The sequence below is a fragment of the Rhodococcus sp. MurmanLake-1 genome (assembly GCF_056945715.1).
Genome location: NZ_JBWZNF010000002.1, coordinates 513,570 through 570,064, shown reverse-complemented (window position 1 = coordinate 570,064; position 56,495 = coordinate 513,570). Strand labels below are relative to the sequence as shown.

General features: G+C 62.5%; 59 protein-coding genes (2 of these 59 cut by a window edge). 28 read left to right on the top strand and 31 right to left on the bottom strand.

Features of this window, described 5'->3' with window-relative positions; translation table 11 throughout:
- From AC2ETI_RS09080 to AC2ETI_RS09070, 3 genes are all read left to right on the top strand, one after another.
- On the top strand, positions 1-512 hold the final stretch of the coding sequence (locus tag AC2ETI_RS09080) for a propionyl-CoA synthetase (protein WP_019744874.1). 1,405 nt of this gene lie to the left of the window's left edge; 512 of the gene's 1,917 nt are visible here — the last part of the coding sequence; its start codon lies off the left edge, out of view; its stop codon occupies positions 510-512.
- Between the two features lie 93 nt (positions 513-605).
- Positions 606-1,451: a mycofactocin-coupled SDR family oxidoreductase gene (locus AC2ETI_RS09075; protein ID WP_020908748.1), complete on the top strand. Its 846-nt coding sequence runs from the start codon at positions 606-608 to the stop codon at positions 1,449-1,451.
- A 301-nt stretch (positions 1,452-1,752) separates the two neighbouring features.
- A complete protein-coding gene (locus tag AC2ETI_RS09070; RefSeq protein WP_042952672.1) occupies positions 1,753-2,262 on the top strand; it encodes a hypothetical protein in 510 nt (169 codons plus the stop codon).
- A 7-nt stretch (positions 2,263-2,269) separates the two neighbouring features.
- Here the strand turns inward: AC2ETI_RS09070 and AC2ETI_RS09065 are convergent, their stop codons facing one another.
- Positions 2,270-2,656: a DUF1304 domain-containing protein gene (locus AC2ETI_RS09065; protein ID WP_003939752.1), complete on the bottom strand. Its 387-nt coding sequence runs from the start codon at positions 2,654-2,656 to the stop codon at positions 2,270-2,272.
- Between the two features lie 87 nt (positions 2,657-2,743).
- On the opposite strand from AC2ETI_RS09065, the gene AC2ETI_RS09060 reads away from it, so the two are divergent.
- Both AC2ETI_RS09060 and AC2ETI_RS09055 read left to right on the top strand, forming a co-directional pair.
- Entirely contained in the window at positions 2,744-3,337 is a 594-nt protein-coding gene (locus AC2ETI_RS09060; protein ID WP_029255998.1) for a TetR/AcrR family transcriptional regulator, read from the top strand.
- A 12-nt stretch (positions 3,338-3,349) separates the two neighbouring features.
- A complete protein-coding gene (locus AC2ETI_RS09055) occupies positions 3,350-3,577 on the top strand; it encodes a GNAT family N-acetyltransferase (RefSeq protein WP_317558858.1) in 228 nt (75 codons plus the stop codon).
- Here the strand turns inward: AC2ETI_RS09055 and AC2ETI_RS09050 are convergent.
- Positions 3,535-4,125, bottom strand: a complete 591-nt coding sequence (locus tag AC2ETI_RS09050; RefSeq protein ID WP_020970457.1) for a TetR/AcrR family transcriptional regulator — start codon at positions 4,123-4,125, stop codon at positions 3,535-3,537. The two genes, AC2ETI_RS09055 and AC2ETI_RS09050, sit on opposite strands and share 43 nt — an antisense overlap.
- Positions 4,126-4,237: 112 nt before the next feature.
- Here AC2ETI_RS09050 and AC2ETI_RS09045 point away from each other — a divergent pair, with 112 nt between their 5' ends.
- From AC2ETI_RS09045 to AC2ETI_RS09035, 3 genes are all read left to right on the top strand, one after another.
- Entirely contained in the window at positions 4,238-5,476 is a 1,239-nt protein-coding gene (locus AC2ETI_RS09045; RefSeq protein WP_020908753.1) for an MFS transporter, read from the top strand.
- A gap of 134 nt (positions 5,477-5,610) precedes the next feature.
- Positions 5,611-6,057 carry a hypothetical protein gene (locus AC2ETI_RS09040; protein ID WP_205906658.1) on the top strand — a complete coding sequence of 149 codons (447 nt, stop codon included), beginning with the start codon at positions 5,611-5,613 and terminating at the stop codon, positions 6,055-6,057.
- A gap of 156 nt (positions 6,058-6,213) precedes the next feature.
- Positions 6,214-6,582: a VOC family protein gene (locus tag AC2ETI_RS09035; protein ID WP_020970460.1), complete on the top strand. Its 369-nt coding sequence runs from the start codon at positions 6,214-6,216 to the stop codon at positions 6,580-6,582.
- A gap of 4 nt (positions 6,583-6,586) precedes the next feature.
- On the opposite strand, the gene AC2ETI_RS09030 is transcribed toward AC2ETI_RS09035, so the two are convergent.
- Positions 6,587-7,933, bottom strand: coding sequence for a cryptochrome/photolyase family protein (locus AC2ETI_RS09030; protein ID WP_070385628.1), 1,347 nt, complete (start codon positions 7,931-7,933; stop codon positions 6,587-6,589).
- A gap of 10 nt (positions 7,934-7,943) precedes the next feature.
- A complete protein-coding gene (locus AC2ETI_RS09025; RefSeq protein WP_060938172.1) occupies positions 7,944-8,531 on the bottom strand; it encodes a TetR/AcrR family transcriptional regulator in 588 nt (195 codons plus the stop codon).
- A 76-nt stretch (positions 8,532-8,607) separates the two neighbouring features.
- Here AC2ETI_RS09025 and AC2ETI_RS09020 point away from each other — a divergent pair, with 76 nt between their 5' ends.
- Positions 8,608-8,985: a DUF952 domain-containing protein gene (locus AC2ETI_RS09020; RefSeq protein ID WP_483633805.1), complete on the top strand. Its 378-nt coding sequence runs from the start codon at positions 8,608-8,610 to the stop codon at positions 8,983-8,985.
- Here the strand turns inward: AC2ETI_RS09020 and AC2ETI_RS09015 are convergent.
- Positions 8,982-9,977 carry an ABC transporter permease gene (locus AC2ETI_RS09015; RefSeq protein ID WP_483633804.1) on the bottom strand — a complete coding sequence of 332 codons (996 nt, stop codon included), beginning with the start codon at positions 9,975-9,977 and terminating at the stop codon, positions 8,982-8,984. The two genes, AC2ETI_RS09020 and AC2ETI_RS09015, sit on opposite strands and share 4 nt — an antisense overlap.
- An 89-nt stretch (positions 9,978-10,066) precedes the next feature.
- Between AC2ETI_RS09015 and AC2ETI_RS09010 the strand changes: the two genes are divergently transcribed.
- From AC2ETI_RS09010 to AC2ETI_RS09000, 3 genes are read left to right on the top strand one after another with little or no spacing between them, the layout of a single operon-like run.
- A complete protein-coding gene (locus tag AC2ETI_RS09010; RefSeq protein ID WP_029256004.1) occupies positions 10,067-10,642 on the top strand; it encodes a TetR/AcrR family transcriptional regulator in 576 nt (191 codons plus the stop codon).
- A 40-nt stretch (positions 10,643-10,682) separates the two neighbouring features.
- On the top strand, positions 10,683-11,387 hold the full coding sequence (locus AC2ETI_RS09005; RefSeq protein WP_003939853.1) for a response regulator transcription factor: 705 nt from the start codon (positions 10,683-10,685) through the stop codon (positions 11,385-11,387).
- Positions 11,384-12,727 (top strand): sensor histidine kinase, encoded by a 1,344-nt coding sequence (locus tag AC2ETI_RS09000; protein ID WP_020908761.1) that lies wholly within the window; start codon positions 11,384-11,386, stop codon positions 12,725-12,727. The genes AC2ETI_RS09005 and AC2ETI_RS09000 overlap by 4 nt, the downstream gene beginning before the upstream one ends.
- 5 nt (positions 12,728-12,732) lie before the next feature.
- Here the strand turns inward: AC2ETI_RS09000 and AC2ETI_RS08995 are convergent, their stop codons facing one another.
- Complete coding sequence (locus AC2ETI_RS08995; RefSeq protein ID WP_020908762.1) at positions 12,733-15,009, bottom strand: SulP family inorganic anion transporter; 2,277 nt, start codon at positions 15,007-15,009, stop codon at positions 12,733-12,735.
- Positions 15,010-15,327: 318 nt separating this feature from the next.
- Here AC2ETI_RS08995 and mgrA point away from each other — a divergent pair, with 318 nt between their 5' ends.
- Positions 15,328-16,359: an L-glyceraldehyde 3-phosphate reductase gene (gene mgrA, locus AC2ETI_RS08990; protein ID WP_070796082.1), complete on the top strand. Its 1,032-nt coding sequence runs from the start codon at positions 15,328-15,330 to the stop codon at positions 16,357-16,359.
- A 13-nt stretch (positions 16,360-16,372) separates the two neighbouring features.
- Here mgrA and ppk2 read toward each other — a convergent pair whose 3' ends face one another.
- Positions 16,373-17,338, bottom strand: a complete 966-nt coding sequence (ppk2, locus tag AC2ETI_RS08985; protein ID WP_047889565.1) for a polyphosphate kinase 2 — start codon at positions 17,336-17,338, stop codon at positions 16,373-16,375.
- 211 nt (positions 17,339-17,549) lie between these two features.
- Between ppk2 and AC2ETI_RS08980 the strand changes: the two genes are divergently transcribed.
- A complete protein-coding gene (locus tag AC2ETI_RS08980) occupies positions 17,550-19,967 on the top strand; it encodes a lysylphosphatidylglycerol synthase transmembrane domain-containing protein (protein ID WP_019744892.1) in 2,418 nt (805 codons plus the stop codon).
- A gap of 9 nt (positions 19,968-19,976) precedes the next feature.
- On the opposite strand, the gene AC2ETI_RS08975 is transcribed toward AC2ETI_RS08980, so the two are convergent.
- Positions 19,977-20,267 (bottom strand): Rossmann-fold NAD(P)-binding domain-containing protein, encoded by a 291-nt coding sequence (locus tag AC2ETI_RS08975; RefSeq protein WP_021332231.1) that lies wholly within the window; start codon positions 20,265-20,267, stop codon positions 19,977-19,979.
- A 21-nt stretch (positions 20,268-20,288) separates the two neighbouring features.
- Positions 20,289-20,516 (bottom strand): flavin reductase family protein, encoded by a 228-nt coding sequence (locus AC2ETI_RS08970; protein ID WP_223257974.1) that lies wholly within the window; start codon positions 20,514-20,516, stop codon positions 20,289-20,291.
- 192 nt (positions 20,517-20,708) lie between these two features.
- Here AC2ETI_RS08970 and AC2ETI_RS08965 point away from each other — a divergent pair, with 192 nt between their 5' ends.
- Positions 20,709-21,920, top strand: coding sequence for a low temperature requirement protein A (locus AC2ETI_RS08965; protein ID WP_080909115.1), 1,212 nt, complete (start codon positions 20,709-20,711; stop codon positions 21,918-21,920).
- A gap of 10 nt (positions 21,921-21,930) precedes the next feature.
- On the opposite strand, the gene AC2ETI_RS08960 is transcribed toward AC2ETI_RS08965, so the two are convergent.
- The 7 genes from AC2ETI_RS08960 to AC2ETI_RS08930 form a co-directional block, all read right to left on the bottom strand.
- Positions 21,931-23,169, bottom strand: a complete 1,239-nt coding sequence (locus AC2ETI_RS08960; RefSeq protein WP_070385565.1) for a helix-turn-helix domain-containing protein — start codon at positions 23,167-23,169, stop codon at positions 21,931-21,933.
- Between the two features lie 105 nt (positions 23,170-23,274).
- Positions 23,275-24,672: a dihydrolipoyl dehydrogenase gene (gene lpdA, locus AC2ETI_RS08955; protein ID WP_483633803.1), complete on the bottom strand. Its 1,398-nt coding sequence runs from the start codon at positions 24,670-24,672 to the stop codon at positions 23,275-23,277.
- A gap of 6 nt (positions 24,673-24,678) precedes the next feature.
- Positions 24,679-26,196, bottom strand: coding sequence for a 2-oxo acid dehydrogenase subunit E2 (locus AC2ETI_RS08950; RefSeq protein WP_060938165.1), 1,518 nt, complete (start codon positions 26,194-26,196; stop codon positions 24,679-24,681).
- Positions 26,197-26,198: 2 nt separating this feature from the next.
- Entirely contained in the window at positions 26,199-27,248 is a 1,050-nt protein-coding gene (locus tag AC2ETI_RS08945; protein WP_060938164.1) for an alpha-ketoacid dehydrogenase subunit beta, read from the bottom strand.
- 10 nt (positions 27,249-27,258) lie between these two features.
- Positions 27,259-28,182: a thiamine pyrophosphate-dependent dehydrogenase E1 component subunit alpha gene (locus tag AC2ETI_RS08940; protein WP_044479496.1), complete on the bottom strand. Its 924-nt coding sequence runs from the start codon at positions 28,180-28,182 to the stop codon at positions 27,259-27,261.
- Positions 28,183-28,418: 236 nt separating this feature from the next.
- Positions 28,419-28,880 carry a hypothetical protein gene (locus AC2ETI_RS08935; RefSeq protein ID WP_060938163.1) on the bottom strand — a complete coding sequence of 154 codons (462 nt, stop codon included), beginning with the start codon at positions 28,878-28,880 and terminating at the stop codon, positions 28,419-28,421.
- Between the two features lie 63 nt (positions 28,881-28,943).
- Positions 28,944-29,510, bottom strand: coding sequence for a hypothetical protein (locus tag AC2ETI_RS08930; protein WP_020970475.1), 567 nt, complete (start codon positions 29,508-29,510; stop codon positions 28,944-28,946).
- A gap of 256 nt (positions 29,511-29,766) precedes the next feature.
- Here AC2ETI_RS08930 and AC2ETI_RS08925 point away from each other — a divergent pair, with 256 nt between their 5' ends.
- From AC2ETI_RS08925 to AC2ETI_RS08910, 4 genes are read left to right on the top strand one after another with little or no spacing between them, the layout of a single operon-like run.
- Positions 29,767-30,423 (top strand): hypothetical protein, encoded by a 657-nt coding sequence (locus tag AC2ETI_RS08925; RefSeq protein ID WP_020970476.1) that lies wholly within the window; start codon positions 29,767-29,769, stop codon positions 30,421-30,423.
- Positions 30,416-30,979 (top strand): hypothetical protein, encoded by a 564-nt coding sequence (locus AC2ETI_RS08920; protein ID WP_483633802.1) that lies wholly within the window; start codon positions 30,416-30,418, stop codon positions 30,977-30,979. The genes AC2ETI_RS08925 and AC2ETI_RS08920 overlap by 8 nt, the downstream gene beginning before the upstream one ends.
- A gap of 12 nt (positions 30,980-30,991) precedes the next feature.
- Positions 30,992-31,669: a response regulator transcription factor gene (locus AC2ETI_RS08915; protein WP_020908777.1), complete on the top strand. Its 678-nt coding sequence runs from the start codon at positions 30,992-30,994 to the stop codon at positions 31,667-31,669.
- On the top strand, positions 31,666-32,943 hold the full coding sequence (locus tag AC2ETI_RS08910; RefSeq protein WP_483633801.1) for a sensor histidine kinase: 1,278 nt from the start codon (positions 31,666-31,668) through the stop codon (positions 32,941-32,943). Before AC2ETI_RS08915 ends, AC2ETI_RS08910 begins: the two co-directional genes overlap by 4 nt.
- Before the next feature lie 64 nt (positions 32,944-33,007).
- Here the strand turns inward: AC2ETI_RS08910 and AC2ETI_RS08905 are convergent, their stop codons facing one another.
- The 3 genes from AC2ETI_RS08905 to AC2ETI_RS08895 form a co-directional block, all read right to left on the bottom strand.
- Positions 33,008-34,723, bottom strand: a complete 1,716-nt coding sequence (locus AC2ETI_RS08905; protein WP_020908779.1) for a glycerol-3-phosphate dehydrogenase/oxidase — start codon at positions 34,721-34,723, stop codon at positions 33,008-33,010.
- Positions 34,724-34,771: 48 nt separating this feature from the next.
- Entirely contained in the window at positions 34,772-36,280 is a 1,509-nt protein-coding gene (glpK, locus tag AC2ETI_RS08900) for a glycerol kinase GlpK (protein WP_483633800.1), read from the bottom strand.
- A 65-nt stretch (positions 36,281-36,345) separates the two neighbouring features.
- Complete coding sequence (locus AC2ETI_RS08895; RefSeq protein WP_021345269.1) at positions 36,346-37,176, bottom strand: MIP/aquaporin family protein; 831 nt, start codon at positions 37,174-37,176, stop codon at positions 36,346-36,348.
- A gap of 239 nt (positions 37,177-37,415) precedes the next feature.
- Between AC2ETI_RS08895 and AC2ETI_RS08890 the strand changes: the two genes are divergently transcribed.
- Positions 37,416-38,399: a sugar-binding transcriptional regulator gene (locus tag AC2ETI_RS08890; RefSeq protein WP_483633799.1), complete on the top strand. Its 984-nt coding sequence runs from the start codon at positions 37,416-37,418 to the stop codon at positions 38,397-38,399.
- Here the strand turns inward: AC2ETI_RS08890 and AC2ETI_RS08885 are convergent.
- Positions 38,334-39,137 (bottom strand): TetR/AcrR family transcriptional regulator, encoded by an 804-nt coding sequence (locus tag AC2ETI_RS08885; RefSeq protein WP_021345270.1) that lies wholly within the window; start codon positions 39,135-39,137, stop codon positions 38,334-38,336. The genes AC2ETI_RS08890 and AC2ETI_RS08885 overlap by 66 nt on opposite strands.
- A gap of 93 nt (positions 39,138-39,230) precedes the next feature.
- On the opposite strand from AC2ETI_RS08885, the gene AC2ETI_RS08880 reads away from it, so the two are divergent.
- Positions 39,231-40,184 (top strand): ATP-binding cassette domain-containing protein, encoded by a 954-nt coding sequence (locus AC2ETI_RS08880; RefSeq protein WP_020970481.1) that lies wholly within the window; start codon positions 39,231-39,233, stop codon positions 40,182-40,184.
- Positions 40,181-40,942 (top strand): ABC transporter permease, encoded by a 762-nt coding sequence (locus tag AC2ETI_RS08875; protein ID WP_133727946.1) that lies wholly within the window; start codon positions 40,181-40,183, stop codon positions 40,940-40,942. The genes AC2ETI_RS08880 and AC2ETI_RS08875 overlap by 4 nt, the downstream gene beginning before the upstream one ends.
- A gap of 92 nt (positions 40,943-41,034) precedes the next feature.
- Here AC2ETI_RS08875 and AC2ETI_RS08870 read toward each other — a convergent pair whose 3' ends face one another.
- The 5 genes from AC2ETI_RS08870 to pdxH form a co-directional block, all read right to left on the bottom strand.
- Positions 41,035-41,397 carry an FKBP-type peptidyl-prolyl cis-trans isomerase gene (locus AC2ETI_RS08870; RefSeq protein ID WP_019744913.1) on the bottom strand — a complete coding sequence of 121 codons (363 nt, stop codon included), beginning with the start codon at positions 41,395-41,397 and terminating at the stop codon, positions 41,035-41,037.
- 37 nt (positions 41,398-41,434) lie between these two features.
- Positions 41,435-42,733: a citrate synthase gene (locus tag AC2ETI_RS08865; RefSeq protein ID WP_483633798.1), complete on the bottom strand. Its 1,299-nt coding sequence runs from the start codon at positions 42,731-42,733 to the stop codon at positions 41,435-41,437.
- Between the two features lie 358 nt (positions 42,734-43,091).
- A complete protein-coding gene (locus tag AC2ETI_RS08860) occupies positions 43,092-44,039 on the bottom strand; it encodes an aldose 1-epimerase family protein (RefSeq protein ID WP_020908787.1) in 948 nt (315 codons plus the stop codon).
- Between the two features lie 41 nt (positions 44,040-44,080).
- Positions 44,081-45,346: an MFS transporter gene (locus tag AC2ETI_RS08855; RefSeq protein ID WP_483633797.1), complete on the bottom strand. Its 1,266-nt coding sequence runs from the start codon at positions 45,344-45,346 to the stop codon at positions 44,081-44,083.
- Positions 45,343-46,056: a pyridoxamine 5'-phosphate oxidase gene (gene pdxH / locus AC2ETI_RS08850; protein ID WP_007733483.1), complete on the bottom strand. Its 714-nt coding sequence runs from the start codon at positions 46,054-46,056 to the stop codon at positions 45,343-45,345. Before pdxH ends, AC2ETI_RS08855 begins: the two co-directional genes overlap by 4 nt.
- A gap of 246 nt (positions 46,057-46,302) precedes the next feature.
- Between pdxH and AC2ETI_RS08845 the strand changes: the two genes are divergently transcribed.
- From AC2ETI_RS08845 to AC2ETI_RS08830, 4 genes are all read left to right on the top strand, one after another.
- Entirely contained in the window at positions 46,303-47,430 is a 1,128-nt protein-coding gene (locus AC2ETI_RS08845) for a citrate synthase 2 (RefSeq protein WP_003940025.1), read from the top strand.
- A 63-nt stretch (positions 47,431-47,493) separates the two neighbouring features.
- Positions 47,494-48,615: a phosphoserine transaminase gene (gene serC / locus AC2ETI_RS08840; RefSeq protein ID WP_007733484.1), complete on the top strand. Its 1,122-nt coding sequence runs from the start codon at positions 47,494-47,496 to the stop codon at positions 48,613-48,615.
- A gap of 199 nt (positions 48,616-48,814) precedes the next feature.
- Positions 48,815-49,738 (top strand): septation protein SepH, encoded by a 924-nt coding sequence (gene sepH, locus AC2ETI_RS08835; protein WP_336503551.1) that lies wholly within the window; start codon positions 48,815-48,817, stop codon positions 49,736-49,738.
- Positions 49,739-49,790: 52 nt separating this feature from the next.
- The gene (locus AC2ETI_RS08830; protein WP_069146455.1) at positions 49,791-50,576 is read left to right on the top strand and encodes a DUF6928 family protein; all 786 of its coding nucleotides are present in this window, start codon (positions 49,791-49,793) and stop codon (positions 50,574-50,576) included.
- A gap of 20 nt (positions 50,577-50,596) precedes the next feature.
- Here the strand turns inward: AC2ETI_RS08830 and AC2ETI_RS08825 are convergent, their stop codons facing one another.
- From AC2ETI_RS08825 to AC2ETI_RS08815, 3 genes are read right to left on the bottom strand one after another with little or no spacing between them, the layout of a single operon-like run.
- Positions 50,597-50,857, bottom strand: a complete 261-nt coding sequence (locus tag AC2ETI_RS08825; protein ID WP_483633796.1) for a DUF2537 domain-containing protein — start codon at positions 50,855-50,857, stop codon at positions 50,597-50,599.
- Positions 50,854-51,660, bottom strand: coding sequence for a TrmH family RNA methyltransferase (locus AC2ETI_RS08820; protein WP_003939731.1), 807 nt, complete (start codon positions 51,658-51,660; stop codon positions 50,854-50,856). Before AC2ETI_RS08820 ends, AC2ETI_RS08825 begins: the two co-directional genes overlap by 4 nt.
- Positions 51,661-51,709: 49 nt before the next feature.
- Entirely contained in the window at positions 51,710-52,300 is a 591-nt protein-coding gene (locus tag AC2ETI_RS08815; RefSeq protein WP_019744923.1) for a TetR/AcrR family transcriptional regulator, read from the bottom strand.
- Positions 52,301-52,370: 70 nt separating this feature from the next.
- Here AC2ETI_RS08815 and AC2ETI_RS08810 point away from each other — a divergent pair, with 70 nt between their 5' ends.
- Positions 52,371-52,919, top strand: a complete 549-nt coding sequence (locus tag AC2ETI_RS08810) for a hypothetical protein (RefSeq protein ID WP_256063244.1) — start codon at positions 52,371-52,373, stop codon at positions 52,917-52,919.
- On the opposite strand, the gene AC2ETI_RS08805 is transcribed toward AC2ETI_RS08810, so the two are convergent.
- From AC2ETI_RS08805 to AC2ETI_RS08795, 3 genes are all read right to left on the bottom strand, one after another.
- Entirely contained in the window at positions 52,903-54,210 is a 1,308-nt protein-coding gene (locus AC2ETI_RS08805) for an MFS transporter (RefSeq protein ID WP_483633847.1), read from the bottom strand. The two genes, AC2ETI_RS08810 and AC2ETI_RS08805, sit on opposite strands and share 17 nt — an antisense overlap.
- Before the next feature lie 152 nt (positions 54,211-54,362).
- Positions 54,363-54,794 (bottom strand): MarR family winged helix-turn-helix transcriptional regulator, encoded by a 432-nt coding sequence (locus tag AC2ETI_RS08800; RefSeq protein ID WP_019744926.1) that lies wholly within the window; start codon positions 54,792-54,794, stop codon positions 54,363-54,365.
- A gap of 65 nt (positions 54,795-54,859) precedes the next feature.
- A complete protein-coding gene (locus AC2ETI_RS08795; RefSeq protein WP_483633795.1) occupies positions 54,860-56,314 on the bottom strand; it encodes an NCS2 family permease in 1,455 nt (484 codons plus the stop codon).
- Between the two features lie 102 nt (positions 56,315-56,416).
- Between AC2ETI_RS08795 and AC2ETI_RS08790 the strand changes: the two genes are divergently transcribed.
- Positions 56,417-56,495 carry the beginning of a DUF2530 domain-containing protein gene (locus AC2ETI_RS08790; RefSeq protein ID WP_151531711.1) on the top strand. The gene runs 179 nt beyond the window's last position, so 79 of the gene's 258 nt are visible here — the first part of the coding sequence; the start codon lies at positions 56,417-56,419; its stop codon lies off the right edge, out of view.

The window sequence follows — 56,495 nt, the reverse complement described above, 5'->3', positions numbered from 1 at the left end:
TGTGGCGTGACGAGGACCGATACGTGAAGTCCTACCTGTCGACGTTCGAAGGCTATTACCTCACCGGCGACTCCGGATACATCGACGAGGACAACTACGTCTTCGTGCTCGGACGAAGTGACGACGTGATCAACGTTGCCGGACATCGCCTTTCGACCGGAAGCATGGAGGCCGTCGTCGCCGGCCACCCGGCTGTCGCCGAATGCGCGGTCATCGGCATTCACGACGAACTCAAAGGGCAACGCCCCAGCGGCTACGTCGTGCTCAAGTCCGGCGTCGACATCGATCCCGAAACACTCCGACAGGAACTGGTCGCCCGGGTGCGAGACCAGATCGGTGCCGTCGCCACGTTCCGGGACGTCACCGTCGTCGCTGCACTACCGAAGACTCGTTCCGGCAAGATCCTCCGCAAGACCATGCGGCAGATCGCCGACAACGAGGAGTACACGGTCCCGTCGACCATCGAGGACGCGAGCGTACTGGACGAGTTGTCCAAACTCCTTCGCGGATAAGGATTCAGAGAATTCCCCTGCCTGGCTCGCACCGAACGTAGCAGTATGAACACGTTCCAGTTTTCAACGATTCAGACGGGCAGGGGAAGTTCGATGGGCAATTTGGACGGTCAGGTCGCATTCATCACCGGAGCGGCGCGCGGTCAAGGGCGCGCACATGCCGTCAAGCTCGCGTCCGAGGGCGCGGACATCATCGCGGTGGATCTGTGCGCGCCGGTCGCAACGGCGGGGTACGACATGGCCACCGAAGCCGACCTCGACCAGACCGTCGCCCTGGTCGAAGCTCAGGGCCGGCGCATCGTCGCATCCGTCGCGGACACTCGCGACCTCGATGCCCTGAAATCAGCGGTCGACGCCGGAGTCGAGAAACTCGGCCGACTGGACATCGTGATCGCCAACGCGGGAATCGCGGCGTCGGCGAAATTGTCCTGGGACCTGAGCGCCGAAGAGTTCCGCGAGCTGATGGACATCAACGTCACCGGCGTTTGGTTGACGACCAAGGTGTCGATTCCGCACATCATGAACGGCAATCGAGGTGGATCCATCGTGTTGATCAGCTCGATGGCCGGGCTTCGAGGCGTGCCGGGTATCGCACACTATTCCGCGTCGAAGCACGCCGTTCGGGGGTTGGCGAAGTCTCTGGCCAACGAACTCGGCTGGGCGGACATTCGGGTCAACTCTGTACACCCGGGCAATGTGCGAACGACGATGATCGACAACGAACCGATGGTTCGTGCGTTCCGTCCAGACTTGGAGAATCCTGTCCTCGCCGATACCGCTCCGATCATGTCGAAGCTGAATCTGCTGCCCCACCCGTGGGTCGACCCCGAAGTGATTGCGGATGCGGTGTTCTATCTGGTGGGGCCGGCCGGGCGCGGGATCACCGGCATCGCGTTGCCGATCGATCTCGGCACCTCGGAAAAATTCGCCGGCGGCTGAAGGCCCGAACTGATGCAGAATTGCCTCTGCCGGATGGGTCTCGAGCACCATCCGGCAGAGGCAATTCCGGCTTGATCAAGCCTTCGTAGCAACAGAACAAGTAGTCGACAACCTCATAGGCGCTCCTCGTCTGGCGTGGGAAAAACCGTTGTGGGATGCGCAACAAACCCAAGACCCAGCGTAGAAGCATTTGGCCGCAAACGCGCGTCATTCGGCACTATTTTTTTGGATTCGGGCATACTGGACAACGCTCCCACCACGTATTATGGACCCGAGTTCACACTTACAGGGGGTAGGCACAGTGACGGTCAAATACGCCGCAAAAGACCCGATTCACGGAAAAGTCGAGATCTCGTTCGATGTCGACACGGGGGTCGTTGACGTCCGAAACGGCAACTCACACGCTCTGCTGACGCGTCGAGTCGATTCCCCGCGCCGCGAAGGCACACCCATCGGAACGCGCGCCGCCGCCGACTTGTTCTTCACTGTCGGTGGCGACGAAGTCGAACTCACTGTCGGCAAAGGGTTTCTGTCCCGTCGCTCGTACTCTGTCTCGGCACTCGTCGACGGCGTGAGTTTGAACTTCGCCCCAGTCGACGACGCGAACAGTGCATTCACCCGCGACGGATTGCGGATCGGGCACTTCTCCAAGAACGAGGAATCCGATCCCAGACAGACCGACGCAGTCTGGTCGAGCACGCCGAGCACCGACGAACTTGTCATCGGTTACGCCCTGGCCGAAGCCTTCGATTGCGGAGCACTCAACGGTGCTTTTGCGTTGATCGAATCACTGGTGCTCGGCGGCGGATAGAGACCACTCAAAGCAGGTGGATTACCAGCAGAACAACGGCAATAGCTGGGAAAAGCATCTGCACGACGGCTGCACGGGCTTTGTCGGGAGACGAGAGAATCAGCACCAATCCCGCGGCAACCATCGATCCTGTGCCCGCCAGGACGAGGGCAATTCCGACCGACGCGGAGCCGGTCGCCGCAATCACGATGCCGACCGCTGACACGATCGCCAGGAAAAGGTTGTAAAAGCCCTGGTTGAAGGCGAGCGGCTGCGTGGTGATCGCCTCTTCCTCGGACTTCACGCCGAACGTGGCGCGGGTCTTCGGTGCCGTCCAGAGAATCGATTCGAGGACAAAAATGTATACGTGCACTGCTGCGGCCAGTCCCGCGAAGATGTAGCCGGCGACGTTCATCGGTGAGCTCCTGTTGCTTCGAGTGAATTCTGTATCGTTCGGTCCAATATATACTGGACCGAACGATACAGAAAGAGCGAGGCTTTGATGGGCAGATCACAAGAATTCGACACAACAGCCGTGGTCGCTGCCGCCTTGGACGTTTTCTGGGCACGCGGATACGAAGGCGCCTCACTCGGCGACCTCGAATCCGCGACGGGGCTGAGTCGGTCAAGTCTCTACAACTCGTTCACCAACAAGCGCGGATTGTTCGACGCCGCCGTGCAGATGTACCTCGAACATGTCATCCGGCCACGTCTGCGCGGCCTCACGACAAATCCCGGGGCAGACGCCGTCGACGACTACCTTTACTCGCTTGAGCACGCGATCGGCACCATGACCGCCGACTCGCCTCGGCGCGGTTGCCTACTTCTCAATACGGCTGCCGGACTCGGCGCGCACGACGATGCGGTGGCAGCCGTGATCCGCGCCTATCGGCAAGAACTTGCCGTTGCAATTCGCAGCGGGCTACAAGCCACATTTCCGACCGAGACAGACGCCACGCTCTCAGACCGCACTCGAATCCTTCTCTCCTGCACAGTAAGTGCACTGGTCCTCGCGCGAGTTGACACCGAAGAGGCGATCGCAACTCTGGAATCCGCGCGCCGCCTGAACGAAGAGTGGCAGAGCCGGAACACGTAGGCCGTAACTGCACTGTCCGAGTGGGCATTCCGCGAAGTAGGGTTTCATCGACTGGAACTCGAGCACTCGATCCACAACCCACGATCGTGCCGAGTCGCCACCAAAGCAGGCTTCAGCGAAGAAGGTGTTCGACGAGGCTCCGCCAGGCACGCCGACGGCTGGCACGCCATGCACGTCCACGCCCGGCTACGCAGCGATCAGCCTTCGGCACCGACCCGCGCCGCGAGCGCAAGTGTCTGATCCACTAATTCCGCAACTCGCTGCGGCGCGACCGGTTCGAGGTCGAACAGAATTCGGTAGATGATCGGTGCAACCACGTGGTCCACTACCGAATCACCATCCACGTCAGCAGCTTCCGGCCAACGAGCTAGTATCACGTCGATCTGTGTCCGACAGAAAAAGGCGCACTTGAACTTCTTCGTGCCGTCCGGTGCGTGCGTCTGGTCGTCGCTCATCAGCACATCTCGCAGCGATGCGCGACCGACGGGTGCAGACATCTCCTCCAGATAGTCCTGCGCCCAGATCGTCAGATCCCCTCGGAGCGAACCCGTTTCACGCGGGTCGGCGTCCGGTCGCAATCTCTCGATCGAGACATCGGCAAAGACTTCGTTGATGTCGCCCCACCGCCGATAGATGGTCGACGGGGTCACACCCGCATCGGTTGCGATCATCGGCACCGTGATCTCTGCCCGATCACGCTGTTCCAACAACTTGCGCGCCGACGCATGCACTGCCTGTTGGATGCGCGCACTGCGGCCACCGGGGCGCGGACCTGCGGACGGACTCATAAATCAATACTAACGCAAAGATGTTGCATTAGGCTACGGCCAGGCGTAGCGTCCCAAACGCAAAGTATTTGCGTTTGAAGTCTTCACCACCCGCACGGGAAGCGCTACGACAATGACAACGACCATTTCACCACCGACTGAGAGCACTTCACGCCCACGCTTGGGGCGAGGCGCCGCTTTCACACTCATCGCCGTCATCATCGCTACGTTCCTGGGCGCCTCCGCGACCCCGACACCGTTGTACGAGCACTATCAACAGTTGTGGGGATTCTCCTCGCTCGCGTCGACGCTCGTGTTCGGCATCTACGCTCTCGCATTGCTCGCCACGCTCTTGACCGCCGGATCCCTGTCCGATCACATCGGCAGGCGCCCGGTCCTGCTCGGAGCGCTCGCCTTGGAGGCGGTCTCGCTCGCCCTGTTCGCCTCGGCCGACGGTTTGACCATTCTGCTGATTGCCCGGGTCGTGCAAGGTGTTGCCACCGGCGCTGCAATCAGCGCTTTGGGTTCGGCGTTGATCGACCTCGAACGCACTCCGGGCCGCGGATCGATCATCAACAGCGTCGCTCCGACAGTGGGGCTTGCCGTCGGAGCCGTGGGTTCGAGTCTCATCAGCGAGCACCTGCCCAGGCCAACCAGCACTGTCTACCTGGTCCTTCTCGTACTCGTCGTCCTCGAGATCCTCGGGGTTTGGGCCGCTCCCGAGACTTCGGGCGGACGCCCCGGAGCCTGGCAGTCGCTACGCCCCACCCTTGCTGTTCCTCGCGAGGCCCGAACCATGATTGCGCTCACAGCACCGTGCCTGATCGCGGTCTGGGCGCTGGGCGGTTTCTACCTCTCACTCGGACCGGCGCTGGCGCGCAACGCACTTGACGTTCACAGCTCGCTCATCGGTGCCATCATGGTCGCAACACTGACGGGATTCGGAGCCGCAGCGGTGCTCACCTTCCGCAAACTCGGCGGCCGAACCGTGATGCTGATCGGAACAACCGCCTTGGTGCTCGGGGTGGCCGTCACACTCATCGGTGCTGAAACATCCTCTGCAGTATTGATTCTGGTTGGTACGGCTGTTGCCGGGATCGGCTTCGGAGCAGGATTCCAGGGAACCATCCTCACTGTCATGCCGCTGGCCGAGAACCACGAACGCGCGGGGTTGTTGTCCACCGTCTACGTCATCGCATATCTGGCCAACAGCCTTCCGGCATTGCTGGCCGGCTACCTGGTCGGCAAGGTGGGGTTGGTGGATACGACGCGTGGCTACGGCGCACTCGTCATGGTTCTCGCGGCCGCCGCACTGATCGGACTGCTGGTCACCGGCGAGCGAAAGGTCGAAGCTGTCTCCGTGTCGGAGTAGGTGTCCCCCGATCGGTGGACACACCGTTCCTCCTGCACAGGGTCCGAGGAGTGGACATACGACATCGATCCGCTCCGACATAGTTGTCTTCGAGAGAGCCAACCGAACGCTCACCCGGACAAAGGACACCGACGATGACGAACCCACGCTACGTAGTTGCCGCAATCACAGCTCTGGCCGCCGGCGCCCTCACTTTGGGATTGAGCGGAATCGCCAGTGCCGGAACTCTTCCCACGACCGGCAACACCATCACGATGACGATCAGCAACGACACCGAACAGACAATTCATCTCGAAGGCGCCGACAACCCCTACGGACAGTGGATGCAGAGCCCACGCCAGTCGCTCGCGCCCCACGAGACCGAGATCGTCACGGCATACAACCAGGACCCGCGCGGCCTGACGGTCGACGTCGTCTATTCCACTCCCGGCGGCGGACAAGCCGTCTTCATGGCCAACGACTATCCGCAGTTCGACACCGACGGAACTCGCACCACCGACCCTGATCAATACTTCATCTCGAGCTACATCGACGGCTACTACCCGAACCTGAGCGTCGGGTACCACCTCAGTGCGGTGTGACTGCAGCAGTCGTCATAAGTAATCCATCTGCCTCTCAGACGCACTTGTTCTTGGACATTCGTCCGGCGCGCGGGGATTGTTGAACACAGCCCCGCACGACCAGGCACACGCCCCGCTGCCGGTAGCCCGAACATCAACGGGAGAGGGAAAACCACAGTGCGACTACCCAACCAGTTTCTGATCTACGTCAGCGATGCCGCCTCCGCAGCAGCGTTCTACGGCGAATTGTTCGACGCGAAGCCTGAGGTCCTCAGCCCTCGGTACATGACCTTCGACCTCGGCGGCGGCGTGGTCCTTGCACTGTGGAGCGGCAAGTCCCGCGACCTCGATCCCGCGACTCCGCGCAATTTCGAAGTCGGCATATTGGTCGACGGCGGGAGCAATGAAATTCGGGCGATCTACGACGAGTGGGTGGCCAAGGGTGTCGAGGTCGTCGAAGAGCCAAACGAAGATGTCTTCGGTCTGACATTCGTCATTTCAGATCTGGACGGAAACCGCCTCCGCGTAGCGCCCGCAGATCACTGAGCACTCAGCCCTTGATCTCGCCGTACCGGCGCAAGGCTTCCTCACGCTCATGCGCGTGATCGACGATCGGGTCTGGGTAGTCGACCGGGCGCATCGCCTTCAACGAGTGGACGGCCTTCCCGGGAACATCGCGGAGTTCGGGAACCCACCGACGGACGTATGTGCCGTCGGGATCGAACTTCTCTCCCTGCGTGATGGGGTTGAAGACGCGGAAGAAGGGCGAAGCATCTGTGCCCGACCCTGCAGTCCACTGCCACCCGTGCTGATTGGAGGCCAAGTCACCGTCCACCAGATGCGACATGAAGAACCGTGCGCCACGCCACCACGGAATGTGTAGGTCCTTCACCAGAAAAGACGCGACGATCATTCGCACCCGATTATGCATCCAGTTCTCGGCCGCGAGTTGCCGCATGCCGGCATCCACGATCGGGAAGCCGGTCTTGCCCTCACACCAGGCCGTGAAGGCGGCGTCTGCGTCCACTCCACCGTCGTGACGTAAACGGTCGAACTTGTCGTCGTAGTTTTTCCGCGCGCTGTCGGGGCGTTGAAACAGGATGTCTGCGTAGAAGTCTCGCCACGCCAACTGGCGACGGTAAGCCTGAGCGCCGTCGCCCAGTCGCTTGGAGAGATCTGCCAACATCGTTCGCGGATGGATCGTGCCGTACTTGAGCGGAATCGACATCCGGCTCGTGGTGTCGAGGTCAGGCCGATTTCGTTCGTCGTCGTACCGGTCAAGATCGTTCTCACAGTATTCTTTCCACTGTTCGAGGGCGCCGACCTCACCGACGAAATCGCTGACGGCGGCGGATGGCGCGGGGATACTCACCCGCCGCGGGCCCCCCTCCTTGTCGCTCGGATCGAACCAACGGACCGTCTGCGCATCGGTCGACGCGGGGCCCCGCCAACCGTGTTCCATCCACTGACGGAAGTACGGCGTGAACACCTTGTACGGATCACCGTCCGCCTTGGTGACGCGTCCGGGCGCCACGGCATACGGAGATCCGGTGGCGATCAACTCCACCTGCTCCGCCACGGCCGCGTCGCGCCGTCGGCCGTAGGGTCCGTAGTCGGCACTGATGTGAACTTCTTCGGCGCCAACGGATTCCGCTACACGGGGCACCACGTCCGCCGGATCACCTCGAACAACCATCAGTTTTCCGTCGAGTTGATGATCGAGCGCCGTCAAGTTGGCGAACAGTTGATCCTGACGAGGTGAGCCTGCCGGTCCGAGCAGGTTCTCGTCGAGAACGAACAAACCCAACGTCCGCCCGCCGGCATCCGACGCTGCACTCAGGGTGGGAAGGTCACCTACCCTCAGATCACGTCGAAACCAGACCACAGAGTTACTCACCCAGTCGAGCCTACCGATCAGATCCCAGAACGCATCCCACCGCACGAGCTGCAAGTTGCGCAGCTCGTTCTGTTGTCGGTTCGGAAGCGAGCCCGAGCAGTCGCTGCCGGTGCTCCTCCCCGAGCAGCAACGTGTACAACTGATCCGCGCACAGCGCAGCCTTCTGGCCGTGCTGATCGATCAATATCTTCTCCAGAAAGGCAATCGACTTGGCCGGGCCGGATTCGTAGAACGCGGCGGCCAGTTCCGGGAACTGCACGGCCTCGCCGATCATCATGCGGTGCAGCGCAATCGAGTTGTCACTGTGCAGGGCGATGACGATGTCCACTGCAGCGGCGAGCAGGTCCGACTGGTCGCCACCGGCGTTCTCGACATACGCGTGCTGACGCGAAACAGCAGCAGCGAAGACCGCGGATTTGTCGCCGAAATAGCTGTACACGGTGCGCTTGGCGACGCCGGCCGCTGTGGCAATGGCGTCGATGGTCGTTCGAGCGAACCCGACTTCTCGAAACGAGTCGACCGCGACGTCGAGAATCTCGTTGCGTCGATCAGCTCGCTCCGCGTCGCTGGTTCTCCCACGTCTGCGCGGTTGCTCCATCAAGTCCCCTACTACCGTGCCACTCAATTAATGCTACGTTGACGTTTCATTATTTCGAACACTACAGGAGCACTGCATGACCGGACAACGACTCGTCCACGTCGCCATCGCCGACGACTGGGAAGCATGCAAGCGTTTCGGTGAGTACGAGGTCTCGACGCGCGGAATCAGTTACGACGAGGCGGGATTCATTCGCGCAACCACCCCGGACGCGCTCGCTTCGGTGCTCGATCTGGTGTTCGGCGACCTCACGTTGCCACTGATCGTCGCCGTCATCGACCAGGACGCTCTGACCTCCGCAGGCATCGACGTCGAATGGGAGGCGGGAAAGCTCCGAATCCTCCGACCTCTACCGATGGACGAGGACACCGTGGTCGTCGAACTGGTCGTGGAACGCGTTGACGGGGCCTGGCCGATTCCCGACCTGACCCCGTACGCAAGCCCCGCCGGCTAGACCAGCGCAGCCTCGGGTTCGACCACGGGGGTCGACGCCTTCTTCCGGCCGGCGGCGACGCACAGCGCGATCCCGACGGCAATCCAGCACACCAGCACCAGAAGTGGCGTGGCGGCGCCATGGCCGTCGAAGAACGCCATCGAACGGACGGATGCTCCTGCGGCGCCGGGTGGGAGCAACTGCCCCAATGCACCCCAGCCTGCGGGCAACCACGCGGCAGTTGTCGCCATCCCCGAGAGTGGGTTTCCGATGAACATCATCGTGACGGCACCCAACGCGAATCCCTTCATCCCGAGCAGGGATTCGAGTCCCAGAATGGGCAGCGAGATGGCCGACATGCCCATGGTGAGTGCGAGCGCGGTGAGCAGGTAGTTTCCGTCAAGACTGTTGGTGCCGAACTGCAGAATGGCAGTCAGTGCAAAACCCGCGACAACCGCGACGCCGGCAGCGCCCAACACTCGCTTGACAATGCTGCGCGGAAACAGTTGCACGAGAACAACAGCAGGCATGATTCCGCCGAACACCAAGGGCAAGGCCAATGCCGTGAGCCCAGCACCGGTCGGGTCGTCCGCAGTCAGCGGCACAACGTCTTCGACGGGCACCTTTGCCCCCGAGGCCTCCGAGAGGCCGTTGGCCACCCCGGTCAGGGTCTGGGCGATCGGGGTTCCGCCTGCAGTCGCGATCAACACGTGAGGACCGTTGGCATCAACGGCGATTCCGCCAACCAGGTCGCGATTCCGAATCGCGTCACGCAGGGCGTCGGCGTCAGCGAATTCTCGAGTATCGAAGGCGCCTTGCTTACTCGCCTCGAGCGAGGTGCTGATCTGTTCGGTTGCCGCAGCTGGACCGGTGATGCCCAACCTCAGTTCGTGCGGGCCACTGTTGACCGAGGGCAGTACGAAGGCAAGCAGCATCAGCCCGATCACGGCGGACAAGCCCAACACCACAGCCACCAACTTCTTGCGGTCCCGTGCTTCAACTTCGGCGTTCATAACTACCTTCCCTAAGTGGAAGTTTTTCCTCCACTATTTGTGGAAGATATTCCTCCGGTTATGATGAACTGTCAATACCGGAGGTGAATGTGCGAGCCGATGCACGTGAACGCAGAAACGCAATAGTCGACGCCGCACGAGCGGTGTTCACCGAGCGCGGGCACGACGCGCCCCTCGACGCAGTCGCAGAACTCGCGAAAGTGGGCATCGCCACGCTGTATCGAAACTTTCCGACGCGCGAGGACCTCGTGACCGCCGTCGCCGTCGCAACACTGACCGATGTCCGCGAGGCTGCCGACATCGCACTCACGGCAATGTCCACCGATCCGACAAACGCGTGGCACACGCTGGTGGACCGCCTCGTGGAACTGCGCCTGGGTGCGCTCATTCCCGCACTGGTGGAACGCAGTTTCACTGAGCTGGCGCCCGAAGTTCTGGCGGTGCGTGAGGTGACGAAAACGAAGATGACCGCGACGATCGGCGCCGCTCAGAGCGCCGGACTGGTTCGCGCCGATCTGCAACCGCTCGAATTCGTCATGGCTCTGGCCAAATTGACGCGCCCGCAAATCGAATTGTCCGACGAGGCCATGCCGAACCTGGTCCCGCGGTTGGTCGCGGTGTTCATGGCCGGTCTGCGTCCGGACGGTACCGACTTGCCGGTCTGATCGGCGAAACCCGACGTACCAGGCAAGGCACAATGGGGCTGTGACCGAGATACCGAAAATCCTCGTAGTCGACGACGACGCAGACGTCCTGACCTCACTCGAACGCGGATTGCGGCTCTCGGGATTCACCGTACTGACGGCAGTGGACGGCGCCGACGCGCTCCGAGTGATCTCCGACAAGCGACCGGACGCGGTAGTCCTCGACATCAACATGCCGGTGCTCGACGGCACCGGCGTGGTGACGGCGCTTCGTGCCGCCGGCAACGAAATCCCGATCTGCGTGCTCAGCGCACGCAACTCGGTCGACGATCGCATCGCCGGGCTCGAATCCGGCGCAGACGACTACATGGTCAAACCGTTTGTCCTCGCCGAACTGGTTGCCAGGATCCGCGCAATGCTCCGACGCAGCAACACTCCGGCCGGCGATCACTCCGAGGGAACGAACACCCTGCGGGTCGGCAACCTCGACATCGACCTCTCCGGTCGCCGGGTTCGCGTCGACGGCAAGGAAGTACCGCTCACCAAACGCGAATTCGAGCTACTCGAAGTGCTCGCTCACAATTCCGGCATCGTGCTTACTCGCGAACGTCTCCTCGAACTCGTGTGGGGCTACGACTTCGTCGCCGACACCAACGTCGTGGACGTCTTCATCGGCTACCTGCGTCGAAAGTTCGAATCCGGCGGTTCACCTCGTCTGCTGCATACCGTTCGCGGCGTCGGGTTCGTGCTTCGGGAGAACCCGTGAAGCGTCGCCGCTTCTCACTACGAACTCGCGTTGCCGCGGCCGCGGCACTGGGGGCGACGTTCATCGTCATCGCACTCGGTGTGGTCGTTGCATTGGCTATCGCACGAAACAATCTGGCGCAGTTGGACCGTCGATTGGAGACGGCATCGACGGTCATCGTGGCCAATGCGGCTACAGCGGGACCTTTTCTCGGCGCGTTCGGAGACGGCGGAGCGTTCTCCGTGACCATCCGCTCCGACACCGACGGAACCGTCAAATCCAGTACCCCGACGCGACTGCCCGAATTACCGGTGGGCTCGGCGACCGTCGACGTGGACGGTACGAAGTACCGGGCTTACACCGCCGAGGCCGACGGGATCAATGCCCTGGTCTCGCTGGCGGTTCCCTATGCCGAGGCGCGGGACATCACGGTCGACCAACAGCGTCAGGTTGCGTTCTTCGGCGTCGGAGCCGTAGCGGCCGCAGCCGCGTTGGGATGGTTGTTCGGTGGCCCGGCGGTGCGCCCACTCGTGGAATTGACCCGCCGGATCGCCAGGCGAGATCCCGATCTCGCCACCGAGGTTTCCGGCATCCGTGAAGCGGACGAGCTTGCCGCAGCAGCAGAATCGATGCTCAGCGACGTCGCCCGGGCACAGGCCGCGACCAACTCGGCCCTTGCTGCCGCTCGGGACTTTGCTTCCGCGTCGGCTCACGAACTCCGAACTCCGTTGACGGCGATGCGAACCGACATCGAAGTGTTGTCCATTCACGATCTCGACCACGAGCAGCGACGTGAGATCCTCACAGATCTGGCCCGCGCACAGGGCCGCGTCGAATCGACTCTCCGGGACCTGGAGCGACTGGCGAAGGGCGAGTTGTCGACGGCTGAGGACTTCAAGGACACCGATTTGACCGAGGTATGCGACATCGCTGCCGACGATGCACGACGCCACCACCCGAGCGTCGATGTCAGTGTCGTCACGGTGGATTCCCCACTCCCCTATTGCATCCGGGCCCTTCCCGGCGGAATCCGGTTGATCCTCGACAACGCGATCACCAATGCAGTCCGCCACGGCGGCGCGAGCACGGTGCGCATCACCCTCGCGCGCCCGGTCGATTCACCGGACACCGTCACGATCACGATCGACGACAACGGTTGCGGAATACCGGCCGAGGAACGCTCGAGCGTCTTCGAACGCTTCACTCGCGGATCGACGGCAGGCAAGACGGGTTCCGGTTTGGGCCTGGCACTGGTGGCGCAGCAGGCGGCCCTGCACGGCGGGCGTACGACATTTCACGACAGTCCGCTCGGCGGGGCTCGCCTGCTGGTCGAACTCAGGGATCAGCCCGGACCCGAATAGCCCCTTCAGGTCTCGATCAACTCGCCGATCCCTGACGCTGTCACTTCGATGACCCGAGCCGAGCCGATGTCGAAGAACAGTCCGGCGATACGTAGGCGACCATCCACACGGGCCTGACCGACCAGAGGATGGCGTTCGAGAGTCTGCAATTGGACTGCAACATTGACCATTCCGAGCTGATCGACCTCCGAGAAACCCGCCTCGGCCGCAGCACGCGCCACCGGATGGCCACTCGTATATGCCTGCAAGCTCGTCTCCGCATGCCTCAACCACTCACCGACAACTCCCGCTTCCGACGAACTGTTCGTCAGGAGTGCCTGCATCGCGCCGCAACCCGAGTGTCCGCACACGATCACCGAACTGACACCCAACTCGTCGATCCCGAAGGCCAGTGCCGCTTCCACCGACGTATCGCGGCCGCCGGCAGGAACCAAGTTTCCGACGTTGCGCACAGTGAACAGGTCACCTGGGCCACTGCTCGTGATGATGTTCGGCACCACTCGCGAATCTGCGCAGGTGAGGAAAAGAGAGTCGGGATTCTGGCCGTCGCGCAACTGATCCATGTGCGGCCGTATCGCTTCGGCGCGATGGCGATGATAGTTGGACACCCCGTCGAGAATGGGTCGCAAGGCTGGCGGGCTGCTCAGATTCCTTCCCGAAGCCTGTGGTTGCCAACTACCCCACGGAGCGAGCAATCCGCGCAGGTCGGTGACTGCGGCGCCGCGCTTCGGCGGACCGGTGGTCGCGCTCTCCATACTCACCGAGCCGACTTCGTCGATGATCACCGAACCACCTGCCAACTCGTACTGCCTCGCCCACTCTTCGATGACGTCGAAGACGGCATGGTCGAGGAAGTCGACGGACAACTCGACGGTGACGTCGGACCGCGGCGGGATGCCGGCGAGTACCGAGGTGAGCTTGGGCAGCACCAGGAAGGTGCACGACCCTTCGACCAGCACCCGCCACTTCCCGGAATCCTTGTCACCCAACTCTTCTGCCGTGACCGACGCGCGGATGACCCGCCACACCAGGAGAGCGATCGCCAACGCCAATCCGATCAGCACGCCCTCGAGCAGGTTCAAGAACACGACGCCGACCACTGTGATGCCGTACACCCACAGATCACCGGTGCGTCGCGCCAACCGAATGTGCGCCAGCTTGACCAGTTGAATGCCGATGACGATCAACAGTCCGGCAAGCGCAGACTTCGGAATCTGCTGCACCAACCCGGCCAGCGCGGCCGAGAACAGCAGGATCCACAGGCCGTGCATGATCGACGACGCACGGGATTTCGCCCCGGCTTCGACATTGGTGGCGCTGCGTACGATCACACCCGTGACGGGCAGGCCGCCGATCGCCCCGGACACCATGTTCGCAGTACCTTGGCCGAGCATCTCGCGATCGAAGTTCGAGCGCGGGCCCGAGTGCATCTTGTCCACAGCCACGGCCGAGAGCAGACTCTCCACGCTGGCGATCAGTGCGATGGTCAGGATGCCGGTTGCGACTCCGAGCCACTGGCCGTCGGGCAGAGCGGGAAGTCCGATCGAGTCCAGCAGGGACCCGTCGAGAGCAATACGTTCGACGTCGATCGGCAGCAGGAGCGAAGCGAGAGTTGCCAATACGATGCCGACCAATGCCGCCGGCACCTTCCGGACGCCCGCGGGGAGATAGCGCCACCCGAGAAGAGTGGCGATGACAACGAGTCCGATCATCAAGTCCTCGACGTGCAGGGCACCGATCTGTGCGGGCAACTGCCGTAGATTGTCCAGCGCCGAACTGGCCGAGCTTCCGCCCAACAACACGTGAACCTGTTGTAGCGCAATGGTGATGCCGATACCGGCGAGCATCGCATGCACCACCACCGGCGCAATAGCCAGTGCCGCACGGGCAATTCGGCTGAGCCCGAACACGATCTGCAGAATTCCGGCGCCGACGGTGATCAGGCAGGTGACTTTCCACCCGAACTTGCCGATCAGTTCGGCGACCACCACGGTCAGGCCGGCTGCGGGACCACTGACTTGCAGCGGTGAACCTCCCACCGCTCCGGCCACTACTCCGCCGACGATGGCGGCGATCAGACCTGCCATGATCGGTGCCCCGGAGGCGATAGCAATTCCCAAGGACAGGGGAAGCGCCACCAGGAAGACGACCAGCGACGCCGGCACGTCGTATCTGATCAGTTGCTCGAGATAACGCCGGCTTCCACCACCCGGCGGAGACGAATCCCCCACGACGGCTTCGTCTGCGGATGATTGTGCGTGCACTACGGACTGCGTCGACATAGATCTCCTCGCCGGACCCCGGATCCGGCTGCTGGGCAACATGTTCGAAGCGAATCGGCGATCGGTATCGCCGATCGACTGTGACCATGGTAACCGCGATTCCTTACTGTTCCCTTAGATGCGAACCCAGACGTGGTCGACGTCACCGCCGCCCGGCACTGTGACTCGAACCTGAACGTCGGTCCAGAAGAGCGATCGAATTGCTTTAACCCGCAAGCATTTTCGTACGGGCCGCCCGAGTGTTCAGCACACCTGAATGCCGTCGGCGATAATGGTCGGGAGTAAATGCTCAACCACAACGATGTGAAGGCAGGCACCATGTCCGATCAGTACGTCGCCGCGCAGGACCGCTACGAAGCCATGCCCTACCGCCGAACCGGTCGGAGCGGTCTCAAACTCCCGGCGATCTCGCTCGGGCTCTGGCACAACTTCGGCGACGACGTACCGATCGAGAACCAGCGCGCAGTCCTGCGGCGGGCATTCGATCTCGGAATCACGCACTTCGATCTGGCCAACAACTACGGGCCGCCGTACGGAAGCGCCGAGACGAACTTCGGCAGGATCCTGCGTGAGGATTTCTCTTCGTACCGCGAGGAATTGGTCATCTCGTCGAAGGCCGGGTGGGACATGTGGCCCGGCCCTTACGGGTTCGGCGGTTCCCGCAAGTACTTGCTGTCATCCCTCGACCAGTCACTCGGCCGACTCGGAGTCGATTACGTCGACATCTTCTACAGCCATCGCCCCGACGCCGAAACTCCGATCGACGAGACCGCGGGCGCGCTGATCAGTGCCGTCCAGCAGGGCAAGGCGCTGTACGCGGGTATCAGTTCGTATTCGCCGGAGCGCACCCGTGAAATCGCCGCACTGCTCGCCGCTGCGGGGGTCCCCTTGTTGATCCACCAGCCGAGCTATTCGATGCTGAATCGGTGGATCGAGCAGGACCTGCTTTCGGCTGTCGACGATCTCGGCGTGGGCGTCATCGCGTTCTCACCGCTCGCGCAAGGCATGCTCACCGACCGGTATCTGAACGGCGTCCCCGAGAATTCTCGCGCCGCCCAAGGTAAGTCACTCGATCCGTCGTGGTTGACCGACGACGCTCTCACCCACATCCGCGCGCTCAACGACATCGCGGCAGACCGCGGCCAGTCGCTGGCTCAGCTGGCACTGAGTTGGGCACTCCGCGATTCGCGGGTCACCTCGGTATTGATCGGTGCATCCAGCGTCGCCCAACTCGAAGCCAACGTCGGCGCGCTCGACAATCTCGAATTCAGCGCAGCCGAACTGGCCTCCATAGATCAGCACGCAAAGGACAGCGGCATCAATCTGTGGGCAGAGGCCAGTTCGATCTGAGCGATCATCTGCGCTAGAGCTGAGGCAACTCCACGTTCACGTGCTCGCCCTCTTCGAATACGGCCGAAGCAGGCCCGACGATCAAGGGATCCGGAGTACCGACTGCCCGGTGATCCTTGTTGGGATAGTCGAAGCTGGCGAGCACGTGACGCATCGCTTCGAGGCGGGCGCGCTTCTTGTCGTTGCTCTTGATCACCGTCCAGGGCGCATCCCCGGTATCGGTGTAGAAGAACATCGCTTCCTTGGCCTGCGTGTAGTCGTCCCACTTGTCGAGCGAAGCCAGATCAGTCGGTGAGAGCTTCCACTGACGCACCGGGTCTGTTCGACGGGCTGCGAATCGCGCCAACTGCTCTTCCCGGCTGACCGAGAACCACAGCTTGTGCAGATGGATCCCGGAGTTGACGAGCATCCGCTCGAAGTCCGGGGTCTCTCTCATGAACTCGAGGTACTGAGTCGGCGTGCAGTAACCCATCACTCGTTCGACACCGGCGCGGTTGTACCAGGACCGGTCCATCATCACGATCTCGCCGCCGCTGGGTAGGTGTGCGACATACCGCTGGAAATACCACTGCGTTCGCTCGATGTCTGTGGGCTTCTCGAGCGCGACGACCCGGGCACCACGAGGATTGAGATGCTCGGTGAACCTCTTGATCGACCCACCCTTACCGGCAGCATCGCGACCTTCGAAGATGATGAGCACTTTCTGCCCGGTTTCCTTGACCCACAGCTGCAGCTTGAGCAACTCGATCTGCAGACGCCGCTTCTTCCGCTCGTACTCGCGGCGCGACATCTTCTTCTCGTACGGGTAGCCCTGCTTCCAGGCATCCGCGAACTCTGAGGGCTCGAGTCCGCCGAGCTTGTGCTTGAGACTCGAGAGCTCGTCGATCTCGGCCGCATAGTCCTCAGTGACGGAAATTCTGGTCGACGGGGTCGGCAGGTCAGGAACCCGACCGTCCACACCGCTGGCGTCGGGGCTCATGAATACGCACTCCCTGTCGTCGAAATGAACGAACGTCCGGAAAGTGAATTTTACGCGCCACAGCACTCCGCCGCGGGACCGAAGCGAATGTTGCTTGGCATCGAGGAGGTAACGACAGGTCCGGCTTCCCAGGCGCCGAACCCCCACGCGGTACCTTGATCGAGGTAACTGAGACGGTCGGTAACCCCCGAGAGAAGAGAGTTCTGGCGAGATGCGAGTAGACGGACGGGAGATCCCGGTAACGGGGAGCCTCCTGCCACCACTGCACCGCCGTACGAGCGACATCATGCGGGTCGCGATCGCTGCCGTGCTGCTCGGCGGCGTCATCGCGGGTTCTCTGATCACCCGAAGTCAGTGGGACGCCCTCGAAACGTCGGTGTCCAACATCGTCGGAGTGCTGTCGCCGAGCCTGTCCGACACTGTGTACCTCCTCTACGGCATCGCAATCCTGGCGCTACCGTTTGCCATTCTGATCGGGCTCATCGTGGGGCGCCGATGGAAGTTGCTGGCCGGATACGCCGCTGCCGGCCTGTGCGCCGGACTCGCGCTGTCGTTCACCGGCACAGGACTCGCCGCACCCAAGTGGCACCTCGACGTCCCCGACCGACTCGACGCCACGTTCCTGTCCCAATTTCTCGACGATCCGCGGTGGATTGCGATGCTCGCGGCGGTGCTCACCGTCTCGGGTCCGTGGCTACCGAAAAAGTGGCGACGAGCCTGGTGGACGCTGCTTCTGCTGTTTGCGCCCATTCACCTGATCGTCAGCTCGATCGTTCCCGCCCGATCGATGCTGGGTCTCGCCGTCGGCTATCTGATCGGCGCGGTGATCGTTCTTGCCGTCGGCACACCTGCCCTCGAAGTGCCGTTGGACTCTGCAGTACGCGTGCTCGCGCGGCGTGGTTACCGCGTCACCGCTTTCCGCGTCGTGAGTCCCTCGGGAATCGGCCCGCTGGTCATGTCCGCCGACATCGACAAGGCTCCGGACGACGAACCGTTCGACGAACTCATTGTCGAGTTGTACGGACAGAACCAGCGAAGCAGCGGAGCAATTCGACAGACGTTCCGCTGGATCTCGTTCCGGAACCGTGAAACTCCTCCCCCTTACGGATCGCTTCGGCGCGCCGTCGAACATCGCGCGCTGATGGGTATCGCGTTCGCCGACATCGGTCTGGCCAGTTCCAAAGCCGTCGCCATCTCGGTGCTCGATCGCGGATGGGAGATGTACGCCCGCCCGAGCCCCCGCGGTATCCCACTTGCCGTCGCCGTCGAAAACCAGGCGGACGAGGAAGAATCCTCCAAACTGATCGACGCGTTGTGGCAAACACTGCACACCATTCACGTACATCAGATGGCGCACGGTGACCTGCGCGCTTCCGAGATTCGCGTCGAGGGCGGAACGATCCTCTTCGGCGGCTACGCGTACTCCGAATTCGGCGCCACCGAAGTTCAGATGCAGTCCGACAACGCCCAACTTCTTTTTGCCACCGCATCACTGTTCGGCGTCGACGCAGCGGTGGACGCCGCGATTCGTGCGCAAGGCGCAGACACGATTCTCGCTGCCTCCGGCCGATTGACCACCTCGGCGTTGCCCAACCGAATTCGGCGGACCGCCGAGGATTCCGCAAAATTGATGACCGAGATCCGAGACGAGGTCGGCGCGAAGAACGGGATCGAAAAGGTCGCTCCCGCACAGGTCACCCGATTCAGTCGCAATCAACTGATCCAGCTCGTTCTGCTCATCGGATTGGTCTACGTCGCCTATCCATTCATCAGCCAGGTACCCGCATTCATCACGGAGTTGAAGACAGCCAACTGGTGGTGGGCACTGCTCGGCCTCGGCGTCTCCGCACTGACGTACGTCGGCGCGGCAGCGGCCCTGTGGGCCTGTGCGTCGTCGATGGTCAGTTACCGCAACCTCCTGATCATGCAGGTGGCCAACACCTTTGCCGCGACGACTACTCCGGCCGGAGTCGGCGGGCTCGCCCTGAGTGTGCGGTTCCTGCAGAAGGGCGGGCTCGGTACCGTCCGTGCAACGGCCGCAGTCGCGCTTCAACAGACGGTTCAGGTGGTCACCCACGTCGGCTTGCTGATCTTCTTCTCGATCGTCGCCGGACGCGATACGAACCTCTCGCACTTCATCCCGGGATCCACTGTTCTGTATCTGGCGGGTGGCGTCGCGCTCGGAGTTCTCGGTGCATTCATGTTCATTCCGAAACTTCGTGGGTGGCTGCGCGACGATCTGCGTCCTCAGATCACCGAGGTGTTGGGTGAACTGAGCCAACTTGCACGAAACCCGACCCGATTCCTCATCATCGTGGGCGGCAGCGCTGCAACAACTCTCGGTGCCGCCCTGGCTCTGTGGGCAAGCGTCGAGGCATTCGGCGGCGGAACGACGTTCATCACCGTCACCATCGTGACGATGATCGGTGGAACCCTCGCCTCGGCAGCTCCGACACCGGGTGGCGTCGGAGCCGTCGAGGCCGCCCTCATCGGTGGCCTGTCCGCGTTCGGATTGCCGGCAAGCATCGCTGTGCCGTCGGTTCTGCTCTACCGAGTCCTGACCTGCTGGCTCCCGGTGTTCTGCGGCTGGCCGACCCTGCGATGGCTGCAGAAGAACGACATGGTCTGAGCGTTCCCGCTACTGCCGGCGAACGATGTGGGCCTGCAACGCTTCACCGTCGTCGTCGACCCAGCCCTTGCTCTGGGCGTAGTCGACCATCGCCGCCACTCCGTCGACGTCAGTGGCGCTCTCGCGAACACGGGCTACCGAGATGAATGCACTACCACCGCTGACGTATCCGTAATTCCGAAGGCGCAAGAGCTCGTCCAGTTCGGAATCGGCGATGTCGCCGGTCACCTCGACGTGAAAGGCCTTCAGGTTGTCCACATCGCGGACGCTGACGCGGCCGTTGTCCACCAGTACATACATGGCTTTCCTTTCCTGGATCACTCACGACGGTGAGTGCGTACCGAATACACGCCGGTGATAGGTCAGTGGATTCGCCTCGCAGTGCCAGGCGTCGTCCACCGATCCTGTCACGATCTTGTGATCACCACCGTCCACGACGGCGTCCACGGTGCACACGATCCAGATGGGAGCGTCCGGCAGTCTCGGTGAGCACACGTGCGCCATGGCTTCTCGAAAACACAACGCCCTGTTGCCCTGTGGATCGTTCACGACGTCAGCCCTTGTCTGGCAACTCTTGTGCGTACTTCTTCGTCATGTGGTCGACGGCGTCGAGTTGCGCCTTCGCATGCCCCTCCCGGACGGCGCGCGCGTGAGCGCGGACAGCATCAGCACTACTTCAAAAAAACGGACAACTTCGCTGCCTACCAGCACTGTTGATGCCGATAACCGATACTGAGCTCTATGTCGGAACTCGGAAATGAACCAGACTCGAAGCAGAAGGCGGTGCTCGAGCGACACGCGTCATGGATCGAATTGTTCTTCGACCTGGTCGTGGTAGCCGGTATCGGTCAGCTGGCTCACCTGCTCCACGGTTCGCCGTCGTGGTCGGATGTCGCGCTCTACGCCTTGCTCTATCTCGCGTTCTGGACCGCATGGGCGACGTTCACGATGTACGGCAACGTTGCCGGCGACCGCGTCCGAATCCCGAGCATGCTGATCGCCATGTTCGGACTGGCAGTCATGATGGCGGCCGTGGCCGGCATCCACGACAACCATGCGCTGGCCTTCGCTGTCGCCTACGTGGCCGTACGCCTGCTGGCGAGTCGGGTGTGGCACAACGGCCAGATCGTAGTGGACTGGCCGATCGCCCAGATGTCTCTCGGTGTGATCCCGTGGATCGTCTCGTTCTGGTTCGAGGGTGAAACTCGGTTCTGGCTCTGGACTGCCGGTGTGACCATCGATCTGCTGATCATGTTCGTCGTCTCCGGCAGCGCGATCATGGAAGACGCGCAGGAAAAGCTCGACCGCATCATCAAGGTTCGCGGGTTCAAGGACGACCGGATGCCCGAACTCGAAGCCCTGCACTCCGATCGGGCTCATCTTGCCGAGCGGCTGGGCCTGTACGTCATCATCGTGCTGGGTGAGGGTGTGATCCTCGTGATCTCTGCGGCCTCGAAGCTCACCTGGGACTCCACGGTCGTCAGCCTCGCAGTCGGATCGTTTGTCCTGCTCTCGGGCATGTGGGCACTCTCGCTTCTCTACGGCCACGCCGGTGTTCCGCACCTGCAGCCCGAGAAGTTTCCCGCTCGCATCGACATGGCACTGCACTGTTTCACCACCGGAGCTATCGCGGTTCTGGTCGCAGGACTCGGAGCGGCAACCGAACACGGCGCGGAACACACACCCGCGAACCTGCGGTGGTTGTTGTGCGGAAGCATCGCAGTCTATTTCGGAATCAGCACCGTGGCGGGGCTGTTTGCGCGATCGGACCGACGGTGGCTGCTCGGCTGGGCGCTCCCCTGCACCGCCATCCCCATCGTCATGGGCATTGTCGGCACGCACATGAGCGCCACGTGGATCATCTGGGTGCTGGTGGCCACCGTGACCTGGCAGAACGGCTACGAGTATGCGCAGGTGCGGCGTTCGCGCCGCTCTGCTGTGCGCCTTTATTAACCCCCCGCGGTTAATAAAGGCGCACAGCAGGGACGGTTTTTACCCTCACCGCCGGGTCGAAGCGATAGGGCTGAGCCAGCACGATTCCAGCCAATCGCTTACGCAACCTCGACATCTCGGCCCGGACGGTCACCGTCTTACGCGGATCGCCGAACAACTCTGAGGCGAGCTGCGAGGCCGTGAGGCCCTCGGGCGCCTGTGTCAGAGCCAAGAGGATCTGCGAATGGCGCGGGCTGAGGTCGATACTCCAACCTCCCAAGGCCGAGGAGTACCGCAGTTCCATCGCATTCGAATCCCGCAGGTCCAATTCGACTTCGGCACAAGCATTTCCAGACGCCGGGTTCGCCTGAGGGCGGATGAGCCAGCCGCCCGGAAGTGGCTCGCACATGCACAATCCGAGTGACGGGAGCCAATGCTCGCCGCTGCTCATCGCTTTCGGTAGTGCAATTCGGTAGATCGGCGCCATCGAGTCCACCGCAGCAACCCAGCCACTACGGTCCACAACCATTGTCGGCTGACTCGCGCGAGCCAGCGTCGACGCCGAGATCATCCGAAGCCGATCCAATCCGATTCGATGCTTCTCCCGCAGTGCGGATTCCGCCAGCCTGGCCACACTGTCCACCAAAGCGAGAGTCGACGGGTGGACAGTGCCTGCGGCGCCGGCGACGTTGACGACGGCGAGAGCCCGGCGACTACGCGGATCCCGAACCGTCGCCCCGGAGCAAGTCCACGGATGCTGCGAGCGCGAGTAGTGCTCGGCTGAGAACACCTGCACTGCCGAACCTGATGCCAACGAAGTACCGATCCCGTTGGTACCGACAGCTTCCTCGGTCCACGACGCACCCTCGATCATCCCGAGGCGTTCGGCCCGATCCAGCATTCGACCGGGCCCGTGGCGCCAGAGGATGCGACCCTGTCGGTCCGCCACCACTATCAAATTCGCGTCGTCCGGGCCGACGAGCGGTGCCAGACCGCGTACCGCCTCGTCGAAGATCTCCGTCATTCCGGCCGCGCCCCGACTCTCTTCGATCTCCGAGGCACGAGTGGTCTTCGTGATCGAACACCGCTCCGGATCGAGACCGAGGGCGCGCAGACGCGACCACGAATCGGCGATCACGGAGCGCGGGCGGGCGGGCGGTTTGCGCCCGGACATCGTTGCTTCGTACACGGATTCGAGAACACGTGCGTACTGCGCCGGGTCTTCACCACTACCCAGGGCCGGTTCGAGTCGATTCGTTGCGCCGATCACACTCCAGTCCTATGTGATGGGGTCATCGAAAGCGAGCGTTGCACCCGGTTGCAGAGTTGTCCGCGTGCGTGAACGTAGGACGGCGTTCACGCACGCGGACTGTGCTCATGCGTTGAGGGGTCTCCCCAGCGCCGAGAGCACAGACTCGTGCATTGCCTCCGAGAGCGTCGGATGAGCAAACACGACCTCGGCGAGATCATCGCCGGTGGCTTCGAGGGATCGGGCGATACCGAAACCCTGAATCTGCTCGGTCACATCCGGACCGACCATGTGCGCGCCGAGCAGTTCCCCGGTATCGGCGTCGAAGATCGTCTTGACGAAGCCTTCGGCCTCGCCGATCGCCAATGCCTTGCCGTTCGCCTGCAGGTCGAAGTGTCCGACCCGCAGCGTGCGACCAGTACCGGCGCACTGCTTCTCCGTCAGACCCAGACTCGCCACCTGCGGGCGGGCATACGTGCATCCCGGAACGTAGTCGCGATCGAGCGGATGAACATCGGGCACGCCTGCCAGCTTTTCGACGCACAGGACAGCTTCGTGACTTGCCTTGTGCGCCAAACATGGAGCGCCCGCGACGTCACCGATCGCGTAGATCCCGAAGGCGCTGGTACGGCACCACTGGTCGGTGATGATCGCACCACGCTCGATCTCGATGCCCAGAGCCTCCAACCCCAGATCCTCGACGTTGCCGGTGATCCCGGCAGCCACCAACACCCGGTCCACGGTCACCGCCTGGACACCGTCGCTCGTCTGCACGTTCACTTCGACGGCGTCGGCGCCGACGGTCACCGCCGACACCGAGGCTCCGGTGTGAATCGTGATGCCACGCTTCTCGAACTGCTTGCGAACGAACGCCGAAATCTCTTCGTCCTCGACCGGCATGATGTGTGGTGCCATCTCGACGATGGTCACCTCGGTGCCGAGATCGCGGTACAGGCTGGCGAATTCGACTCCGATCGCGCCGGACCCGATCACGAGCAGCGACTTCGGTAGTTCCTTCGGGACGAGCGCCTCGAAGTAGGTCCACACCCGATCACCGTCGGGGGCAACCCCGGGAATCGAACGCGGCCGGGCGCCGGTTGCAATGATCACGTGGTCGGCTCGATACGTCTGACCTTCCACGGACACGACGCCCTTGTCCACCAACTTCGCGGTGCCTGAGATGACGTCTACGCCGTTCTTCTTCATCAGGTAGGCAACACCGCCGGACAATTTCTCCGAAACCCCTCGGCTGAACGACACCAACTTCGAGATGTCGAACTGGACAGACGCCGAACTGAATCCGTATTTGTCGAGTTCACTCAAGGTATGCGCGACGTCCGCGCCGTGAAGCATCGCTTTGGTGGGGATACAACCCCAGTTGAGGCAGATCCCGCCGAGGCGATCACGTTCTACCAGCGCAACGTTCAACCCCAACTGGGCGGCCCGGATCGCCGCCACGTAACCACCGGGGCCACCACCGATGACAAGAACGTCGTACTTCTTCGACGTATTGCTTTCCACCACAGCCCCTTACACCAACATCAGCGCGGGAGAAGCGACAAAGCGCTGGAGCTCCCGAAGGAAGGTCGCACCCAAGGCTCCGTCGATCACCCGGTGATCGCACGAGAGGGTCACGGTCATCACGGTCCGGACGGAAACACTGTCGCCGACCACCACGGCCCGCTTCTCCCCCGCACCTACGGCCAGGATCGCTCCCTGGGGCGGGTTGATGATCGCGTCGAATGCCTTGATCCCGAACATGCCGAGGTTGGACACCGTGAACGTTCCGCCTTGGAATTCTTCGGGACGGAGTTTGCCGGTCTTCGCCTTGGTGGCCAACGAGAGCACCTCACCGGAGATGTCCGCCAACGACTTGGTGTTCGCGCTACGCACGATGGGCGTGATCAGCCCGGTCGGAAGTGCAACTGCCACCGAGACATCCGCCGACGCGAATCGAAGAACCGATTCGTTCGCGGCATCGAACTGGACGTTCACGTCCGGCACCTTCATCAGCGCAGCCGCGCAGGCCTTCACGATGAAGTCGTTGACCGACAGCTTGACAGCCGGGACAGTCGAATTGATCTCCTTGCGCAGAGCGAGGAGCGCATCGAGCTCGAGATCCGCCGTGAGCCGGAAATGGGGAGCCTGCTGCTTGGACGCCTGCAACCTGCCGGCGATTGCCGATCGCATGGGCGTGAACGGAATTGTGTCGTACTCGGGTTCGACGGCAATGGTTCCCGTCTGAGCCGCCGCTTCTGGCAGGAGCTGCGCGGAACGAGCGGCGTCGTGCACGTCGGCGACGCAGACGCGTCCCCGCGAGCCTGTCGGACGACAATCGTGCAGGTTTACGCCCAGCGATCGGGCAGTTCTGCGTGCGACCGGGGTGGCAGGCACGGCACTGTCGTCGGCGGTTGATCGCAGCGGGAGGCCGGATCTCGTGGCCGGCGCTACTGTCGCAACAGTGCCACCGGCGTCACGAATCGCGTCGTCGATGTCTCGGACACTGATCCGCCCGAGTGGGCCGGTACCCACTACGGCGGCGAGATCGATTCCGAGCGCTTCGGCACGTCGGAGTGCTCGAGGACTCGCAAACACGTCGCTCTGCGTCGTGCCCTGCAGAACACTCGGTACGACGGTGGAACCGGTTGGTGCAGGTTTCGCTGCAACAACCACCTTCGCAGCGGGTGTAGCCGTAGGTGTCGCGGGAGCCTCCGGTTCGGCAACTGGTGAGGGTGCCGGCTCTTCCGCCGGCGCGGTTGCGCCGCGAGCGGCGAGGAACTGCTCGATCTCCGCATCCGTCGTGGACGCATCGGCGGACACACCGATCACGGCACCGACGGGCAGAGTCTGCCCCGGTATGCCGACGATCTTGCGGAGAACACCGTCGAACGGCGCCTCCAGTTCGTTGGTGATCTTGCTGGTCTCGATCTCACAGATCAACTGGCCCTTGGTGAACGAGTCACCTTCCTCGATGAGCCACGCGTTGACCAACCCCTCCTCCATGGAGAGCCCCCATTTGGGGATGTCGATAGCTTTGATGTCAGCCATGATCAGGCTCTCACCAGCTTGCGAACCGACTCTTCGATGCGCGCAACGTCAGGCAGCCAGGCAGTTTCGAGGGTCGGTGAGAACGGAACCGGAGTATGTGGCGGCGTGATCAGTTCGATCGGCGCTTTCAGGTAGTTGAATCCCTTGGTGGCGATCAGCGCGGCCACGTCGTGCCCGAAACCGCAGCGGGCGGCGGATTCGTCGACGATCACGACGCGCCCGGTCGATGCGACGGATTCGAGGATGCCGTCCTCGTCCAATGGTGAGACGGTACGAGGATCGACGACCTCGACCGAAATACCCTCGGCGGCCAGCTTGTCCGCTACGTCGTTGGCACGGTTCACCATTGCGGACAAAGCGATGATCGTGACGTCGTCGCCCTGCCTGGTGTAGTTGGCGACGCCGAACGGAATCGCGTACGGCTCGTCCGGCACCTCGCCCTTGAGGTCGTAGAGCACCTTGTGCTCGCAGAACACAACAGGATCGTCGTCCCGGATGGCCTGGATGAGAAGGCCTTTGGCGTCGTAGGCGTTGGACGGCGCGACCACTTTCAGGCCAGGCACCGCGGCAAACACGTTGTACGGAGACTGAGAGTGCTGCGCAGCGGCGGAGAAGCCGGCGCCGATCATGCCTCGCACCACCAGCGGAGTTCTGGCTTTGCCACCGAACATGTAGCGGAACTTGGCAGCCTGGTTGTAGAGCGCGTCGTAGGAGACTCCGAAGAAGTCCATGAACATCAGCTCGGCGACCGGCCTCAGTCCGGTCAGTGCGGCTCCGGCAGCCATTCCGATGATCGCGGATTCGGTGATCGGGGTATCGATTACACGCTCCGATCCGAACTCCGTCCACAATCCCTTGGTGACACCCAGGACACCGCCGAATGCCTCGATCTTCTTCGTCTCCAGATCGGGATTGGTACCGGCATGCCCACCGCGTACGTCCTCACCGATCAGGACGACGCTCGGATCTCGTTGCATTTCTTGAGCGATGGCCTCTTTGACGGCCTCGCGGTAGGTCTTCTTCGACACGTTCTCGGCTTCCACGCTTGTCATCTCGGGCTCCTCAGTACGACACGTAGACATCGGTCAGCAGATTTTCGACTGGTGGGTACGCTGCGGCGCGCGCCTTCGCCACCGCCTCGTCCACCAGTACTCGCGACTGCTCGTCCACCGCGTCCAGATCAGCGGTGCTGACCTTCTTCGCATCCACACTGCTACGGAAATTCTTGAGCGGATCCTTGGTTTCCCGTAGTTGCGCAACCTGTTCCGCCGTGCGGTACAGCTGCGCGTCACCCTCGAAGTGGCCGTGCCAACGGAATGCGGCCGCCTCGATCGTGGTGGGGCCACCGCCGGTCCTGGCTCGCTCGGATGCTTCCGCCATCGCGTCGTAGACCGCGAAGAAGTCGGTGCCGTCCACCTTGACGGCAGGCATTCCGAAGGATGCAGCGCGGGCGGCGATGTCGGGTGCGCCCACCGCGTAGTCGGTTCCTGTTGCTTCACCGAATCCGTTGTTCTCGATCACGAAGACGATCGGAAGATCCAGCACCACAGCCATGTTCATCGCCTCGAAGACGGTTCCCTGGTTGGATCCACCGTCTCCCGTGAACGACGCTGCGATGACGCCGTTTCGAAGTGTCTTGCCACTCAGTGCAGCGCCGATCGCCAACGACGGGGCTCCGCCGACAATCGCATTGGCACCCAGCATTCCCACGGACAGGTCGGCGATGTGCATCGACCCACCCTTACCGCGACACAGGCCGTCGTCCTTGCCGAAGATCTCGGCCATCATGCCGTTCAGATCGCAGCCCTTGGCGATGCAGTGCCCGTGACCGCGGTGAGTGGATCCGATGTAGTCGGCGTCGCTCAGGTTCTCGCACACTCCCACTGCGATGGCTTCCTGGCCCGAGTAGAGGTGAATGAAGCCGGGGATGTCACCGGTTGCATTCTCTTCGTGCAATCGATCCTCGAACGCGCGGATGCGCGACATCTTCTCGTACGCCTTCAGCAATGCATCCCGGTCCAGCCCTGAATGAGGCTTGGCCCCGGTCTTTTTCGATCCTGACGTTGCCGGCTTCTGCGCCGTCCGTTGAACCACCGTCACACTCCTCGTTCTCGATCACTCGTCGCCATGCAGTGTCGTGTAGGTCACGGGCGAAGAGAAAGAGTTGCGTGAGGTTGCCGGGAGTTGCGAAGGGTTGCAGCTGTTGACTTTCGAGCGTTGGCTCAGGCGCCGCTGAGGCTGCCGCGTCTGATCTTGGACAGCGCGCGGTGTTGGACGAGTTCGACGGCGCTCGTTGTTGTTCTCAGTGACAGCGCCGTCTCGCGCACGTCGAAACCGACAACGATGCGAGCTACCAAGACATTGCGTTCGACGGCCGACAGATCACCGAACGGCAGAGTGAGTCGACTGGACGCGGGTAGCGAATCGATTTCGCGACTGATCGCGTCGTACAGATGCGCGAGGAACGCTTCTCCGGCGCGTCGTCGTCGCTGGATATCGGCCAGGACGGAACGGCAGATTCCGACGGCAATACGGTCAGCGTCGACCGGTCGCAATTCGGCACGACAGCGCCGCGTCACCAAAGGCACGATGCGTTGAAGGAGTTCCGCAATCGCGTCACGATCCCCTCGGGACGCATCGTCGGCAACACCGTCGATCGAACGTCCACCTGCCCTGCTTGTCATTCCGATCTCCCCCTGGTTCCACCCTTGGTCGAATTCCCGACTACTGCTCAGGTTTCGAGCTCGCTAGGGGCGTATCGGCTCGGGGCAGATCCCGGTTTGTTCCCCGATGATGTTGATCTCGGCGTTGGAACGAGGGTCAGCGCCGTAGTTGATCTGGTCAGTGCACTTCTCGGGGGGTTCGACGGCACCGGATGGGAGCGGGGCCGGGCATGAACCCATCTGCTCTCCGATGCTGTTGATCTCTGCATTCGAACGAGGATCGCCCGCATAGTTGATCTGATCGGTGCACTTGGTCGACCCGGTAGCCGGACCAGGGGCCGCAGGGGCAACTGTGCTGGCCGAGACCGGCGTCCAGGCCGGTGCTGCTCCACCCGCCGGGACTCCCGGGGTGGATTCGTCCGCGCTGCCGGCCGAATTCGAATTTTCGACTGTCTCCGACGTAGGTGCCACCGTGGTCAGCGGGGGTGTGGTCGCGGACGCCGCGACCACTGACGTAGCCGTCGAACCGTTTTCAGGTGCAGTGGTGTCTTCACTCGAACACGCGGTCATGGCGCACGCGCTTCCGATCGTCAGTACGGCAAGGAACACTCGCAGGCGCCGAGACTTGTTGGTCAGCAAAACATCAGGCATGTGCTCTCACGCTCCTCGATACAGAAATTCGGGTCCGTTCACCTCAAATGGCGAACATCGACGTGACTCACTCTAAAAGCCTGATTCCATCGGTTTCGTAACAGAATTCCGGCGGTCGCGTACCAACTCTCAACGGTCCCGACATTCATACGATTACGTAACGGTGGGTGGCGAAACGCCGATATCGAGATCACGTGTGATCCTATGAAAAGTGCGCATGCCGATGAGACAGTTCGCACCGGCCGGGGAGGGGAAAGTGTTGTATCGGAATGAGATCTGCGAGGGCCGAACAGGCCGCACTCGCAGGCTGTTCGGTACGGCACTCGCGACAGCGGCCGTCGGAGCGTCCGTGATCACCGGATGCGGGTCCACTCAGGGTGTTGTGATCGAAGGCGATGTCGCTTCCACCGGATTGTCCGTCACACAGCCCGCCGACCTGGCCAGACGGGTTGCCGAGAATTCGAGGTTGGGCCGTGCGCTTCTCGACGACCCCGGGGTGTCGGAGGGCGTGAAGACAGAACTCCGATCGTGCCCGGACTGGTATCCGATCTCTGTCGGATCCATCCTTCTCGATCCAGGCGCACCTCGTATCGTGCCGGAGACCGAACTGGTCGTCATGAATGTGTATCCGTGCCAACCTGCCCACCAACCCGGGACCGGAGTATCGATTTCGGTCAACCTCGCCGGCTACGTCTACCGTAGCGGCAAGGCCGGTTCGAGTGAAGACAATCCCGAACTGGGTGAGCGCCTGTTCTCCGTCGAAGAGCGCGGAAAATTCATCGTCAGCGGTCAGCGCGCCGCGAGTTTGTCTGTCCTGGAAACGGATCCGCGACCACCGGAGTTCGAATGTTGCCCGCGTCCGCCGCTGCGAACCGAGTTCCACTGGGATGGAACGGAGTTCATCCGTGATTGATCGCCGTCGCCGCGCGATGCTCGCCGGTCTTTGCCTGCCGGTCGCGTTTACTCTCGCCTCCTGTTCCACCGAGCCTGAATCAGAACCCACTCCGAATATCGCAGCATCACTCGACCCCTCGGATCTCTCACAGGGCTTGAGCATCGATCCTGTTGCCCTCCTCAGAGCAGACCCGGAAGTGTCCGATGCGGTCAAGGACAGTCTCCGACTGTGCGGGGATGCGAACTTCCCCTTCGAAATCCGGTACTCCCACGTGACGGACGCCGTTTGGCAAGATGCCGTCGTCAATGTCTTCACCTGCGAGTCTGTCGGCATCTGGGGACGACCGGCCCCACCGGTCAGCTTCATGGTCGCCGGATTCGTCTACCAGATCGACGAATCGGGCGCTCACAAAGTCTTCGGAGTGCAAGACCCAGGACGCTACGTCGTCGGCTCAACCGGAGGATTGTCGGTCATGGTCGACCTGTGCAAAGACCCCGGCATTCCGGAGTTCTGTCAATCGTCGATTGCATACAAGTGGACCGGTGAAGGGTTTGAGAGTGTTCCGTTCCCATGAAAGCGAAGGCCGATGACCGATCCGTTGATTTTGCTGGTCGAAGACGACGCTGTCATCCGCGAAGCAACGCAATTGAATCTCGAACGCAACGGGTTTCGGGTGATCACCGCATCGGGTGGGTTGACCGGAATGGATTTGGCGGTCGACGCCAAGCCGGATATCGCCGTCCTCGACGTGATGCTTCCCGACCTGAACGGAATCAGCCTGTGCCGACGCATTCGTGAGGAACTGTCGGTGCCGGTCATCATGCTGTCCGCGCGCGACGACCCGGTCGACATCGTTCTCGGATTGGAAGCCGGTGCCGACGACTACGTCACCAAGCCCTTCGACAGCGGTGTCCTGGTGGCCCGTATCCGAAGTGTGCTCCGGCGGGTCGAATCCCATTCCGGTACGGAGAAAGACATCGTGACTCTCGGCGATCTGGAGATCGATCGCGAGTTGGTGACCGTCACGCGTTCGGGCGCCGAAGTGGCACTCACCCCCACTGAAATGAAGCTGCTCCTGATCATGGTGAGTGTGCCGCGCAAAGTCTGGTCTCGCTCCGAACTGCTCTCGGACGTCTGGGATTACGACTGGGGCGGCGATACGCGCATCGTCGACGTTCACATTCAGCGATTGCGCACGAAGATCGGCTCCGAACAGATCCGAACCGTCCGGGGGTTCGGCTACACGATGGACAACCATCGGTGAGATCGCGGGATCTCGCCGCCAAGCTCCCGTCCACCGGGAGGCGGTTGTCGTTTCAGTGGAAGATCGCGGCGGCCATCACGTTCGTGATTGCCGTCGCCTCGATCACGCTCAGTACCGTGATGCATCAAACCTTTTCACACAACCAAGAGGATGCAGCGCGGGCGGCAGCTGATCGCAATCTCCAACTGGTGCTGCAGGACGAAACGGGCAGCATGCGTGCGCTGTTCCGCGCCACCACAGATGGTCTCGACGTTCCGGAAGAGTTGCGTCAGGCCGTGGCGGGCGGCAAACGTGCCACCTACCTTGTCAACAGCGGGGACCAGCCATTTGTCTGGGCTGCTGCCGACGTCAACACTCAGGTGGTGGCGATTCGCGTCCCGTACACCGCGCAGCGGGAATCGATCGCCAGCGTCGATCGGACACTTCGCAACGCCACCATCGCAGTGATCGCAGCGGGTGCCGTCCTGGGTGTGCTGCTTGGACTCGCGATGTCGTATCGATTGCGCTCGGCCGCCCGTGCGGCTCGCAAAGTGTCCACCGGAGCGAACATCCGCGTCCGCTCGGTCACCTGGTCGCTTTTCGACGACGAGATCACCGAGCTGGCGGATGCGGTCGACGCGATGTCGGATGCGCTGCGGGGACAATTGGACGCCGAGAAGCGCGTGACAGCCAACATCGCGCATGATCTCAGGACACCCATCTCCGGACTGGTCGGCGCCGCAGAGCTTCTGCCGCCAGGTAGGCCTACCGAATTGGTGCGCGACGGCGTCCATAAACTCAGGAGGCTTGCCGAGGACGTCATCGAAGTGGCCCGCCTCGACACCACGTCCGAGCAGGCTGACATCCAATCGGTGGAACTGGTACCGGTGGTTCACCACGCGATTTCCACCACCGGGGTGGAGTGCGAAGTGAGAGTTCACGGGACCCCTGTGTCGTACACCGACGCACGTCGGCTCGAGCGGATCATCGCCAACCTGATCTTGAATGCTCGAAATCACGGAAAGCCGCCGATCAATGTCGACGTCGACCACTCCCGCATCACGGTGCGGGATCGGGGCAGCGGGTTCACTGAAGAGTGGCTTCGTCAGGGGCCGAAGAGATTTCAGACCGATTGCGTCGAACGCGGCCCGAACTCGGGCCTGGGCCTCGGCTTGACGATCGTAGTCGGGCAAGCGGCGGTCATCGGCGCTCGTATCAACTTCTCGAACCATCCGAACGGCGGCGCTGTGGTGACGATCGACCTCCCCGAATGCCCGCCAGACGAGTTCGCTTGACACCGAGCCAGTTCGGCCGATCGGCCGGGACGCAATGCCCCGGCCGATCAGTGGTGTCTCAGGTTCAAACCTGTCCGACAGTGACTCCGGTGCGAACGTCCGGTGCACCAAGGCGCGCCGCATCAGCGGTCAGGTCATCGGGCTGCTCCTGCGATTCCCGCTCGGCTGCAACACGCAACCGGTAGTGTTCGATCTCCTCGGCAATGTGCTCGGGAGTCCAACCCAGCACCGGCGCAACCAGTTCGGCTACTTCCGCGGCTGCCGCGTCGCCGCGGTCGGTCACCTCGATGGAGATGCGGGTACGACGGGTGAGGATGTCGTCGAGATGCTGCGCACCCTCGTGACTCGCGGCGTAGTGAATCTCCGCCTTGAGGTACTCAGGGGCGGAGTCCAACGGCTGCCCCAGTTCAGGCCTCGCCTCGATGAGTTCGAACAACTCGTCAGCCAAAGTGCCGTACCGCCCGAGTAGGTGCTCGATGGTCGAAACGTGGAGCCCGGTGCGCTCAGCGGTGAGATGCCGATTGTTGTGTGCGGCAAAATAACCGTCGGCACCCACCAGCTGGATACGCTCGGTGCAGGACTTCGGCACCTTCTGTTCGAGTCCGTGTACCGCGGAATCGACTGCGTCCTTGGCCATCACGCGGTAGGTCGTGTACTTGCCACCAGCGACCACCGTCAACCCTCGAACCGGACTCGACACCGCGTGCTCACGCGAGAGAGTGCTGGTCGAGTCCGATTCGCCGAACAACAACGGACGCAGTCCCGCGTACACACCGACAACGTCCTCGTGCGTCAACTCGTCCTGGAGCAGCTTGTTGACATGTCCGAGGATGTAGTCGATATCGCTTCGGCTCGCTGCCGGATGCGCGAGGTCGAGGTTCCAGTCGGTGTCCGTCGTACCGATGATCCAGTGGCTTCCCCACGGGATCACGAACAGCAGACTCTTCTCGGTCCGCGTGATGATTCCGGTAGAGGAGTTGATGCGGTTTCGCGGGACGACCAGGTGCACACCTTTCGAAGCGCGAACCTGGAATTGCCCTCGCCCACCGACCATTTCCTGGATCTCGTCGGTCCAGACCCCGGCGGCGTTGATGACCTGACGAGCACGGATCTCGAACGCGCGACCCGTTTCCAGATCCACTGCCTTCACTCCGACAACGCGGTCCTCCTCACGGAGAAAACCGATTACGCGGGTGCTGTTCACGCACAGTGCGCCGTATTCGGCTGCTGTGCGCGCCAGCATCATCGTGTGGCGGGCGTCATCTACCTGGCCCTCGTAGAACTTGACCGAACCCCTGATAGCAGAGCGCTTTCCGGAAGGGAACGACTCGAGAGTCTTCTTCTTTCCCACATGCTTGTGGTGTGAGGGAACCCCGCGGCCTGCGCCCATCACGTCGTAGACGCCGATGCCCAGACCGACGTACGGCCGGTCGATCAACTTCTCGAGCGGGTAGATGAACGGCACCGGCTTCGCGAGATGCGGGCACAGCGAGTTCAGAACCAGCGAACGCTCACGCAGTGCCTCGAACACGAGCGCAAAATTGAACTGCTCCAGGTAACGCAGTCCGCCGTGGAACAACTTGCTGGACCTGCTCGAGGTTCCGGACGCGAAGTCACGAGCCTCCACCAAGCCCACCTTCAGACCACGAGTTGCGGCATCGAGCGCGCTACCCGCGCCGACCACGCCACCGCCGATGACCAGGACGTCGAGTTCGGTTTCTTCCAACTTCTTCAGCGACTCCGCCCGCGAGGACGGACTCAATGCTTGTGCTGTGCTCATGAAAAGGGTTCCTTCACTTGAAAATAGGTAGAAATTCGGGCGCCGCTATCAGTCTGCGTCGACCCAGTCGAGTGTCCGAGTGACGGCTTTCTGCCAGCCTGCGTACAGCCGCTCACGCTCGGCCGAATCCATCGACGGCGTCCAGCTCTTGTCCTTCGCCCAGTTGCTGCGAATGTCGTCCTCGCTCTCCCAGTACCCGACCGCGAGACCAGCGGCGTACGCAGCGCCCAATGCCGTGGTCTCCGCAACGACAGGGCGGATCACCTCGACGTCGAGCAGATCAGCCTGGAATTGCATGAGGAGTTCGTTCGCGACCATTCCGCCGTCGACCTTGAGTACCTTCAAGTCGACGCCCGAGTCGAGGTTCATCGCCTCGATCACCTCACGGCTCTGGTACGCAGTCGCTTCGAGTACCGCCCGGGCAAGGTGCCCCTTGTTCACGAACCGGGTCAGACCGACGATGGCACCGCGGGCATCCGCGCGCCAGTGCGGTGCGAACAGACCCGAGAACGCAGGCACGAAGTACGCGCCACCGTTGTCGTCCACAGAGCGCGCATTGACCTCGATGTCGGCCGCGTTGTCGATCATGCCGAGGTTGTCCCGAAGCCACTGGACCAGCGAACCGGTCACGGCGATCGATCCTTCCAGCGCGTAAACCGTTGGCTGCTCACCGATCTTGTAACAGACCGTAGTCAACAAACCGTTCTTGCTCATCACCTTTTCGGTGCCGGTGTTGAGGAGCACGAAGTTGCCGGTTCCGTAGGTGTTCTTCGCTTCTCCGGGTGAGAGGCAGGCCTGACCGAAAGTCGCTGCTTGCTGATCGCCGAGGATTCCGGCGATCGGCACACCGGACAACGTTCCGCGTTCGCGTACGAATCCGAAAGTTTCGGACGAGCTGCGAATCTCGGGGAGCATCGATTCGGGGATGCCCATGTCGGCGCAGATCGCCGAATCCCAAGCGAGAGTGTCGAGATCCATCAACAGGGTGCGCGACGCATTGGTGGGGTCGGTTGCGTGCACTCCGCCGTCGACGCCGCCGGTCATGTTCCACAGCACCCAGGTGTCCATCGTGCCGAAGCACAACTCTCCTGCTTCGGCCTTCTCACGCGCACCCTCGACGTTGTCGAGAATCCACCTGACCTTGGGACCCGAGAAGTACGTGGCCAAAGGCAATCCGGTGACTTCGGTGTACTTCTTCGGCCCGTCCTCGCCGGCGAGTGCAGTACAGATTCGATCGGTGCGTGTGTCCTGCCAGACAATTGCGTTGTAGACGGGTTTTCCGGTGGCGCGTTCCCACACCACCGCTGTCTCACGCTGATTGGTGATGCCGACGGACGCGATATCGGCCGCGGTCAGGTCTGCGTTTGCCAAAGCGCCCGCGGTGACGTTGCGGACGTTGTCCCAAATTTCGATCGGATCGTGTTCGACCCAGCCTGCCTGCGGAAAGATCTGTGTGTGCTCGTGCTGTTCGACAGCGACTACGTGCCCACTGTGATCGAAGATCATGCAACGTGTGGAGGTGGTTCCCTGGTCTATCGCGGCTACGAACTGCGTCATCGTGCTACCCCTTTGGTATCGAAAGAAAGTACGAGAGATTGACTGTCAGAGATAATGTTTCGCGGTCACGCCGGTATCGACGCCGGCTCCTCGGTCGCTTCCTCCGCCGACTCGTCGTCAGGCAGGAATCTTCCAACCAGCTTGTCGTAGAGGAACACTCCGATCGGAGCGCCGATCAGGGGTCCCACGATGGGCACCCAGAAATACAAGCTCCCGTACTGATCTCGCCAGGCGCTGCCGTAGCCGGTGATGAAGGACGCCAGTCGTGGCCCGAAGTCGCGCGCCGGGTTGATGGCGTACCCCGCGTTGGTCGCCCAGGCGAATCCGATTCCCACCACGATCAATCCGACGACAAACGGCGCGAGATTCGCAAGCGGCGGAGTTCCACGAGAATCGGTGACTGCAACGATGAGGAACAACAGGATGGCGGTGCCGATGATCTGATCGATCAGAGCCGAGCCGAGACTGACCGGAAGCGTTCCGTTTCCGGGCATCGTCGAGAAGATCGTCTGGGTGGCGGTTGTGTGTCCGGGATCGATCGCATTGAGCATGTCGTTGTAATTCCACCGGACTATCAACGCGGCGACAAAGGCTCCAGCGGTCTGCGCCAGGGTGTACGGCAGCACCTTGCGCCAGGAGAATCCCCGGAAGATCGCGAAGGCGAAGGTCACTGCGGGGTTCAGATGAGCACCCGTCACCCGGCCTGCGACATAGATGCCGAACATGACGCCGAGTCCCCAGGCCCACGCAATACTGTCGTGTCCGCCGAGACCCCCACCGCTCCCGCCGGACACAACCTGCGCCACAACTCCGACGCCGAACAAGATCAAGATCATCGTTCCGGCGAACTCGGCTGCCAACTCGCCTGGAAGCCCCAATCGCTTGGCTTTCTCCATCCCCACCCTCACTTCGTTGTGATGCATGTCATAGTTTGGATTGCTGCACCCGTAGCGTAAAGCCCATTGCACATTCACGCATAGCTCGTGCACATATGTGCAAATGCGTCATTTGCGCACCGTAACGCGGGTAACAGACACACTTCTGGGACTTTGCGTGATCGAGCGGCTCAACCTGGTTCTACTCGGATAGGATTCGGTTCAGTGCTCTTGCACGTACGTGCAGACAGGACGAACCCATGGAAACTCCCACTTCCGACTCCGCTACCTCCGATCCGGCGGACCCTCGCATCGCCGACGCCGTTCAGGCCGCACGCCTCTATTACTTCCAGGACCAGACCATGGCTGCCATCGGCCGCGACATGGGGGTGTCCCGATCCACCGTCTCCCGATTGATCACCTACGCGCGCACCTCAGGCCTCGTCGAGATCAAGATCAGCACCCCGCACGGCCAGGCTCCTCGCATCGAACGCGAGTTCTCGGAACGGTACGGAGTGCGCGCCCACGTGGTGACGGTGCCGGAACTGGTGGGCGATCTCGAGCGACTCGAGAAGGTCTCAACCTTTGCCGGACGCCTGCTCGCGTCGTTCTTCGACAGCGATATGGTGATGGGGATCGCCTGGGGAACCACTCTCAGTGAAGTCAGCAAGCACCTTGCCCCCAAACGCACGTACAACTCGTACGTCGTGCAACTCAACGGCGCAGCGAACACTCGCACCACCGGAATCTCGTACGCCAGCGACATCATCAGAACCATCGCCGACGCCTACGGCGCTCTCCCCCAAAGATTTCCGGTCCCCGCATTCTTCGACTACCCGGAGACCCGGGAGCAGTTGTGGCGCGAACGAAGTATCAAACGCGTACTGGACATGCAAAAGCGAATGGACCTGGCAGTCTTCAGCATCGGCGTACCGGGCGGCAACGTCCCGAGTCACGTCTACACCGCCGGATACCTCGAACCCGATGAAGCAGAAGCACTTCGACGCGACGGAGTAGTCGGCGACATCGCAACCGTATTCTTCCGGTCAGACGGGAGCTACCGCGGAATCGAACTCAACGAGCGCGCGAGCGGCCCACGACTGGACCTTTTCGAGAAGGTCGCCAGGCGCGTGTGCATCGTCGCCGGAACAGCAAAACTGCCCGCGCTGGAGGGCGCACTACGGGGCGGGCTGATCACCGACCTGATCATCGACGACGTCAGTGCCACCGCGCTGGTGTCCTGACCGCTGCACCAGCTTCTCGATTCCGTCGAGCAGTAAGCCAAGCGAGAAACTGAAATCGAAGGCATCGTCGCCGGCGGCCTCACCCTCCGGGCTGCCGTCCTCGAAGCCGCCCTCCTCGATTGCGGCACTCAGGTGGGGGAATTCCTCCCGATTGATGACACGAGCAATGAGAGCACCGTATGCGACGTCGTCATCTGCCGACTGCGCTGAACGAGTAGCCAGGTCGGCCGAGAATCGGGCGCGGCCGATGACGAACAACGACACGTTGGTCACCACCTGGAACTTCGACGCGGCACTCAGGGCGACACCGTCGAGGGCGCTCAGACCCGCGTCGAGCCACGCCATGTTGTTGGGCCCGGTCGGTGGAGCCGTGATGGGCAGCTTGAGCCACCACGGTCGACTCAGCATCGTGGCGTACTCCTGATTCGCCCACGCCTCGAGCTTGACGCGCCAGGTCACGCCGTCGGGAATCACCGGCGGTGGCCCGATCACCCGATCCGAAATCAGCTCGATCAGTTCGTCTTTGCTTGCCACGTAGCGGTAGAGCGACATGGTCGTGAACCCGAGCGCTTTGGCCACGCGGCCCATCGACAGAGCCGTGACACCTTCCGCGTCGGCCAACTCGATCGCGGTGTCGAGAATTTGCTCGAGACTGAGCCCCTTCTTGGGACCCCGCGTTCCCGGCTGGTCCAGTCCCCAGGCCAGTTCAACTGCTCTCGGTAGCGCTCCGCGATCCATAAGCTCCCACTCTTCACTCTTGCCATCATCCTAGAACTGTGTACGCTATAAACACGAGTTTATGACATACACAGTTCTTACTTGGAGGTCTCGATGTCAGGAACGATCCCCGCAATCTCGGTCCGCGGACTCCGTAAGCGCTACGGCGATCAACAGGTACTGGGTGGACTCGACCTGTCGGTCCCGGCCGGATCGGTGTACGCACTCCTCGGCGCGAACGGCGCCGGAAAGACCACGGCCGTAAGAATTCTCACCACCCTCATCCCCTTCGACGGAGGCGAGGTCACGGTCGCGGGGCATTCACTGCCCGGAGATCCACAGAACGTTCGGCGGCGCATCAGCGTGACCGGGCAGTACGCGGCCGTCGACACCTTGCTGACCGGATTCGAGAACCTGATCCTACTGGGCGAACTGAATCACCTGGGCCGGAAGAACTCCCGTCGCCGTGCCGAGGAATTGCTCGACCAGTTCGATTTGACGGACTTCGGCGACAAACGCGCCGGCGACTACTCGGGCGGCATGCTCAGACGACTCGACATCGCAATGAGCCTCGTCGCCCGACCGGACGTCGTCTTTCTCGACGAACCCACCACCGGCCTGGACCCGCGGAGCCGCCACGAAATGTGGTCGATCGTTCGAGGACTTACAGCGTCAGGCGTCACCATCTTCCTCACCACCCAATACCTCGACGAGGCAGACGAATTGGCCGATACAGTCGGCGTGCTGAGCGGCGGTCGCCTCGTCGCCGAGGGAACACCGGACGAACTCAAACGCCTTGTTCCCGGCGGCCATGTCGCTCTGCAATTCGAGAACCTGGCTCAACTCGAACTCGCCGCGGCATCACTGCCGCAGGCGCATTCGAATGCCGAGACCTTGACCCTGCACATCCCTTCCGACGGGGCGGTTCCTTCGATCAAAGCCATCCTCGACTCGATCGACGATCCGTCGATCACCGTCGAGAAGTTCTCCGTTCACACTCCGGATCTGGACGACGTGTTCTTCGCGCTCACCGGATCAGGCCAACCCGAGATTGCGAGCGTTCGATGACCTCCACCATTGCAATCGATTCCGCGGTGATGCTCCGCCGGAATCTCAAACACGTTCTGCGCAGTCCGGATTCGATGATCACCGCGATAGCCCTTCCGGTCATGCTCATGCTGCTGTTCGTCTACGTCTTCGGCGGCGCCATCAACACCGGTAGCGAGTACATCGACTACGTCGTACCAGGAATCATCCTTCTGTGCGCCGGTTTCGGTGCCTCGACCACCGCGGTCAGCGTCTCGAGCGACATGAAGGACGGGGTCATCGACCGTTTCCGGACCCTGGCGATCTCTCCGTCGTCGGTCCTGACCGGTCATGTACTGGCCAGCGTCGTCCGCAACGTCCTGACTACGGCGATCGTGGTCGTCGTTGCGCTGATCATGGGATTTCGCCCGACCAGCGATCCGTTGCGCTGGCTCGGCGTCGCCGCTGTGATCGTCGCCTTCGTCTTTGCCATGTCGTACCTCTCGACAGCTTTGGGGCTCTTGGCCAAGAACCCGGAGGCTGCAAGCGGATTCACCTTCGCCATCATGTTCCTGCCCTACGTCAGCACTGCTTTCGTACCGGCTGAGACCATGCCGTCATGGCTGCAGGGATTTGCCCGGCACCAACCGGTAACCCCGATCATCGAGACGGTGCGCGGACTCCTGATGGGCACGCCGATCGGGAACAGCGCGGCCATCGCCCTCGCGTGGTGCCTGGGCATCGCCGCCGCGGGATTCGTGTGGTCGAACTGGCTCTACCGACGAAAGACCGCGAGCTGACCACACAAGAAAGCCCCACACCTGACGGTGCGGGGCTGCTTGCGCTGTGCGCCTTTATTAACCGCGGGGGGTTAATAAAGGCGCACAGTGAATTACTTGGCTTCCAGCAGATCGATCACGAAGACCAAGGTCTTGCCGGAAAGCTGGTGCCCTGCACCGGCGGGGCCGTATGCCAGCTCCGGCGGAATGGTGAGCTGGCGACGTCCGCCGACCTTCATGCCCGGGATGCCGTCCTGCCAACCCTTGATCAGGCCACGAAGCGGGAACTGAATGGACTCGCCACGGCTCCAGGAAGAGTCGAACTCTTCACCGGACTCGAACTCGACACCGACGTAGTGAACGTCGACGGTGCCACCGGGAACGGCTTCGGCGCCTTCTCCGACAACCAGATCCTTGATGACCAGATCGGTCGGCGCGGGGCCTTCCTGGAACTCGATTACGGGCTTGCTACTCATGGGTCCTCCTCGTTGAGGCGAAAATTGTGGGCAGGGGCTAGCGGGTGGTGATATCCCGATAGTCACGCTCGGTGTAGCCGGTGTAGATCTGGCGCGGGCGGCCGATCTTCGTAGCCGGATCCTCGTGCATTTCACGCCAGTGCGCAATCCAGCCGGGCAGACGGCCCATGGCGAACAGCACCGTGAACATGCGCGGCGGGAACCCCATCGCGCGGTAGATGAGGCCGGTGTAGAAGTCGACGTTCGGGTAGAGCTTGCGCTCGATGAAGTAGTCGTCCGTGAGGGCGGCCTCTTCGAGTTGCATTGCGATGTTGAGCAGTTCGTCGTCGCCGCCGAGCTTGGCGAGGATGGTGTGCGCGGTTTCGCGGACCAGCGCAGCGCGCGGATCGTAGTTGCGGTAGACGCGGTGCCCGAAGCCCATGAGCTTCACGCCGTCTTCCTTGTTCTTGACCTTGCGGACGAACTCGGCTGCGGTGCTGCCGCTGGCCTTGATCTCGTCGAGCATCTCGAGCACTGCCTGGTTCGCGCCGCCGTGCAGCGGGCCCCACAGTGCGTTGATGCCGGCAGAGACGGAGGTGAACAGGTTGGCGTCCGACGAGCCGACCATGCGCACGGTTGACGTGGAGCAGTTCTGCTCGTGGTCTGCGTGCAGGATCAGCAGCATGTCGAGTGCCTTGGCGACCTCGGGATCACCCTGGTACGGCTCGGCCGGGAAGCCGAACGTCATACGCATGAAGTTCTCGACCAGGTTCAACGAGTTGTCCGGGTACAGGAACGGCTGTCCGACGGACTTCTTGTACGCGTACGCAGCGATGGTCGGCAGCTTCGCAAGAAGACGGATGGTGGACAGTTCCACCTGCTCCGGATCCTCGGGATCGAGCGAATCCTGGTAGTACGCCGACAGTGCGTTCACTGCGGAAGAGAGAACCGGCATCGGGTGAGCGTTGCGCGGGAATCCGTCGAAGAACCGCTTGAGGTCCTCGTGGAGCAGGGTGTGTCGACGAATGCGGTCCGTGAAGGACTCGAGCTGGGCGTCGGTCGGCAGTTCGCCGTAGATCAGCAGGTAGCTGACCTCGATGAACGTCGACTTACCTGCCAACTGCTCGATGGGATATCCGCGGTAACGCAGGATTCCCTGCTCACCGTCGATGTAGGTGATTGCAGAACTGGTGGATGCAGTGTTCACAAAACCGGGGTCAAGGGTGGTGTACCCCGTTGTGGCCAGCAGCTTTCCCAGCTCGATGCCGTCATTGCCCTCTGTTGCCCTGGCAATGGACATCGTGTACTCACCACCGGGGTAAGTAAGCGTGGGCTTTGTGTCATTGTCAGCGGGCACGAAGGATCCCTCTCAAGCTCGAACCAACGAGTAACTACATGCGATCAACTAGAAACTAGTCGCACGGGAGAGATCGTGCCGAAGGAGGGTCGCTCCACGGCTATTTTTCGGGTACTCACGAACCCGACATACCCACCGAAACTGAAACACGTTCCAGGCTGGGTTTTCCCACTCGCGTGACCGGTACTCCAGTCTACGGAATCGCGCATTTACCCACACTGATCTGCAAATCTCGGCAGCAATCCGAGAATGGGACCAATGTCGGACCGTCCGGAGCACTGACACGAGGTACCGAAAACCGATTGCTATCGGCCGATGCCTACTCGGCGTTACACGATCCCACGGTATGAGAGCCGGATCACAGAGCCTTGATGCCCCAGCTACCCGTCCACGTCTGCCCCGGGTGAAGCACCAGGAGGTCGATGCCCGAATTGAAGGCGTCAGGCGGGCAGGTCATCGGTTCCAAAGCCAATGCGCGGCCGCGATCGGGATACCCCTTGTCGTTGGCGGGATCTGCGATGAAGGCCTGAATCCACGGGAACTCGCGGTTGGTCCACAGGGCAGTGCCCGTTCCATCCGGAGCCAGCAGCTCATGTTGCGTCCGACCACTGCCGTCGACGACGTCCAATGCGCTGTATGGCGTGTCCAACTGAACCCCGTCGAGCAGTCTCGGTGTCCGGAAGTCGTAATCCGTACCGGCGACTGCCTGCGAATACGCGTTCGGCAGCATCCTCGCCGGATCGATCGGCAACCGCGTGCCTGCGGCCAGATGCAGCGCACATTCGTCGAGCGGAAAGTCGCCGGCGCGAATGAAAGTGTGCATTCCGAGCCCGAACGGAGACGAGGTCGCACCCTTGTTCGTGGCCGTATGCGTGACGGTCAACCCGTCGGCACCGACCTCATAGGCAATCGTCAGCTGCAACGGATACGGCCAACCCTTGTGCAGTCCGACGTCCACCGACAGTTCGACGCGCTCGTAGGTGTGGTCCACGAGGCTCCAATTGCGACGACGGACGAACCCGTGGCTCGCGTTCCCCAGCGCAGGTTCGGTGATCTCGAGTTGATGCTCGATGCCGTCGAACATGAAGTGCCCGTCGCGAATTCGGTTGGGCCACGGCGCGAGAACCAATCCGGCCGACAGCGGTGGCTTCGATCCGAGCGCCCAGGTCTCGGTCAGCGCGCGCTGACCGTTCGGACCTTCGTGGTCGAGAAGCCGCAACCCGGCACCGGCCGCGGCGATCTCGGCTCGATAGCCGCCACCACGGATCTCGAACCCTCCCCTACCCGTGCTGTGCGGCGCAGTCATACGTACCAGTTTCCACCACGAGCGACCGGTTAACCAGGACGTCAGACGGCGCGTCCCACCTTGTAGCGAACGAACGCCGGAAATGCGAGGGCAGAAAGGACAACACCGACAATCACCAGGAAGCCGCCGCCCGCTGCCGCGACACCGGTCCCGAACAGGAAGGCCGCACAGCCGTGCAGGACGTCACCGATGCGCGGACCACCTGCCACGACCACGATGAACACGCCCTGCAGTCGTCCGCGCATGTCATCGGTTGCCACTTGCTGAAGCATCGTGCTGCGGAATGCGGCCGAGACCATGTCGACGGCGCCGCCGAATGCCAGGAATGCAACCGCCACCCAGAGCAGAATCACACTGGAACCGGGACTCGCGAAGTACACCGCTACGCCGAAGCCGACCATGGACAGCCCCCACAGCGCGATGCAGACCAGCACGGCCCGCCCCTGGTACTGAACCCGTGGCAACCAACCCGAGAACACTCCGCCCAGAACGGCTCCCACCGACATCGCTGCGAACAGCAGTCCGAGCGCAAAACCGCCGCTGGCGGGGTCACCGAAGGATTCGTGTGCGATTTCCGGGAACAGCGCTCGCGACATCCCGAACACCATCGCGATGATGTCCACCACAAACGACGCGAGCAGAACCTTCTGCGTCGCGAGATACGTGAAACCGCCGAGGACCTCGCTCAGCCCGGCCCGCCGAGACGTGCCGGTCGGCGGAATCGCCGGGAGCTTCCATACTGCCCACAACGTGGCGATCAGAAAGATCGAGTCGAGCAGGTACAGCAGTTGCAGACCGGCCGACGGTATGAGGACACCCGCCAGTAGCGGGCCGGCTATTGCACCGAACTGCACGACAGTCATGTTCAGCGAGTTCGCGGCAGGTAACTGCCTGCCCGGAATCAACCGAGGGATGATCGCCGCTCGCGTCGGTTGGTTCACCGCGAAGAACGCCTGTTGAACCGAGAACAATCCGAGCACCAACCACACGTTGTTCACGTTCAGAGCAGCCTGGATCCAGAACAGCACCGACGTGACACCGAGTCCGATCGAGGTGATCATCAACAGCCGTCGTCGATCCATGACGTCGGCAAGTGCGCCGCCCCACAGACCGAAAACGACCAGCGGGACCAGACCGAAGATTCCCGTCAGACCGACGTAGGCCGAGCTTCGGGTGATCTCGTACACCTGTTGCGGTACTGCGACCACACTGAGCTGAGCGCCGATGACGGTGACGATGCCGGCCGTCCACAGCCGTCGATAGTCGCGATTCTCGAGCGGAGTCGTGTCCGCGAGTAACCGGCTCACGGCTGGAGACGGACGGCGGACCACTGTCCGTCGACCAGGCTCGTGCGAACTCGATTGTGCATGCGGTTGGCGCGTCCTTGCCAGAACTCGACGGACTCGGGCCGAATCAGAATCCCGCCCCAGTTCGGTGGCACCGGAATTTCACCGTCCACACCGAATCGGGCGGCGACCTCACGCAGTTGCTCGTCGAGATCGGCACGCGAGTCGATCGGACGAGACTGCGACGACGCCCACGCGCCGAGCTGCGATCCACGAGGCCTGGTTCGCCAATACTCCTGCGTCAGTTGAGCACTCACGCGCTCGGTGGTGCCGCGGACGATCACCTGCCTGGCAAGGGTCAGCCACGTGAAGTTGGCCGACGCGTACGGGTGCGCGTCGAGGTGACGAGCCTTGTCGGATCCGTAGTTGGTGAAGAAGAGGACACCGTCTTCGCTGAGCCCTTTGCAGAGCACGGTCCGCGACGCCGGACGGCCACCGTCGTCCACCGTCGACAGAGTCATGGCGTTGGGCTCCGGCGCGTCAGCTTCGACGGCGTCCACAAGCCATTGACGCATGAGGGGCAGCCAACCGGTCTCGACGACCGAGGTATCCAATTCCGCACTCATGCGGTCCTCGACGGACTCCGATTCGCTGCCTGCTTGCGGATAGCCCACACGCATGGCCGCGAGTTCGTTGTCCACCGCCTGCGGGTCCTGACGTTCATTCGACACAGCCGAGAACGCTACTCCCGGGTACTCACTGGCCAACGGCTACGCGGCACGCGCTAAAGTTTGCCGTGGCTAGACCCGACCCCGGACCGCGAGCCGCACCAGCGACAGCAACCGAATCGGGACGAGACGATTGCGCAGTACAAAACACGGTGCGTGCTCATCCCTGCGAGCACCGAGGCGCAGTCACTGAAGCTGAGGCAGTGCGACTGTAGACCTGGCGCACTCGAACGAGGAGAGTCCACGAGAATGGCAGCGAGCGCAGCAATACCGGACGATTTTGTGAGCGGACTCGAAGGCGTCGTCGCCTTCACCAGCGATATCGCAGAACCCGACAAGGACGGCGGCGCACTGCGCTACCGCGGAGTCGACATCGAAGACCTGGTCGGCCAGAGGGTCACCTTCGGCAACGTATGGGCCCTTCTCGTCGACGGCCGCTTCGGCCCCGGCCTCCCGCCGGCCGAGCCCTTCCCCCTCCCCATTCACACCGGCGACGTCCGTGTCGACGTCCAAGCCGGACTGGCGATGCTGGCTCCAATCTGGGGATACCAGCCGCTCCTCGACATCGATGACGAGACCGCCCGCGACCAGCTCGCCCGCGCATCCGTCATGGCACTGTCGTACGTCGCGCAGTCCGCTCGCGGCATCTACCAGCCTGCAGTCCCACAGAGCCGCATCGACGAGGCCAAGACGGTCACCGAGCGCTTCATGGTTCGCTGGAAGGGTGAGCCTGATCCGGCACACGTCGAGGCAATCGACGCGTACTGGGTCTCGGCAGCCGAGCACGGCATGAACGCCTCCACCTTCACGGCCCGCGTCATCGCCTCCACCGGCGCCGACGTCGCTGCCTCGCTTTCCGGCGCCATCGGCGCGATGTCCGGCCCGCTGCACGGCGGCGCACCGGCCCGCGTTCTTCCGATGATCGAAGAGACCGAGAAGACCGGCGACGCCCGCGCACTGGTCAAGGGAATCCTCGACCGCAAGGAAAAGCTCATGGGCTTCGGACACCGCGTCTACCGCGCCGAAGATCCCCGTGCACGCGTGCTCCGCGCTACCGCGAAGCGCCTCAACGCTCCCCGCTACGAAGCTGCCGCAGCTCTCGAGCAGGCTGCACTGGCAGAACTGCGTGAGCGTCGTCCCGATCGCGCGATCGAGACCAACGTCGAGTTCTGGGCCGCCGTCATCCTCGACTTCGCCGAGGTTCCCGCGCACATGATGCCTGCCATGTTCACCTGTGGCCGCACCGCCGGCTGGTGTGCACACATCCTCGAGCAGAAGCGTCTCGGTAAACTGGTACGCCCGGCCGCCATCTACACCGGCCCGGCGCCCCGTACTCCGGAGTCGGTCGAGGGCTGGGACCAGATCAGCCACGCGTAGTACCCCGCTCGAATTCGCCAATCACGGTAGTACAGAACACAAGTGAAGGAACAGAAAGAAGCGATGACCTCCACACCGATCATCCCCGCCGACCTCAAGCCCGCCGACGGACGCTTCGGCTGCGGTCCTTCCAAGGTTCGCCCCGAGCAGCTGCAGTCCCTGGTCGAGGTGGGCGCTTCGGTGTTCGGCACCAGCCATCGCCAGAAGCCGGTCAAGAACGTTGTGGCCAGCATTCGTTCCGGCCTCGCCGATCTGTTCTCACTGCCCGAGGGCTACGAGGTCGTCCTCGGCAACGGCGGAACCACTGCGTTCTGGGATGCGGCCGCATTCGGCCTCATCCGCGAGAAGTCGCTGCACCTGACCAACGGCGAATTCAGCTCCAAGTTCGCTTCGGTCGCCAAGGCCAACCCGTTCATCGGTGACCCGATCGTCGTTTCCGCCGATCCGGGCAGCGCACCGGTGCCGGTCTCCGACCCGTCCGTCGATCTCATCGGCTGGGCGCACAACGAGACCTCCACCGGTGTGTCGATCCCCGTCTCGCGCCCCGCGGGTTCGGAGAACGCACTGATCGCCATCGACGCCACCTCGGGCGCCGGTGGACTTCCGGTCAACGTCGCCGATTCCGACGTCTACTACTTCGCTCCGCAGAAGTGCTTCGCCGCAGACGGCGGACTGTGGATCGCGCTGATGAGCCCGGCCGCCCTCGAGCGCGTCGCGGAGATCAAGGATTCGGGCCGCTGGACGCCTGACTTCCTCTCACTGCCCATCGCCGTGGACAACAGCTCCAAGGATCAGACGTACAACACCCCGGCCCTGGCCACCCTCCTGCTCTTCGCCAACCAGATCGAGTGGATGAACAGCAACGGCGGTCTCGACTGGACCACCGCTCGCACCGCGGATTCGTCCTCGCGCCTGTACAACTGGGCCGAGGCCAGCGAGTTCGCAACGCCGTTCGTCGCTGATCCGGCACACCGCTCGCAGGTTGTCGGCACCATCGACTTCAACGACGACGTCGATGCTGCCGAGGTGGCAAAGATCCTGCGCGCCAACGGAATCGTCGATACCGAGCCGTACCGCAAGCTCGGCCGCAACCAGCTGCGCGTCGGCATGTTCCCGGCCATCGACCCCGATGACGTCACCGCTCTCACCAAGAGCATCGACTGGGTCGTTTCTCAGCTCGGCTGATTTTCATACTGCTTCACCGCTCGGCCCCCGACATGATGTCGGGGGCCGAGCGTCGTTTGCGCCAGGCCTTGTGAGCTACCACACCGGTGGTCGGATCCGAGGTCATCTCGCCCTGCGTGTCCTGCCGAGTCCATGGTCACGAATGAATTACAGTTGAGCGCGGCGCAAAGTCGCGAGCCGGCGCGATAAGGAGGTCAATGTGCGAGAGCTTCGAGTGATCGGACTTGAACCCGATGGATCGCATGTGGTGTGCGCAGATGCTGAAACCGGCCAGAAATTCCGGCTTCCCGCCGATGACAAACTTCGTGCAGCTTCCCGCGGAGACGTGGCTCGACTCGGCCAGATTGAGATCGAAATGGAAAGCCAACTCCGTCCCCGCGAAATTCAGGCGCGCATTCGTTCCGGTGCTTCCGTAGAGCAGGTCGCCGAAGAAGCGAAGATCCCCATCAGCAAGGTCGAGCGCTTTGCGTACCCCGTTCTGCTCGAGCGTTCCCGCGCCGCGGAAATGGCGCAGGGCGGACACCCGGTGCGCGACAACGGCCCGACGGTTCCCACCCTCTCCGAAATCGTGACCCACGCATTCCGCGCCCGCGGCCACAGCATCGACGAGGCCACCTGGGATGCCTGGCGCGACGAGGACAATCAGTGGGTCGCGCAGTTGCAGTGGCAGGCCGGCCGCACCACCAACGCCGCACACTGGCGCTACCAGCCCGACGCGCACGGCGGAACGATCGTCGCACTCGACGACGCGGCATTCGACTTGATCGATCCCGACTTCGGTCGCCCGCTCCGCGGCCTGGTACCGGTGGTTTCGAACGAGCCGCAGCAGCTTGAACTGTCCCGATTCGACGTCGAACCGGTGGCGGAGATCGAGCCGGAGCCCGCAGCAGTTTCCGAGCGGACAGCAGTTTCCGAGCGAACGGTGGTGGCTGAACGAATCGTGGCGCCCGAGCCGATTGCTGTCGAGCCGGAAACAGTCGTCGCCGAAGAGGTTCCCGAGCCTGCACCGGACGTGACCCCGAAAACCGCTCCGCAGCAGACGCAGACCAAGGACAAGCGCGGACGGCCTGCTCTTCCCTCGTGGGACGACGTACTCCTCGGGGTCCGCAGCAGCGGTCGCTGACCCGAAGGAAAGTATTCTTCTTTCGAGCGAGGCTGAGGAGAGAGGGCTGCCGGTGGCTGCACGGGTATCGACGATCTGGTTTCTGGGCGGCGCAGACGCTCGCACCGAATTGAGCAAGTACCCACAGCCGGATCAGACCGAGGCGCTGAAAATCGCCATGTCGCTGTACCCGGACAAGGAGTTCGAGTCTCTCGGTCCTCAGCCGCTGTCAATGGCCGCGACGGTGAGCCCCGGCTACGTCTTCGTCGGCGCGTACGGCCGAGTGAGCGTCGTCTGCAGCTCCGAACTCAGCACATTTGTCCCCTCGAAACTGCCTGAGTCCTGGCACCTTTCGGCCGAGGGTGGCTCGACGCTGTTGATCAGCTCCGTCCCCGAAACCGCGCAGGGTTCGTTTGCACTGTGGGAGAACGGCGAGCTACGACGCTCGTTCAGTGCCATCCCGATCGACATCGTCGAAAACCTGGGGATCCCGCAGACCTGGGAACTGGAATTCTGGGCCGGCAACCATCCCCTGCGTTACCCGCCCGGGATCCTGCCCGATCCGCAGTCACTTCCGTTCCACCCGCAGCAGTTCGCGGAGTCCGCCAACCTCGAGTGGCTGGGATTCCGATACACCGGCGCGCCGCGAGAACACGAACTCGACACAACGCAGATTCTCCTGTGGGGCTTCAAGATTCACCGCCCCGGCGAGGCACCCAAACCTGCGCCCCCAGCTCCCGCGCCGGTACCCGAGCAGGCGCCGACAGAGATACCCATGCCCGAAAACATGCCGCCGATCCACGACGCACCCGTGGCCAAGCCGCGCGGTCGCCTCGCCCGGTACTTCGGGTTCAAGTAGCGCGAACAAGCATCACACAGTCACGCGGCTATCGCTGCGATCCACCCGAGCGGAACGCCGACTACCGCGCCGTAGACCACCCATCGCCACACGGGGACGGCTCGCCAGCGCCACACGGTCGGCGCAAGTCCACCTACCGCAATGATATTGACGACAACCGCCAGGAGCACGTTCACGTCGCCGAGCGCGATGCAGAACGCCGCGACGGCGCTGGTCGAGAGCATCGCGGCGAATACCGACACCGCGATTCCGGTGAACCAGGGCGTGCGGTCCAGAGTCACCGGCCGGTCCTGACACGTTCGTAGAAGGCCATCGCCGCTGCGGTTGCGACATTGAGCGAGTCGGTGCCGGGAGCCATCGGTATCTTGGCACGAATGTCGGTGGCCCGCATCGCATGTTCGGTCAGACCTGGCCCCTCGGCGCCCAGCAGTAGTGCCACCTTCTCCCCGGTCATCGCTTCGGCCAAAGTGACCGCTTCCGGATTCGGAGTCAAGGATATGAGCTGAAAACCGTTGCCACGCAGCTCATCCAAGTCATGTGGCCACTTTGCCACATGCGCGAAGGGCACTCGCAGCACGTGCCCCATCGACACACGGACCGACCGCCGGTAGAGCGGGTCAGCACAACCCTTCCCGAACAGAACGGCGTCCACGCCGAGCCCTGCAGCGTTGCGGAACATCGAGCCGAGGTTCTCGTGATCGTTGACGCCTTCGAGGACCACGACGGTCTTTGCGTCCTTCAGCACGTCCGAGACCGCGAGTGGCGCCGGGCGGGCCGCTGCAGCGAGGACGCCACGGTTCAGGTGGAATCCGACGACCTCGGCCATCACTTCGGCGCTCGTACGGTAGAACGGCACGTCCACACCGTCGAGATCGTCAGCGAGCTCCAGGAGCCGTCGTTCGACGCCGAGAAGACTGATCGGCTCGAACCGCGACGTCAGCAGCCGCTGAGTGACGAATACTCCTTCGGCGATGACCAGTCCCTTGCCCTCCGGCAGGTCGGGGCGCCGATCCGAGGAGTTGAGATCGCGAAAGTCATCCAACCGGGGGTCGGCGGGATCTGAGATGTCGATGACGTGAACCACGGGTCTATCGTGCCGTACGCACCGCGAGCCCCCCACCACTACTCCCGACCTAGCGCAGCAGCGTAGCGAAATGCGCGTCGAGCACCTGGCCGATCACCTGCGGATTGGTTCGCTCGGGATTGTCGACGCCGTGCGACGCGAGCCCGTCGGCGAGCGCATGCAACCTCATCGCCTCGATGTCGACCGAAGCGTCCGGCTGCAGGAATCCTGCATCATGTACGGCCTCGACAAATGTTCGATAGTGCTCGAACAGCGTCCGGTCCGTCTCGTCACGCACTGCGGTCAACGTCGAATCGGTCTGGGCGGCAGCAGCAAACGCCTCCCAGACCTGCATTTCTTCACGCCGATCTTCGTCGAGGGGAACGAACTGATCGGTGAACTGGCGGATCGCGCGGCGGATGTCGGGATCGAAGTCGATGCCGGCGATTCTCTTCTCCACTCGGACGGTCACGAGCGTCATCGCGAACAGCAAGAGTTCGGACTGCGTCGCGAAGAAGTGCCTTAGCGACCCCGTCGACATCTTCGCCTCGTCCGCGACGGCCCGGACGCTCGCGCTCGCCACACCATCGCGACGGATCACACGCCAGACAGCCTCGGCGATCTCTTCCCGTCGCTCATCGGGGCTGCTTCGTTTCACCACTTCACAAAGCTAACACAGTTGTGCTAGTTTTCGATCACTAACACAGTCGTACTAGAAATGAGCTGATGTCATGATCGTCCATCTGATCATCGCGTGCGAAATCATGTTCTGGGTGTTCATCGCCGCCGGTCTCGCCGCCCGCTATCTGCTGCGCCGCAAGACGCTGGGTGCCGCACTGCTCATCTGCGCACCCCTGGTCGACGTCGTCCTGCTCGTCGCCACAGCCCTCGATCTTCAGGACGGCGGCGAGGCGAACTTCACCCACGGGCTTGCTGCGGCCTACATCGGCTTCTCCGTTGCGTTCGGGCACAGTCTCATCTCCTGGGCCGACGCCAGGTTCGCCTACCGATTCGCCGGCGGCCCGGCTCCCGTCGCGCCACCCGAGTACGGGAGTGCGCGAGCACTGCGCGAATGGCGCGAGTTCGGCAAAGCCGCGATCGCCTGGGCCATCGCGTGCGGACTTCTCGGCGCAGCCATCTTCCTCGTCGACGACCCCGCACGTACGGGTGCCCTCGACGGATGGATCAGCAAGCTGACAGTGGTGCTGGGAATCTGGGGAGCAATCGCCCTGAGCTACACGGTGTTTCCCAAGCGCGAGAAGGTCACGGCGCGCGGCTAGCCTCGACTGCCTGTTCGGTCGCGTCGCACACGATCACCGGACGCAGGACGAACACCGGCAACCTGCCACCGTCTTCCGGCCTCGCAAGACGAAGTTTCAGCCCTTCGCTACGTAGCAGGTACACCCCGGCCGCTGTGCCCGAGACGAGCGAGATCACTCCGCCCACGATCAAAGGCGCACGGGGATCCACGGAGTCGGCGAGCCAACCAAGCAGCGGACTTCCCAGCGGTGTGCCACCGAGGAAACTGAGCATGTAGATGCCCATCACCCGCCCACGCATCTCGGAGGGGACCGACATCTGCAGGATGTTCATCGCGGACGTCGTGAACGTCAACGTCAGTGCGCCCGTGGGGATCAACATCAGCGCCACCAACGCATAGGTAGGCATCAATCCCACCACGACCTCGAACACGCCGAAAGCCACTGCGGCACCGAGGAACGTCCGCAACCGCGGCGCTTCCTTGCGCCTTGCGGCATACGCAGCGCCTGCAAGGGTTCCCACAGCAAGCGTCGTGGACAGCAGTCCGTAACCGTCGGCTTCGAGACCGAACGTGTTGCGCGCCATCACCGCCAGGCTGATCGCGAAGTTCAGGCCGAACGTCGAGACCATGAAGACGGACACCATGATCACCCGAAGGTCCTTGCGACCCCACACATATCGGAACCCGTCGCGCACCTGCCCCTTGGTACGCGGCGCCGGTTCGGACGGGATCAGCTCCTTCTTGTTCATCAGGTACAGCGCGATGAGGACCCCACCGAACGTCGCGACGTTGAGCAGGAATACCCACCCGGTTCCGATCAGGTTGATCAAAACACCCGAGATGGCCGGACCGACGATGCGGGCCGTGTTGAACGTCATCGAGTTGAGCGCGATGGCATTGGACAGGTGTTCCTTGCCCACCATTTCGATAGTGAACGACTGACGCACCGGTGCGTCGAGCGCCGAGACACAGCCGAGGGCAAAGGCGATCAGGAAGACGTGCCACAACGCGACGAGCCCACCGACGTCCAACAGACCCAACACCAGTGCGCATACCGCACTCGCCCACTGCGTGAAGATCAGGATCCGACGCTTGTCGTACCGATCGGCCAGCACCCCACCCCACACCGACAGAAACAGCGTAGGACCGAACTGCAAGGCCATGACGATGCCCACCGCCAACGCGTTGCCGTCCGAGAGCGTCAGTACCAGCCAGTCCTGGGCAATACGTTGCATCCACGTGCCGACCAGAGAAACAATCTGTCCGGAAGCCCAAAGGCGGTAGTTGCGGTTGTGGAGCGCGGCAAACATGCCGGAATCGGGGTCTCGGGGCACCCCACCATCTTGCCCCTCGAGTAATTCGTTTGGGCAACGACCTCTATGTAGCGGAGCTACGCGACCTCTATGTAGCGGAGCTACGCGACGTCTCAGTAGCTGAGCTACACGACCTCTAACTCGCGGAACTACTCCGTCTTGTTGACCATCTCCGTGATGATCCCGACGGCACCGCGCAGCGTCGCGAGTTCTTCGCCACCCAGCCCGGCCAGCTGCTCGTTCATCCACGCCTCACGCGCATGGGTCTCGTCCGCGAGCAACGCCTGCCCGGCGTCGGAGAGATTCACGATGATCTGACGACCGTCCGTGGGATGCGGCGAGCGCTCGACCAGACCGAGCTCGGCGAGAGAAGCAACAACGCGCGTCATCGACGGCGGCTGAACTTTCTCACGTGCTGCGAGTACGCCAGGGGTCATCGGGCCGTACTGATCCAGGCTCGCCAAAGCGGACAGTTGCGTCAGCGATACCTGAGCGTCGACTCTGCGGCCGCGCAGATGCCTGGTGAGACGCACTACAGCCAGGGAAAGATCGCTGGCCAGCGCACGAGTTTCGGTGGTCACGCGTCAGACAATACGTCAAGAGCTGGCCGGTAGCTCACGTAATCGAATACCGGTCAACCCTGATTTCACGTAAGGGCGTCGGTAATGGGTCCGACAGTGAAGTAGGCCACAAAAAGTGCCGCCACGATCCAGAGCAACGGGTGGATCTTCTTGATACCACCGCTGGCAGCGTGCAGGACCACCCATGAAATGAAGCCGACGCCGATGCCGTTGGCGATCGAGTAGGTGAACGGCATGACGATCATGGTCAGGAAGGCCGGGAGAGCCACCGAGAACTTGGTGAAATCGATGTCTCGGACCTGTCCGATCATCAGCGCACCGACGACGACGAGGGCAGGCGCAGCTGCCTCGATCGGCACGACGGAGTAGAGCGGCGTCAGGAACATCGCGACGAGGAAGAGCAGTCCGGTCACGACATTTGCCAGGCCCGTGCGGGCGCCTTCGGCGATACCCGACGCGGATTCCACGAACACGGTGTTCGACGACGCCGAAGCGCCACCGCCGACGATCGCGCCCGCGCCTTCGACGACAAGCGCGCGACCGACGTTGGGGAGGTTTCCGTCCTTGTCGGTCAGGCCGGCTTCCTTACCGAGACCCGTCATCGTGCCCATGGCGTCGAAGAAATTCGCGAGTACGAGGGTGAAGACAAGCAGGCTGGCGGCCAGAACACCGATGCGGGTGAATGCGCCGAAGATGCTGACGTCGCCGACCAGACTCAGATCAGGCATACCACCGAGCATCTCCGGGATCGCGGGGATGCTGAGGTTCCAGCCCTTGGGGTTGGTTCCGAGCGAGGGTCCGACGTCGGCAACTGCCTCGATGATCGCAGCGAGGATCGTCGTGACGACGATGCCGATCAGCAGTCCACCACGAACCTTGCGCACGACCAGAACACCCATGAGCAGGACACCGAAGATGAAAACCACGGTCGGCCACGAAGCGATCGAGCCGTTGATTCCGAGTCCGACGGGAACCGTCGTACCGGCGGCATCGGGGATGCGGCGGACGAATCCGGCGTCGACCAGTCCGATGAAGGCGATGAACATGCCGATACCGGCCGCGATCGCGGACTTCAATGCCGAGGGAATCGCATTGAACACCGCAGTTCGGAAACCGGTGAGTGCCAACAGAACGATGATCACACCGTCGATGACCACCAGGCCCATCGCCTCGGGCCAGGTGACCTGAGGTGCGATGGTGACGGCGAGCAGGCTGTTGATGCCGAGACCCGCGGCGATGGCAAACGGATAGTTGGCAACGAGACCGAAGACGATGCTCATCAGGCCGGCAACCAGAGCGGTGACCGCAGCCACCTGGTTGACCGGAAGGATGTTGCCGAGAACGTCGGTCTTCGCTGCAGCGTCGTCAGCCGAGAAACTGCCGAGGATCAGGGGGTTGAGGACCACGATGTAGGCCATCGCCACGAAGGTGACGACACCGCCGCGAATCTCGGTCGAGATCGTCGACCCTCGTTCGCTGATCTTGAAATAGGTGTCGAGGATCTTGCCGGGTGCCGCCATGTTTGTTCTTTCCCCATCGCTGTAGGTCGCCGTGTGCCGGCGCACATGAAGCCGGTCGCACTAGGGAGAGTAGGCCACCGGGGTACGGGTAGCGTTAATTTTGTGACGGAGACTCGCAACACAACCAGCCTGATCGGCAAATTGTCCGCACCCGCGCCGGCACTGATCGTCGGCACCGCGT

Bases quoted from the DNA above. Each gene is read 5' to 3' on its own strand.
- AC2ETI_RS09075 (WP_020908748.1), top strand. From the start codon at position 606: ATGGGCAATTTGGACGGTCAGGTCGCATTCATCACCGGAGCGGCGCGC.
- AC2ETI_RS09065 (WP_003939752.1), bottom strand. From the start codon at position 2,656: ATGAACGTCGCCGGCTACATCTTCGCGGGACTGGCCGCAGCAGTGCAC.
- AC2ETI_RS09060 (WP_029255998.1), top strand. From the start codon at position 2,744: ATGGGCAGATCACAAGAATTCGACACAACAGCCGTGGTCGCTGCCGCC.
- AC2ETI_RS09050 (WP_020970457.1), bottom strand. From the start codon at position 4,125: ATGAGTCCGTCCGCAGGTCCGCGCCCCGGTGGCCGCAGTGCGCGCATC.
- AC2ETI_RS09045 (WP_020908753.1), top strand. From the start codon at position 4,238: ATGACAACGACCATTTCACCACCGACTGAGAGCACTTCACGCCCACGC.
- AC2ETI_RS09040 (WP_205906658.1), top strand. From the start codon at position 5,611: ATGACGAACCCACGCTACGTAGTTGCCGCAATCACAGCTCTGGCCGCC.
- AC2ETI_RS09025 (WP_060938172.1), bottom strand. From the start codon at position 8,531: ATGGAGCAACCGCGCAGACGTGGGAGAACCAGCGACGCGGAGCGAGCT.
- AC2ETI_RS09020 (WP_483633805.1), top strand. From the start codon at position 8,608: ATGACCGGACAACGACTCGTCCACGTCGCCATCGCCGACGACTGGGAA.
- AC2ETI_RS09015 (WP_483633804.1), bottom strand. From the start codon at position 9,977: ATGAACGCCGAAGTTGAAGCACGGGACCGCAAGAAGTTGGTGGCTGTG.
- AC2ETI_RS08995 (WP_020908762.1), bottom strand. From the start codon at position 15,009: ATGTCGACGCAGTCCGTAGTGCACGCACAATCATCCGCAGACGAAGCC.
- mgrA (WP_070796082.1), top strand. From the start codon at position 15,328: ATGTCCGATCAGTACGTCGCCGCGCAGGACCGCTACGAAGCCATGCCC.
- ppk2 (WP_047889565.1), bottom strand. From the start codon at position 17,338: ATGAGCCCCGACGCCAGCGGTGTGGACGGTCGGGTTCCTGACCTGCCG.
- AC2ETI_RS08980 (WP_019744892.1), top strand. From the start codon at position 17,550: ATGCGAGTAGACGGACGGGAGATCCCGGTAACGGGGAGCCTCCTGCCA.
- AC2ETI_RS08975 (WP_021332231.1), bottom strand. From the start codon at position 20,267: ATGTATGTACTGGTGGACAACGGCCGCGTCAGCGTCCGCGATGTGGAC.
- AC2ETI_RS08965 (WP_080909115.1), top strand. From the start codon at position 20,709: ATGTCGGAACTCGGAAATGAACCAGACTCGAAGCAGAAGGCGGTGCTC.
- AC2ETI_RS08950 (WP_060938165.1), bottom strand. From the start codon at position 26,196: ATGGCTGACATCAAAGCTATCGACATCCCCAAATGGGGGCTCTCCATG.
- AC2ETI_RS08945 (WP_060938164.1), bottom strand. From the start codon at position 27,248: ATGACAAGCGTGGAAGCCGAGAACGTGTCGAAGAAGACCTACCGCGAG.
- AC2ETI_RS08940 (WP_044479496.1), bottom strand. From the start codon at position 28,182: ATGTCGCGCATCCGCGCGTTCGAGGATCGATTGCACGAAGAGAATGCA.
- AC2ETI_RS08935 (WP_060938163.1), bottom strand. From the start codon at position 28,880: ATGACAAGCAGGGCAGGTGGACGTTCGATCGACGGTGTTGCCGACGAT.
- AC2ETI_RS08930 (WP_020970475.1), bottom strand. From the start codon at position 29,510: ATGCCTGATGTTTTGCTGACCAACAAGTCTCGGCGCCTGCGAGTGTTC.
- AC2ETI_RS08915 (WP_020908777.1), top strand. From the start codon at position 30,992: ATGACCGATCCGTTGATTTTGCTGGTCGAAGACGACGCTGTCATCCGC.
- AC2ETI_RS08905 (WP_020908779.1), bottom strand. From the start codon at position 34,723: ATGAGCACAGCACAAGCATTGAGTCCGTCCTCGCGGGCGGAGTCGCTG.
- glpK (WP_483633800.1), bottom strand. From the start codon at position 36,280: ATGACGCAGTTCGTAGCCGCGATAGACCAGGGAACCACCTCCACACGT.
- AC2ETI_RS08895 (WP_021345269.1), bottom strand. From the start codon at position 37,176: ATGGAGAAAGCCAAGCGATTGGGGCTTCCAGGCGAGTTGGCAGCCGAG.
- AC2ETI_RS08890 (WP_483633799.1), top strand. From the start codon at position 37,416: ATGGAAACTCCCACTTCCGACTCCGCTACCTCCGATCCGGCGGACCCT.
- AC2ETI_RS08885 (WP_021345270.1), bottom strand. From the start codon at position 39,137: ATGGATCGCGGAGCGCTACCGAGAGCAGTTGAACTGGCCTGGGGACTG.
- AC2ETI_RS08880 (WP_020970481.1), top strand. From the start codon at position 39,231: ATGTCAGGAACGATCCCCGCAATCTCGGTCCGCGGACTCCGTAAGCGC.
- AC2ETI_RS08875 (WP_133727946.1), top strand. From the start codon at position 40,181: ATGACCTCCACCATTGCAATCGATTCCGCGGTGATGCTCCGCCGGAAT.
- AC2ETI_RS08870 (WP_019744913.1), bottom strand. From the start codon at position 41,397: ATGAGTAGCAAGCCCGTAATCGAGTTCCAGGAAGGCCCCGCGCCGACC.
- AC2ETI_RS08860 (WP_020908787.1), bottom strand. From the start codon at position 44,039: ATGACTGCGCCGCACAGCACGGGTAGGGGAGGGTTCGAGATCCGTGGT.
- AC2ETI_RS08845 (WP_003940025.1), top strand. From the start codon at position 46,303: ATGGCAGCGAGCGCAGCAATACCGGACGATTTTGTGAGCGGACTCGAA.
- serC (WP_007733484.1), top strand. From the start codon at position 47,494: ATGACCTCCACACCGATCATCCCCGCCGACCTCAAGCCCGCCGACGGA.
- AC2ETI_RS08810 (WP_256063244.1), top strand. From the start codon at position 52,371: ATGATCGTCCATCTGATCATCGCGTGCGAAATCATGTTCTGGGTGTTC.
- AC2ETI_RS08805 (WP_483633847.1), bottom strand. From the start codon at position 54,210: ATGTTTGCCGCGCTCCACAACCGCAACTACCGCCTTTGGGCTTCCGGA.
- AC2ETI_RS08795 (WP_483633795.1), bottom strand. From the start codon at position 56,314: ATGGCGGCACCCGGCAAGATCCTCGACACCTATTTCAAGATCAGCGAA.